Genomic DNA, 52,538 nt, shown 5'->3' with positions numbered 1-52,538 from the left:
AAAATCGGTACTTACTAAGGTAATTACGTTTTAGAGTAAGATCGTTGTTTATATTCCGCATAACTTTTAGCTTTATTCTTTAAAGCTAATTCTGTTACCGAATTATCTGACCTTTACAGCAATGACGGCGTGGTGAGGGTTCCCCGCTACCGCAGGGACTTTTAAGAGGCTACGCGGCAGCCAGGATAATTTCTCTTTATCAACTATTTTTAATAGTATTGAATAACCAATGCCCAAATTGATTTACGGCCTTTTGATAAGCACAATAAAAAACAAGTGCATCATCACCTAATTCTGCGTAAGTTTTAAAATAAGAAATAGCTAATCAGTTAAAATAAAATTAATTATCGAATGAAAAAGAATATACAGCAATCGGGTAGAATTATGATGCTTACCTTTTTTATTTTTAAAGCGATTTCCGGGCAAGCTCAGGTTACAACTGCGCCCATTAACACGTTGTCAGTTGCTGAAAAGGAAGCAGGTTGGAAACTGCTTTTTGATGGCAATACGTTGAACGGGTGGCGCAGCTATTATCCAACGGATAAACCACTTAGCGGCTGGACCATTGAAGATGGATGTCTGAAAAACGCCAAAGGTAACGGTCGCCCCCGCACCGGCGGCGGCGACCTGATGACTGATGCGATGTTTACGGATTTTGATTTGCGTTTCGAGTGGAACATTCAGCAAGGTGGCAATAGTGGAATTTATTATCTGCTTCAGGAACGTCAAAATAAACCGGGAACGCTGATGTATGGTGGTGACGATGGGACCAGTGCAGTTGCATTTGAATATCAATTGGTTGATGATGAACGACATCCGGATGTACTGAAAAACGGCCCGATCCATGCTACAGGCTCACTCTATGCGCTTATTCCGCCAAACGATTCTAAAAAATTAAAACCGGCCGGGGAATTTAATGAATCGCGTATTATAGTACATGGCAACCATGTGGAACATTGGCTAAATGGCACAAAGATAGTCAGCTTTGAACTGGGAAGTCCGGCACTACTGGAGGCAATTGCCAAAAGCAAATATAAAACCGTACCAGGTTTCGGTCTCAAAGCCGCTACGCGCATTCTCCTGCAGGACCATGGTGACGAGATCCGGTTCCGCAATATAAAAATTCGCAGCCTGCCAGAATTAAAGATAGGGGATAAAGATTAGGTCTGTCTCTTCATAACTAATCTCCAATCTTTATTCTCTAATCTTTTATGCCTACTTACTAACCATCGTATACTAAACGAAATAAGACATCTAATGGAAATAAAAAATAGTACTTCGGAAGATATTGACGAAATTTTTAAATTTTATAAAGCGGCAACGGATTATCAAAAAACAAAGTCGGTTGTTCATTGGCCTGAATTTGACAGAAAGTTTATAGAAACAGAAATTTTTGAGAATAGGCAATGGAAGATAATGATTGATAACCAAATTGCCTGCATATGGGCTACCACATTCAGCGATCCGGAAATATGGGAGGAAAAAAACAAAGATCCGTCTGTTTACATTCATCGCATTGCAACAAATCAGGATTTTAAAGGACGGAACTTGGTAGGTGAAATTGTACAATGGGCAAAAAATTATGCATGGGTGAATGACAAAAAATATATCCGTATGGATACGGTTGGCTATAACACAGGGCTTATTGATTATTACCAAAAATGTGGATTTGATTTTTTAGGACTTTCAAAATTGAAAAATACGAAAGGGCTTCCTGCGCATTACGACAATGCCACAGTAAGTCTGTTCCAAATTGTATTGGATCTCCAACCCCCAAACTGAAAAAAATAGGCGATAATTAAACATATAGCCGGTAACGTTGTAACTTGCATAACATTAATACAAAATTGACTTTATGATATCGAAATTTTATAAGCCTATAGTGTTAGGCACGCTAATTCTTCGCCCTTGTTGGTGTTATCACCAACAAGGGCCACTGTTTTGTAATTTAGCACTATGGCCGATATGATTCGGATTAGGACAGCATTGCGAGGTAGCCTGAACAGCACATACCGGTCGGGAGTTACGCTACGCTAAACCTCGACCAGTGCGGGGGTAAGTTGAAGTTCTTTTACATACTTTTCTACCGTTTCAGTAGAGGTTTTGCCGGATTTAACCGCTTTTATTAACTCATCCTTGCTAATGCCAAACTCGTTCGACCAATAATCTAACTCAAATTCTTCTTCAGTAGCGGGCAGTTTGTTGCCTGGTAATCTGTTATTTATGTCGCGTTCCATAATCAATGCATTGATGTTATCAATTATACGCAATGCAGATTACCATGTAGTTAATATAAGGTTAATAAATTGTTAAGGAATGGTGTTGTGCGCCGTGGGATAATTGGCTGGTGCAAATGCCCGCGTTAGGGATTGCAACGGATACCGGCCCTGCGCCTAAGGCCTGAAGGCGTATGAGTGTAAAGCCCGGGCCGCAGGTAACGCACCTATTAGTGATTTGGAGATTAGGTTTGTCGCTTTATTATTTTACATCCAAACTATTCTCGAATTGCTATTCCCCATGCCCGACCCAATCTTCAACCTTTAATAACCAATCTTCAATAACTAATCTTTTACCCCAACTGTAAAAAACCTGTTGTAATTAAACATATAGTTGATAACATTGTAACTTACGTGACTTTAATCTAAAATCGACTTATGATATCAAAATTCTATAAGCCGTTAGCGTTAGGAGCCATCCTGCTATCGGTAACTACGGCCTGCATGGCCCAGGCCGGCGAACCGGTAGAAACAAAACCAGCTAATAGCAACTATAAACCAGCTTTTGCCGGGCAAACCCGTATTGGCAGCGTTACAACCAAAACGCCGTACACGGTTACCGTAATTAACACCGAGCTGAAAGGCCCGTGGGGTATTCATGTTTTGCCCGATGGCCGTTTACTGATAAGCAGTAAGCCGGGAACTATGCAAATACTAACAACAGATGGTAAAATTGATAAAACCATTACCGGTTTCCCCGAGGTGCAGTATGCCGGTCAGGGTGGTTTGCTTGATGTAAACATAGATCCTGATTTTGCCAAAAACCGCATGGTTTACTGGACCTACGCCCAACCGGGCGACGCGGGAGCTACCCTGGCTGTGGCTAAAGGCAAACTATCTGCCGATGAAACTAAATTGGAAGACGTAAAGGTGATTTGGGAAGCCTCGCCGCGCTATAAAGGTGCAGGTCAGTTTGGGTCGCGTTTGTTGTTTGACAAGCAGGGCAATATTTTTGTAAGCTCTGGCGACCGCCAGGCCGATGATATCCGCGTAAAAGCGCAGGACCTGAGCACCACCACCGGTAAGATTATACACATTACTAAAGAGGGTAAACCGGTTGCAGGTAACCCATTTATTGGCAAGGCAGGTGCTAAGCCCGAGATATATGCCCTTGGTTTCCGCAACCAGGATGGCTTATCTATTAACCCCGTTACCGGCGGCCTTTGGGAGGTTGAGTTTGGCCCACGTGGCGGCGACGAGATTAATTTGATAAAACCGGGTGGTAACTACGGCTGGCCTTTTGTAACTTACGGTATTGAATACAGCGGCCAGAAGGTTTATGATGGTATACAACAAAAAGAAGGTACCATACAGCCGGTTTATTATTGGGACCCTGTAATATCGCCGGGCTGTATGATGTTTTATACCGGTAACATTGCCGAGTGGAAAAACAACATGTTTGTAGGCGGACTAAGCGGCATGTACATCGCTCGCGTGGTTATTGAAAATAATAAAGTAGTAGGCGAAGAGCGTTTATTAGCTGATAAACACGAACGCTGGCGCTGCATTGCCACAGGTAAAGACGGTGCTATTTATGCCGGCACCGATGGCGGTAAGTTATATAAAATTGCGAAGCAATAAAGATTAGTTATTAAAGATTAGGCTTATCAAATTAATAATAAAAAGATAGGCCTAATCTTTAATCTTCAATAACTAATCTTTAGGAATCAAGAAGCCCCACCATAAGGCGGGGCTTTTTTAATCAGCAGCAAATCTGTAAGCCGGGTTCTGTTTCGCCGAATGACGACTTCTATCATTAATCTGGCCCTGCCATTGCTGACAGGTTCAATCAACCTACCCATCCTAACGATCCGCATAATACGGGTCGGGAGCGAGCCGCTCCACTTTCAGGACCTATTTGGTTTTTCAACTCCTGAGGTTTACCGCGATTCCGGTCGCCCGGAAAAGCCGTGAGCTCTTACCTCACGTTTTCACCCTTACCCCGAAAGGCGGTTTATTTTCTGTGGCACTTGCTGTCGCCCGCTGCGGGCGCCTTCCCGTTAGGAAGCAGGATGCTCTGTGTTGCCCGGACTTTCCTCCGCCTTGACCGTGGGTCATAGCAGCGATAGAACGTTTTGCGGTGTAAAGGTAGGGAATTTAGATTAAATGTCATCTCGACGAGGAACGAAGGAGATCTATACACGCGTTTGGCTATGCGGGTGTATAGTTTTCTCGCTACGCTCGAAATGACAGGTATATTTATTACTTACACTTCTGCAAATCGTCGCCAACATGCTGCGATGTAATAGTCCCCATTTTATTACCGAATGAGTTGGTTACATAGGTCAACACCTCGGCAATTTCTATAGGGGCGAAGTCGTTCGCGGGCATTTCGCCTTCAAAGGTTTTATTAGCGAGGGTGATCTTTCCCTTTAAGCCATATTTTATAAAACAGGACAGGGAGTCTTTATGCACTTTAAGGTAAACAGAATCGGTAAGCGGTGGTATCAATGCCGACAGGCCCTCGCCGTTTTTGCCATGGCAATTCATACACTTACTTTGGTATATAACATTCCCGGCCGAATAATAACGGCTAAACTCCAGTTCGTCTTCGCTCTGGCATGAATAAAGGAATATGGCCAACAGCAAGCATATTCCGCTAATAACTTTTAATTTCATTTAGCGGTGGTTTGGTCGGGTTCGGCTTTTAGCGTTTTAATATCTTCTATCAGTTTAGTTACCTGTTCGGGCACGGTGCCGTCATATTGGCCGCGTATACGTTTTTGTTTATCTATCAATATAAAATAACCATCGTGTACATATTTTTCTTTGGCATCTACTTGCGGGCTGCTTACCAGGTAGCTGGCAGCCAGTTTGTAGGTGTCTTCTTTTTTACCTTGCAACAGCCACCATTTACTGCCCGCAATACCCAGCTTATCGGCATATTTTTTTAATACAGCCACACTGTCGTGCTGTGGATCGATGGTATGCGATATGATCTTAACATCGGCCACATCTTTAAAAGCATTATAAACCGTAAGCATATTGCGGTGCATAATCGGGCATATAGAAGGGCAGGTGGTAAAAAAGAAATCGGCCACATAAATATTGCCATCCAGGGTTTTGTTGGTTATGCTATCGCCATACTGATTAACAAATTTAAACGCGGGTATAGTTTGATAAACGGTATCTGTTACAGTTTTACCATCTACTGTTTCTGTAACCGCATCGCGGTTACCGGCTATGGGCAATGTTTTTTGTTCATTAAATTTACAGGCGTTCCATAACAAAATGATAACAGCCGCACCAATAAGTTTCTTCATCGTTATTTTTTAAGATGATTTAAATAATCTGTTGATTCTTTAACCGCAATGCTAAGCATTGAATCAACCTGCATCACCTGTTTTTTCTGATCGGTCAGGTAAGCCATTATCTCATCGTGCGATTTCCCTTTTTGTTCGGGGTCGAATTTTTGCATCCAGTTTTCCATAGCTTTATCAGCCTCAATTAGTTTTGAGTTGAGTGCCTTCATGGTCGCTTTTTCTTGTAGATTATATTCTTTAGTTAAGGTATCAACCCGCGATAAGGTGTCCAGCTTCATTTTATTGTGCATTAAGCGGTCATCATTACCCATAACTTTATCATGAATTTTGATAACATCATTTAAAATCGCTTTTTCTTTATCTTTTGGATCGCTGCAAGCGCTTAATGTTAATGCGGTAAATGCAAACAAAAGTATCCTTCTCATATTATTGTGATGTATTTTGTCTTCAAAATTACGTTAATGAAAGTTGTGATTTACATCCAAAAAGTAATTTAATTGCGGACATAAAATATGTAGTCGAGAACTGGCAAGCTTTCAACGCCTGTAAGCTTTAGCTGCTGGCCAATCTGTGCCCGATGGTGTGTGCCATGGTTAATTAAATGAGTTAAAATATCAACCAGCTTATCGGTGTACTCGGTTCCGGCAGAGTTTTTATAAGTTACGGTCTGTTCCATATCAGCAGGAGCAATGGCGCTTAAAAAGTTTATCCACTGCTGATAATTACTGGCTATTAACTCCTCAAACGGGGTTGTTTCTTTTTCGGGCCATAGCTCATTTTCAGCAACTGTCTCATACTTGCAACGACTAAGCCACCTTTGCTGGGCTGCTAAAAGATGAGCTAACAATTGTACCGGTTTTTCGGGATTATTGGCTTCTCTAATAGTTTTTAATATTTTTTGATTGGCGTATAGATCGTATTCAAGTAAACGGGTAAAATAATCTTTCATGACATAGTTGCTTAACAGAAACAAAAGTAAGTATTAGGGTGGTTAACAATAACATAATATTAACGTCATCATAAACATATACCGGCAGCGTACCTTAGTATTGGATATAAAAATCACTGTTATGAAATTCATCGTCAATTTATTCAATAGCTTACGCGAATGGATGATCTTAAAAAGCATGAGATCTTCTTTTATACACTAAGTTTATTTTCACGAAATTTTTTTATTGCAATTTATAATATACAATTTTGGGCATTGCGTAGCTCAATTTAATGGACTCTACTATTCAGGATACACCAATCAATAAAAAACATTTCGGCGAGGATTTTACGTGGGGGGTATCAACCGCGGCTGTACAAATTGAGGGCGCGCATGATGCCGATGGTAAAGGTGAATCTATCTGGGACGTTTTTACAGCTAAAAAAGGTAAAATATTAAACGGGCACCATCACCGTACAGCCACCGATTTTTATAATCGTTATCAAGACGATATTGATCTTATTAAACAGCTTAACATTCCAAACTTCAGGTTCTCTATTTCGTGGGCACGTATTTTGCCTGACGGAACAGGCGCTGTTAACCAGGCTGGGATTGACTACTATAACCGTATAATAGATTATTGTCTGCAACAGGGTATACAACCCTGGCTAACCTTATATCATTGGGACCTGCCACATGCGCTTGAACTACAAGGCGGCTGGACAAACCGGGCCGTGGTTGACTGGTTTACCGAATATGTAAAGATATGCGCCAATGCATTTGGCGATAGGGTAAAACACTGGATGGTAATGAACGAACCGGCGGTGTTTACAGGCGCGGGTTATTTCTTCGGCATACATGCTCCCGGTAAAACGGGTATTAAAAATTTCATGCCCGCTATTCATCACGCTGTTTTAAGTATTACAGCGGGAGCCAGGGTATTACGCGGCGCTTTGCCTGATGCGGAAATTGGCACTACCTTTTCTTGCTCATATATCGAGCCATATTCTGACAATCCTAAAGATGTTGCCGCAGCTGTGCGTGTTGACGCTTTGCTTAACCGCTTATTTATTGAACCCATATTGGGTTTGGGTTACCCTGCCGAGCTTGCCGTGTTAAAAGGCATGGAGAAATATATTTTGCCGGGCGATGAGGATAATTTAAAGTTTGAGTTTGATTTTATCGGCATACAAAATTATACGCGCGAAATTGTAAAGTACTCTTTTTTTACGCCTTACATTCATGCCAGCCTGGTTAAAGCCCAAAAAAGAAAAGTTCCTGTAACGACAATGGGGTGGGAGGTTTACCCGGCTTCTATCTACCATATGTTAAAGAAATATGATAAATACCCGCAGATAAAAAAAATATATCTGACCGAAAGCGGTGCCGCTTTCCCGGATGAGATTATAAATGGCGAAGTTAATGACCCCAAACGTGTAGAATACTTGCAGAATTATTTACAGCAGGTTTTAAAAGCTAAAAACGAAGGCTGTAAAGTAAGTGGTTACTTTATATGGACCCTTACCGATAATTTTGAATGGGCAGAAGGTTATAAACCGCGTTTCGGGATCATTTATGTTGATTTTGAAACGCAGCAGCGCACCATTAAAGCATCAGGATTGTGGTATGCTAACTTGCTGAGGTGATTTACCTGGTGCATCAGGATTGTGAAGCGGAAAGCTTATAAAAAATGTTGTTCCGGTTTTGCTATCGCTGTCAAACCATATTTTACCATACGATTTTTCCATTATCTGCCAGCAAATAGATAGGCCGAGGCCAAAAGATTTTTCGCCTGATGTACCCGGCCGTTGTGCTGTAGTAAACATATTGAAAACCTGGTCCTTTAATTTATCAGGTATGCCAATGCCATTATCTTTTACAGCTATAATCGTCTCGTCATTTTGGGTAGTGACTTTCACGAAAATTGATGCACCGGTAGGGCTGAATTTTATAGCGTTACTGATAAGATTACTTATTACACGCCATATTTTTTCACGGCAAATGTAAAGATCCTGTGGTTTGCATAGGGGTTCAAAGAATATTTTCTGGCCTTTTTCTATAGCTTTAAATCGCAATAATTCCACACTATTGCTTACCAGCGAGTTGATCTCCACCTGTTCCAGAGTTAACTCTATAGAAGAGATATTTGTTGCTTCTAATATTTCTTCTATAAGCTCCAAAGAATTGTAGGACGTTTCTTTAACCAGGTTTATTAATTCTTTCTGATCCTCGGTATACTCATCATCAGCCATTAAACTGGTTAATGATGCAATGCCACCAATAGGGTTGCGCAAGTCATGGGCAACGGTACGCAATATTCTGTCTTTCTCCTGGCTGCTTATTTTAAGTTCATTTAAGGCGTTTTCTAAAATACTGTTTTGCTCATTTATTTGCTTGTTTAACAGATTAACAGTCTGTACATCTTTTTTAGACCTTATCCAGTTACGATAAATCAGCAATATAATAACCAGAGCCATTACAGCAAAAATTATTATTACGTATAATGATATGAGTTGCACCTTATTATTGCTGCTTAGTTTCTCAATTTGTTGCTGCTTTTCATAACTATCCAGCTGTTTATTTATATCGCTTTCTCTTAATAGATCAAGCTTTTTAATGTTCGAGTCTTTTAATGTATTATACGTTTGTAGATAATGTAATGCTTTTGGCAGGTTTTTTTTTCTGAGATAATACTTGCTCATTAAACGGTTCCAGTCTGTTTGAGCCTCCGCGTTTTTAATAGTATCCAACTGGGGCCCTATGGTGTTTAATAAATTAATAAGAGCCTTATCCTCGTTATAATCAAAATAAAGCTGGGCCAATTTTATTTCTGTTAATTGGGCGTCGTTGCTATCATATCCTTTTTGTAGGTTAGTTTCAATACTTTTTTTTAATAGTTTAATGGCTTCTGTATAATTACCCTGTAAAACCAATACTTCTGCTTTATTTCCATATACAACCCCCTTGGCTATATCAATCATTTTAAGCCTGTCTTTAAATTGAGAGCCATATTCATCCAGGAAATTTAAAGCCTTATTAAAATATACAATCGCACTATCCGGCTGATTGTTGTGTTTATAGCTTAAGGCAATGTTATCAAGCAGTTCCTGTATATTGTAAAAGGTTACAAACTCATTAGTAGTTGCGGAATGATAGCCATAACTTTTCTTAAAATAGTCTGTAGCAAATTTGTAGTTACCCATCTTATAGGTTATCATACCCATGCGATACATATACTCTGCAAGTGCTTTCCTGTTTAAATTATTTTTTCCAACCATATAACCCTGGAAAAAATGCTGATAGGCAGCATTGTACTGCTGCATAGAGAAGTAGGCATCACCAATAGCAAAATTTGCTTCAGCATAAAGCGCTACGTATTGTTTATTGGTTATGCTTTGGTTAGCCACATTAAGCATGCTATCAGCATAAAGCAAAGCTTTTTTATTATCACCCTTTGTTTTGTGATAATAAACATAATGAAATCCATACGTCCTGAATTTGTCTTCGATAGTGGGTTTACTGATGCGGCTCAGGGCCGAATCAAGAACGTAAAGCCCTTTATCAACCCTGTTAGTTCCAAATAAGGTATCTACTTTATTTAGTATAGGTTTAAAATCGTCTGAATAACCTATAGGATCAGTATTTTTGGGTTTGCAAGAATTTATTGCCAGCAATAAGACACAAAACAACAGCTTGTGGCCAGTGATTTTATAAGCAGAATACCTTTCCTGACAGATCAAAGTATATTAGTTATAGGGGTAATACAAATATAAGATTATCAGCCATATTTGGCTATAATGAACAATTTTGTTACCATTCCATTATTTAAATGCTTCTTCTCCGGTTATATCCGATCCTGTAATTAATAAGTGAATATCATGCGTGCCTTCATAGGTAACTACCGATTCAAGGTTCATCATGTGCCGCATTATTGGATATTCGCCTGTTATTCCCATACCGCCAAGTATTTGGCGCGCTTCGCGGGCTATGTGCATAGCTGTTTCTACACTGTTACGTTTTGCCATTGATATTTGCGCGGGTGTAGCTTTGTTTTCATTTTTTAATGTGGCAAGCCGCCAAACCAACAATTGTCCTTTTGTTATTTCAGTTATCATTTCGGCCAGCTTTTTTTGTTGCAACTGGAAAGCAGCAATTGGTTTACCAAACTGTTTGCGTTCTTTAGCATACCGCAGCGCCGTATCATAACAATCCATAGCTGCGCCTAATGCGCCCCACGCTATACCATATCGGGCCTGATTAAGGCACCCAAGCGGACCTTTTAACCCGGATACATTCGGCAATAAATTCTCTTTCGGGATCTTAACATTATCAAATACCAGCTCGCCGGTAGCTGATGCCCGCAGCGACCATTTATTATGCGTTTCGGGCGTTGAAAAGCCTTCCATTCCACGCTCAACAATCAATCCATGTATTTTTCCATGCTCATTTTTTGCCCAAACAATAGCTATATCAGCAAATGGGGCGTTTGATATCCACATTTTTGCCCCATTTAAAATATAATGGTCGCCGGCATCTTTAAAATTGGTAGTCATGCCGCCGGGGTCCGACCCATGGTCTGGCTCGGTCAGCCCAAAGCAGCCCATTAATTCGCCGGACGCTAATTTGGGCAGGTATTTCATGCGTTGCTCCTCCGATCCGTAAGCATAAATAGGATACATAACTAATGACCCTTGTACAGATGCAGTTGATCTGATGCCTGAATCACCGCGCTCAATTTCCTGCATTATTATGCCATAAGCCATATAATCTAAACCAAGCCCGCCATATTGTACCGGAATAGTAGGTCCAAATGCGCCAATTGCTGCCAGGCCTTTTAATAATTGTTTTGGAAACGCTGACCGTTGGGCATAATCTTCAATTATGGGGCTTACTTCTTTTTTTACCCAATCGCGCACACTTTTACGTATCAGTTTATGTTCGTCTGTAAGCAGTTCATCTAATTGATAATAGTCTGGCGATTCAAAAAGATCAGTTTTTGGCATGAGGAATTGAATTAGTATAAACAAATATAACTGAATAGAAAATATTGAGTGATGAATGGTGAATAAAAAAGTAATCTAACTGCTTAATATTCATCGCTCACTATTCAACTAAACCATTACTTTTGATGATGATTGTAGCATTGCATGGCGCTGAGTTTTTTGCCTATCATGGTTTTTACCCCGAAGAACAAAAAATAGGGAGTTATTTTATTGTTGATGTGGAGGTTGCCTTTACGCCAACAGGTAATATTAACGAAGATAATTTAAGTAACACCGTAAATTACGAAAAGCTTTATGATATTGCTTGCGAAGAAATGAAGCTTCCCAAAAAGCTAATTGAAACAGTAGCACAAGTAATTATCAACGAAATAAAAAAACAATATGCCTTTGTAGATACTATACAGGTTGTTATTAAAAAGCTCAATCCGTTGGTTGGTGCCAAAACCAAATATTCAAGCGTTACAATTAATTACAGTAAATAATTATTTAAGATAGTACTCATCATACCGGAAATTTTCTTTCGCCGGGTTTGTTTTTTGGCGAATTTTACGGCCCGCTGCTCATCCCGGGTAATTCTTTCCGGTTGTTAGAGTGGTTAATTTATCTTTATCCGGACATCAATTTATAGTACATAAATCCATAATTTTAGGTTTTTAAAATTTTATGACTTACAATAAAATAACTGAAGATATATTAGCTGCAATTAAGTTGATAGTAGGTGACGATGCAGTTATAACAACGCCTAATGATCTGGAAAAATACAGCCATGACGAAACGGAAGATCTGCACTTTTATCCCGAAGTTGTTGCTAAGCCCAAATCGCCCCGGGAAGTTGCCGCGCTGCTTAAACTTTGCAATGAGCATTTAATACCTGTAACACCAAGGGGTGCGGGTACAGGGCTAAGCGGTGGTGCTTTGCCCATAATGGGCGGCTTGCTTATAGCCATGGAGCGATTTAACAAAATACTGCATATAGACGAACAAAACCTGCAGGCTACTGTTGAACCGGGCGTAATAACCGAAGAATTTATGAACCAGGTTGCCGCTAAGGGATTATTATATCCTATTGACCCGGCAAGCAAGGGCAGTTGTTTTATAGGTGGGAATGTATCACATGGCTCTGGCGGGCCAAGGGTAGTAAAGTATGGTACCATACGCGAGTATATACTAAACCTGGAAATAGTTTTGCCATCGGGCGAGATCATCTGGACGGGCGCTAATACTTTAAAATATTCATCAGGATATAATTTAACCCAGCTGATCATCGGGTCGGAAGGTACATTAGGTATTGTTACTAAAATTGTGGTTAAACTTATTCCCGCGCCAACTACTGATGCCTTGATGCTGGCATCATTCAAATCGAATGAAGTGGCATGCGCCGCGGTATCGGCTATTTTCAGGGCCGGTATAATACCATCGGCATTAGAGTTTATGGAGCGCAGAGGGGTAGAGTGGGTAATAGAACACGACGGGATAGTTTTTGATCTGAAAGATGATGTAGCCGCGTTTTTGCTGATAGAAGTAGATGGCACTAATCCGGATGTAATATTTTCAGATTGTGAAAAAATCAATACAGTTTTAGAAGAATTTGGTTGTACAGACGTACTTTTTGGCGAATCGGCAGCTCAAAAGGAAGAGTTATGGCGCATAAGGCGCACTATGGCCGTATCAGTAAAATCAAACTCTGTATATAAAGAAGAAGATACAGTAGTACCCCGCGCGGCGTTACCGCAACTGATAAAAGGCATAAAAGATGCGGGAGCTAAATATGGTTTTGAATCTGTATGCTATGGCCACGCAGGCGATGGCAACCTGCATGTAAATATTATTAAAGCCAACATGAGTGATGAAGACTGGAACACCAAATTAAAAGATGGCATACGCGAAATATTTGAGTTAACGGTATCTTTAGATGGCACTTTATCCGGCGAACATGGTATTGGGCTGGTACAGAAAGATTTTATGCCAATAAAGTATTCGCCCATACATTTTGAACTATGGCGCGGTATTAAAAAGGTTTTTGATAAAAATTACATATTAAACCCGGGGAAAATATTTGACCAAATAAAGTAAAACATACACTCAATCACTCATTCAATAATTAATCATGCATTTGCCATTAGAGTTTCAACTAACAACGGACGAATTTCTTAAAATAGGATTTGCCGTTTTTTGTGGCGGCTTACTTGGCATTGAACGACAGTATAAAAACAAAACCGCTGGTTTCCGTACTATCATACTTATTACACTTGGTTCAACATTATTTACTATGGTGGCCCAGCAGGCAGGGTTAGGTGTTAATATTAATGTAATAACAGGGATTGGTTTTATTGGAGCCGGTGTTGTTTTTAAAGATAATATTGGCGTAAGCGGCCTGACTACAGCGGCAGTAATATGGATTGCAGCAGCTATAGGCATGGCAGCCGGTGCAGGCGATTATCCATTGGCTTTAATTACAACCATATTGTCTTTGCTGGTTTTAAAACTTTTCTCGTTACTGGAACGGTATATTGATAAAGTACATCACGATAAACTATTTGTTATTGAATTTACTTCTGCCGATTATAACGACTTGCTTTTGGTTGAAAGCATTATTAAAAAGCTTAAGTTAAAATCGATACGAAGGCAAGTAAGTAAAAATAATGATTGTTTGAAGGCTGTGATTTTAGTTACCGGACACAATAACTATATAGTACAATTGGACGAAAAACTGTTATTAATGACACAAGTAAGATCGTTTTAACGCTATAAATAAGTTTGCTTTAACCAATTCGCACCTGCCTCAATTATGAAAAAAATCAGCCTGTTTATTTTAATTACAATTTGTTTGTTTAGACTTCCTGTCAATGCCCAGTTAAAAGGATACAACTGGGGAATTATAGCTACAAACGGCAATTTTATATTAAGGGAGGAAGGGGATTTTGTAAATATTAAAGGGCTGTTTTACCTGTTGGGCGGCAGGGGGGTAAAAAATATTTCTGTATTTGATCCCAAGACATCCACCTGGACAAATGGTGCAAAACCGCCTATCGAACTAAATCATTTCCAGGCCATTGTATATAAAGATGAAATTTATATCTGCGGTGCCATGACGGGTGGTTTCCCGCATGAAAAGCCGGTTGCCAATATTTATATATATAATCCTGCATCAGACAGTTGGCGCGTAGGTGCAGAAATACCTAACGACAGGCAAAGAGGATCGGGCGGTGTAGTTGTTTATAAAAATAAATTTTACCTGGTTAACGGGATATTAGACGGGCACTGGACGGGAAACGTGGCATGGTTTGATGAGTATGACCCGCAAACTAACCAATGGGCCAAACTTGATGATGCACCCAGGGCCAGGGATCATTTTAAAGCTGCTGTTGTTGGTCATAAATTATATTGCATTGCCGGTGTACAATCAAATGCAATGGAAAAGAAATTGTTAAATAATACTATTGCAGAGGTGGATGTTTATGATTTTAACACCGGTAAGTGGAGCACAGCAAATGCTAAGCTGCCCACATTACGTGCAGGCAACGCCTTAGTAGTTGTAAAAAATGAGATATTGGTAATAGCGGGAGAAAGCACTGTGCAGAAAATATCGCATAACGAAGTGGAGGCCTACAATGTTAAAACCGACAAGTTTAGAACATTACCACCGCTTATTGCAGGCAGGCACGCTACAGGTGCCATTTATTACGACAAGAAAATATATACCGCGGCAGGAGTAGGCAATAGCGGAGGGTCACCATTGTTAAATTCGATAGAGTGTTTTAGTCCCCGGCGTTAAAATGCCTTATCGGCCATAAGTTGGTAATTGAATTGATAGCCAATAATTTTCAATTAAATTCTATGGTGTATTTAATCTATTTATGATACTTTTAACATTGAAACCAAATTATGCTTGCCGGGGATACCGATGTTTAAATACTTTACAGGAATAGCTATTCGTAAAAATATTTACGCTGTTATCTTTATCAGCTTGGGTTTGTTTTTTAGCAATAAAGGATATACACAAAGTTTAGGCGATCCTATTGTTAATATTACTTTTGGCTCGGGTACCAATAAATATGCGGGCCCTTTACCAGCAGACTCAGGCTCAACTTCCTATACTTACAGCAGCGGTACACCTAACGATAATTTTTATACCATTGTAAATACTTCAAGTAATACCAATGGGGGCTGGTGGATCACAACCGATCATACCGGTAACCCGGGTGGTTATTTTATGTTGGTGAACGGCAGTTTCACACCCGGTATTTTTTACACCCGTACAGTTACAGGTTTATGTGGTAACACCAAATATCAGTTTGCAGCCTGGATAAAAAACTTGTTAAAAAACAACGGGATTTTACCTAATGTAACGTTTTCTATTGAAACCGCGGGTGGAACTGTATTGGGCACAGGCAATACCAATGATATCCCAACCGGCGACGCGTGGATACAATATCCTTTTACATTTACCACGCCGGCAGGTACCGATGCCATAGTTTTAAAAATGGTTAATAACGCTCCGGGAGGTATAGGCAATGATATTGCTATTGATGATATAACCTTCAGGGCGTATGGCGCCCAGGTAGCGGTAGTATTTGATAACCCTGCTATTTCACAATCGCTATGCTCAGGCACGTCGCAAATGGTAATTATTAATACTACTACAACATTGGCCGCTAACTATAATCAAAAACGTCAGCTGCTGGTTGATGGTGTTTGGACAGACCAAGGACCGGCGGGCACTAATTCTTCCTTTAGCTTTTCATCACCAACAATTGCCGGTACTTATTCTTACCGGATAGTTTCGGGGCAAGCAGATAATATTAATGTTTCCAATTGTGTGGTGTCATCAAACCAGCTCACACTAACGGTATTCCCTACGCCCACGGCGGCGCTATTAGCTCCCGATAATACCTGCTTTGGGGATTCAACGGCTTTTAAGGATAAATCTACAGCAAACGTAACATGGTTATGGGATTTTGGCGACGGGCAAACATCTGTCAAACAAAATCCATCGCACCTTTATGCAGCACTGGGTAATTATACCGTACAATTAACAGTCACAAATAGTAATGGCTGTACAGCGGTATCAACCCCTAAAAGTATACATGTAGGGCAAGCGCCCGTTGCATCATTTAATTATTCGACACCCGATTGTGTTACCAAGGCTGTTACATTTAATGATATATCAACCAGCGCAGACGGTATAATAACCGCCCGCGCATGGAGCTATGGTGATGGCATAACCGAACCAAAAGTGGATAACCAAGCTTTTCAGCATATCTATGCCGCTACCGGTACTTATACGGTAAAACTGCTTATTACTAATGATAAAGGCTGTACCTCAACCCTGATAAAAACTATTAAAATAAGCCCTCTACCAGTGGTGAATTTTGGTACGCCTGCGGTATGCCTTGCTGATACATACGCCAGGTTTACTGACAGCACAACGATAGCCGATAATACAGTTGCCGGGTTTACTTATTTATGGGATTTTGGCGATAATGCAAATGCTACGGCTGCAAATCCTAATATATCAAACCTTACGAACCCAACACATAAATATGCACAAGCAAAACTATACCATGTTACACTTACTGTAACTTCGGTTAATGGGTGCCAGGTTACAACAATTAAAGATTTTACGGTAAATGGCTCTACGCCAACCGCCATTTTTAATGTATTAAATGCCGCGGCGCTATGCAGTAACCGGCCGGTGTATTTTACCAACCAGTCTTTTGTCGACATTGGTAATATCACCAAAGTAGTATGGTACTATGATAGCGGTGATATAACCATTCAAGAAACAGATAACAACCCATATTCAGGGAAGCCTTATCAGCACACTTATCCCGAATTTCATACGTCGCCGGCTACCCGGAATTACCAGGTAAGTATGCTGGCCTATTCGGGTGTTACCTGTGTGTCAGAAATGAATAAAACCATAACGCTGCTGGCTACACCTACTGTTTCTTTTAACGCGCCCGCGGCCGTTTGTTTAAATGCAGGTAAAATTCAATTAAATGCGCAAGAAAATAGTGGCATTCCAGGATCGGGCGCATACTCAGGTACAGGTGTAAGTAGTACAGGTTTATTTGATCCTGCAAGTGTTGGCGTGGGCACATTTAATATAAAGTACATTTTTACAGCTAATAGCACCTGTGCTGACACCATAAGCAGTACCATAATGGTTAAGCCGATACCAACTGTAAACGCTGGCACTGCAATTGCCATATTAGCAGGAGGCAGCACCACCTTACATGCCACAGCAACCGGCGATGGTATTACCTACGCTTGGTTACCAATTATTGGTTTAAGTAATGCTGCTGTTCCTGATCCGGTGGTTAACCCGGGGCAGGATATTACTTATACCATTACTGTAACTAATAGTGAAGGGTGTTCTGCAAGCGATAAGGTTACTGTTTCGGTATTAAAAAGCCCGGTTATACCTAATACTTTTACACCCAATGGCGATGGTATTAATGATGTTTGGGATATTAAACACCTTGATGCTTATTTGGATTGTACCGTTGAGGTATTTAACCGTTACGGGCAAAAAGTTTATACATCAGTAGGTTACCTAATGGCATGGGATGGAAGGTTTAATAACAAGGACATGCCAACTGGGGTTTATTATTACTTTATTAATCCAAAACATGGCCGTAAAACCATGTCGGGTTACGTCACTATCATCAGGTAAACTTTAAATTCATTACTTTTAAAATAGCAGGCAGTAATGGTATTAATTTTGATGTGCAGTAATAAGTTATTCAATATTGCTCATGGAGAATCTTAACAATCAACCTAACCGGTTAGATCAGCAAGGCAAAGGCCGCCGGGATTTTTTAACTAAAACCAGCTTGCTTGCAGCAGGAGGCATAGCTTTAACCGGTATCAGTTCATGCGGATTGCAGAAGGGAGAAGATGATGATGTGACCACTAACGAGGATCTGATGCGCGAGCATGGTGTACTGAAAAGAATACTACTTATTTATGATGAGGCATCATCGCGGCTTATAACAGGCAAGGACCTCAACCTGGCACTGGTTGGGCAATCGGCCAATCTTATTAAAAGTTTTGTAGAGGATTACCATGAGAAGCTGGAAGAAGATCACTTATTTCCGCGTTTTGAAAAAGCCGGGCAGCTGACTGACCTTACCAAAGTATTAAGGATACAACATAAAAAAGGCCGGCTATTAACCTTGCGTATTATTGAAAATACAAAAAAGCCCAACCCTACAGCTGATGAACGAAAGTTGATGGCGCAGGACATGCAGGCGTTTGTACGAATGTATAGCCCCCATGAAGCACGGGAAGATACCGTATTGTTCCCTGCCTTGCATAAGCTTATCTCTAAACATGAATACGATTCGCTGGGCGAAGATTTTGAGAAAAAGGAAAAGGAACAATTTGGCGGCGACGGCTTTGATATGGCCGTTGATAAAGTAACTCAAATTGAAAAAGGAATGAATATTTATGACCTTAACCTTTTTACTCCCAATATATAATGTCAGGCAAATGAAGCATTACCCGGCGACGAAAGCATGCTATCAATATATTTGCCTATAACTGATAAAGTATGGGCATCTAAATAATCTTCATGACGCTGCATCCACTCGTTGCCTAATTTGTATAGCATGGCAACTTTTCCGTTCACCTGTACCCGCCACACGCGCCAGGTCTTAAAATAGTCGGCAGTTATTTGTATTATTTGGGTAGTACCGTCGGCTAACTTCATTTTAAATTTCATGTTGTGATGATTTTAAATAATTGAATAGTCACGTTTTTTTCAAAGATTGCTGAGTTTTAGTGATTAAATATAATGCAAATAAGACGTTATTTACCGGGTGGATATTGTGATTGTAAATGTTAAAATTAGTTAAGAAAAATGACCGATAGGTCATTTTTGATAGAGATTTGGGTGTGGACAAAGCTTACAGCCCCGGGCATTAAACAACTCGCCCAACAATATACTGATCTGTAAATTATACCTCGCCTAAAAATTTGAATAGTTAAATATTATCCCACAATATTTGATAGGATTTTTAGTTTCTTTGCAAAACAGTATTGAACTATGAAATTCTTTCCGAAACTACTTTGCATAACAGCCATATCAGGCGTTGGGATAATATGCTTCTCTTTTAGTAAAAAGCCACAAAATCAGCCACACCGTTATGATCATGTAATTGTAGTTATTGAAGAAAATCATGGCTATAATGCACTTATAGGCTCGCCTAATGCGCCTTATATTAATCAACTTGCTAATGACGGCGCATTATTTACAGATTCGCATGGGGTAACACACCCAAGTCAGCCTAATTACCTGGCCTTATTTTCTGGCAGTGTACAAAATACCATAGGCGATGAGTGCCTGGTAACTATAACTCCTTATACATCACCAAATTTAGGCGGCGCCTTAATAGGCAGCGGTTTAACATTTAATGGGTATGCAGAAACTATGCCCTCGGCAGGGTATTTGCCCTGTAATTATAAAATAAGCGATCTGACGCACCAATATCTATACGCGCGTAAACATGTGCCATGGGCAAACTGGTTGGGTAATAAAGTAAATGGCATATCGCCCGCATTAAGTTTACCAATGGATGAGTTCCCTAAAGACTTTGATAAATTGCCTACTGTTGCCTTCGTTATCCCAAACATGGATAATGATATGCATAATATAGGTGAACCGGGTGACGCCGCGGCTATACAAAGAGGAGATAAGTGGCTAAAGGATAATTTGGGTGATTACGCTAATTGGGCCAAAAAGCATAATAGCCTGTTAATAGTAACCTTTGATGAAGACGATTTTAAACCCGTTAATTATATCCCGACAATTTTTGCCGGTGCGAATATAAATAAGGGTAAATACAGCGAAAAGATCAACCATTATAATTTACTGCACACCATAGAGGCTATGTATAATTTACCGGTTAGCGACACTACAAAAGCAACGGTGATTACAGATGTGTGGAAGAAATAAACAGACTTATACCTTCACCTCTTTCCATTTACCCTTTTTGAAATAGTACCATGCCGCTAAAGCAAGCATAGTTTCGGCAATGGGGATGGAAATAAAAGCTCCTGTAGCTTTCATATCCAGTGTTTTTGATAGAAAATAGGCCAGCGGTATCTGGATGAGCCAAAAACATACAAAATTTATCCAGGTAGGTGTTTTAGTATCGCCGGCGCCATTTAGCGCTTGTGTCATTACCATGCCAATACCGTAAAAAATATAGGCAGATCCGAATATCTGCAAAGCCTGGGTGCCAAATCTTACCACCATTTCTTCCTGTGTAAATATGCGGATAATAGGATTTGAAAAAAACAGGAATATCACCATTACAATTCCCATAAAAACAGCGTTATACTTCGCGGTGATCATAACACTTTTTTCGGCTCGTCGCGTTTCTTTGGCCCCCAGATTTTGACCCACCAAGGTAGCGGCTGCGTTGCTTAATCCCCACGCGGGCAGGATAAAGAAAACCACATTGCGTATAGCTACTTGATAACCCGCCGATGCTGCCGTTCCGCCGGTTTCTGCTACCAACCGGGCCACAACCATCCAACTGCCGCTTGCAATTACAAACTGCAGGGTAGCGGGCCAGCCAATGGAGATGATAGATTTAATTACCGGCGCGTCAAAGTTGAAATGTTTGGCAGTGAATTTTATAATACCATGCCCTTTTATTAAGTGATAACATTGATAAAGCACACCCGAGCTCCTGCCTGTAACCGTGGCAATTGCCGCGCCTTTTAACCCGAAAAAATAAATTAAAATGGGACATAGTATTATATTGGTTAAGCTGGCAATCCACAAGCTCTTCATGGCCATAGCCGCGTTGCCCGCCCCCCTAAAAATGCCGTTGATTAGAAATATCAATATAATTACCAGGCTGCCGCCAAACATTATGCGGGTAAATATAGCGCCCTCTGCTACAACGGCTTTGCTTGCACCCATTAACGATAAAATATCGCCGGCATAAACCATCCCGGCAACGGTTAAAAAGCCGCTGATTATGAAAGCTATAATTAATGATTGCGCACCCGCATGTGCGGCACCTTCGGCATTTTTTTCGCCAATTCGACGCGCCACAATGGCCGTTGCCGCTGTACTTAAACCAATGGCAATAGAATAAACAATGGTGACAACAGATTCTGTAAGCCCAACGCTTGCAATGGCATTCTGACCCAGCTTGCTTACAAAAAATATATCAACCAAAGCAAAAACACTTTCCAGGCTTAGCTCTAATATCATAGGAATAGCCAACAGGAAAACCGCCTTACGGATGCTGCCTTGTGTATAATCCTGTTCCTCGCCATTAAGCGATTGCCGTATTATAGAAAATATATTTTTGACGGTCATTAGTTGGGGGGAAATGGGTACCGGGTTAATAATCAGATCAAAACCTCGCAAGAATAACCATTTGCGTTTAATACTTCAATTATTTTTTCGGGAATAATAGCCTCGGCCTCAATACGTAATATTTTGTCGCAGTCTTCCATATCAAAGTTTACCCGGCTATCCGGGAAATGATTTAGCAGTTGCTGAATTAGTAACTCAGACAGCCTAACCTCAGCAACATTTGTTTTAAAAACTTCAACTACCATATTCTTAATCGCCTAATGCTTTAGCTATATTTTTTAACTGATAGATATGTCGTTGGGTATGGAAAATATAGAACCATATAAATTCTGATCTTGTAAATTCACCAAATCCAGGCACTTCAAATGCCAGGCAGGTTAAGGATAGATCTAAAGTTTTAGCCGCTTCTATTAGCCTTGAAAAGGTATCATCAACCTTATTCAATGTCTCCTGCTTATTTTGAGGCGCGTTTGATGGTAAAATAAAATCAGGGGACTTCATTTTGATATCCATATTCAGAAACAGCTTGGCAGTTTCGGCTACTTTCTCGTCGTGGTTTCGTGTTGTTGGTTTGGTATTTCCGTAAAGCACACCAACCCCTACAGCTTTCAGAATATGATCTGATACTTGTCCGGGTGTCCAGCTATCCTTAAAAGGAACAGTATTAAACTGGTCATCACTAAATGAAGAGATGACCAGTTTAAGGTTAGCCTTAGTGTCTTGTAATTCTGTTAAAACATCATTCATGTTAATCGCGGCTTATTTTTGGCTATCGTCATAATTCAACATCCATTGTACACCATATTTATCAAACAGCATACCGAACCATGCACCCCAAAACATTTTCTCTAACGGCATCATTATCTGGCCGCCAACTGCAAGCCCATTAAAAAGACTGTTAGCCTCATCCATATCTTTAGGATCAATCGCTATAGAAAAATTAGTACCAAAGCTTAAGCTTTGCCCCATTGATTCCAGCACATCAGTGCCCATTAATAGATTATCACCAATGGGCAGTGCAACATGCATTACTTTCTCTTTATCCTCTGCCGACATGTTATCGCCATGCGGAGTATCTTTAAAGCGCTGCAATGTTAAAAACTCACCGCCAAATACTGATTTGTAAAAGTTAAAAGCTTCCTCGGTCTTGCCCAGAAAGTTTACGTAAGGATTGATCTTAGCCATTGTTTGTTGTTTTAAGTAATGTATTTATTTTTACTAAGTTACCTGCTTATAATGGTATTAAAAATGGTGTTAGCGGTCAATTATCGGGGGCATTTAAGACAAAAATTCTATATATTAGCCTTGCCATTTAAAATTTACCAATATGATACAATTAGGTCTTTTGCTTACCAATAGATATCGGTTAATAAGTGTAGCCGCTATACTGGATGTTTTTGAAAGCGTTAACCGGTTTTATGTTGCTGATGATAAAGAACCCGCTTTTAATATCAATCTTTTTTGTGCAGCTGATATAATAAAAGACAAAGCGATTGAATTTAACGGATATAAAATACAACCGGTTGATACGGCTCCAAAGCAGGATCTGATATTTATTCCTGCGTTTAGGTCTGAAGATATTGTACACGCTATCCGTGAAAATTATAATTATATACCCTGGCTACAGCAACAGTTTCAGGCAGGGGCAGAGTTGGCTTGTGTATGTACCGGCGCTTTTTTACTGGGTGCTACAGGTTTACTTAACGGCAAAACAGCTACCACGCACGTTGATGCCTGTAAAGAATTTGCCAGCGCGTTCCCAACGGTAAAATTACAATCTGATAAAGTAGTTACCGGCGATGGTGGATTGTATACCAGCGGAGGTTCAACTTCAAGCTTTCATTTAATGCTGCACCTGCTGCAAAAGTATTGCGGTAAAGATATAGCCGTACGTATAGCGAAATTATTTTCTATTGATATGGATAGGGATCAGCAAACTTATTTCAGCACATTCTCGCCATTACAAAGCCATAATGATGAACTGGTAACTATGGCACAGCAAAATATAGCAGCAGCTTACCAAAATACCGGCACTATTGAAGAACTGATAAAAGAAATACCCGGCAGCCGGAGAAATATTGCCCGCAGGTTTAAACAGGTAACGGGTATTACGCCTATAGAATATCTCCAAAAAACACGCATAGAAGCTGCCAAAAAACTACTGATACAAACTAACCAGCAAATGACCGAGGTTATGATTAACTCTGGTTATAGCGACCCAAAAGCATTCCGTAAGATATTCAAAAAAACAGTAGGGATGACGCCAACAGGGTATCGGGAAAAGTTTTATATGGGATAAGTAGTTGTCTGAACCTAAACGATGGACTTGATTTAGTGCTATACAGATAATCAAGGCAATCCTAATATCTCATGGGTCAGACAATAAATACTGCGATAATTACTCTCCCCAGGCTGTAATCATCAAGCTCCTTTGTCCGCCGTAGTTGCGGTGCTCGCATAAATAAATGCCTTGCCACATGCCTAAAGCTAATTTTCCGTTACGTATGGGGATAGTTACTGAGCTTCCTAATAAAGAGGACTTTAAATGTGCAGGCATATCATCAGGGCCCTCATCGTCATGGATATAATCAGAATCATTTTCAGGCACGGTTTTACTAAAGTACATTTCAAAATCTTTTCTCACTGTCGGGTCGGCATTTTCATTAATGGTTAACGATGCAGAGGTGTGCTGAATAAACACCTGGCAAATACCTGTTTTTAAATCAATAATCTGCGGTAGTGCCTGTATAACCTCTGCGGTAATTAAATGGAAGCCGCGCCTGTAGTGGCTAAGCTGTAATTGTTGCTGGTATATTTTCATGATGCTTTATAGATTTATCTGCAATAACAATGCAGATACTAAAATGTAATATAAATAGTAATTTAGTAAAAACCTTTATTATGAATACTTTACTGTTTTTTGAATTTAACGGGTTCGAATTGATCGTTATAGCTTTTGCACTGGCCTATCCTGTGCTAAGTATAATTTGCTTAATTGATATTGTACGTTCAGATTTCAAAGATGCTGTTACTAAACTAATATGGGCACTTATTGTATTATTTGCCCCTTTTATTGGCTCAATAGTTTATCTTATAGTTGGGCGCAATAGTAAAACATCTATTCCTTAGTTGGCTGCCTCATTAACAAATTAAATGTACTGTAACTATACGTACTAAGCAAAGTCTAACATAAGTTAACTTAGTATTTTATATCATGCGCTATTTCCTTTGCTTTTTATTACCACCGCTTGCTGTATTCACTACGGGTAGGATAGGAGCCTTTATCCTGAGTATTTTCCTGACGCTGTTTTTCTGGATCCCCGGCGTTATACATGCCATATTGGTAACAAATGATTATTATGCCGTTAAAAGGCACAGGCAGTTGGTGCGCGTAATGAAACGAAGCAGGTAATATAGTAAACGGTAAGATCAAATAGCTGCTATTGCCTGCTGTAGTAAGTATCTACTATGTATTTGTAAGAAGTATTTACATCAAGCCCCCAGCCAGATTGTGGATTGCTTTGAAATATGGTTTCCAGCCCCAGGTCAGTATCGGTTAACCGGATGATAGGGTCAGTTTCGCTTCCGCCGCCATTTTGTTTAACGGTTAATACCGAACCTAAAATTGTGTAATGCAAATAGGAAGTGCTATCAGTAGCATAAACCGATGAACCTGCTACTTTATGCGGGATAGTAGTTATGTAGGCAGAACCATCGTCATTAAATATTTCATACCACGCCTTCGGGTTTGTAGAGCTAAACAACATGGTAGTGTCTTTTACAAGATCAGCAGTGTTCAAGTCATATATCATGGTGTGCTGCTGGTAAGCCAGCCACTTGCCGGTTATTAATGCAGCGTGTGATTTTCCACCAATTATTTCGTTTTTTTTACACGAAAACAAAGCGCATATGCAAAACAATATTAGCGATAGGTAATTTAGGTTTCTCATAGGTTAAGAAAGATGTAGACAAAATTATCAAAACAAATAATTCTTCGGCAATTGTAACGAGATATTTAGTTTAATACAGTTTGAAATTAAAAAAGGGGGGGTATTTAGGAATTTATATATAACAATAAATGCAGTTGTTATATTTTATTATAAAAGTATATGTTTACATGCGGATATAAGCACGTTTTTAAAAATGAACAAAATGAACGACATTTTAGGCCGGGCCCTATTTGATCATTACCACACTTTATCTAAAAGTAAACTTTGGATCAACAATAAATACGGGCCGCCCGAAGAAATGCCTATAGCTGCCTATTTTAGGGAAGAGAACGATATGCCCGATATTGAATATATGGCCATGGAACAATGCCGGGGGAAGGTATTGGATATTGGCGCGGGAGCGGGGAGCCATGTTTTGCATTTGCAAGAACAGGGCCTGGATATAACAGCATTAGATATTTCACCGTTATGTGTGCAGCTAATGAAGGACCGGGGCGTAAAAAAAACAGTTGAGGCTGATATATTTAATTATAACGCCGAGAAATCTGATACCCTGTTATTTATGATGAATGGTATTGGTTTGGCAGGTACACTTCAACAATTAAAACAATTGCTTACCCATTTAAAAACCCTGTTAGCTAAAGGCGGACAAATATTATTCGATTCATCAGATATTGCTTACCTGTATGAAGGCAAATTGCCAGCACAGGGCTATTATGGCGAGATACAATACCAATACAATTATAAAAAGTTAAAAACCGAATGGTTTAACTGGCTATATATTGATGAGCATACCCTACAGCAAATTGCTGTCGAAACCGGTTTTACTATGGAAGTATTACTGGAGGATGAGTTTGGGCAGTATTTGGTTAGATTGACTGCTGCGAATTAAATTGCGCTGGCTGTTATCCATATCCCGACTATGTAGCGCTTAATACTATCCTTTATTAGCCTTAAATACCCGCATAAAATTACCGCCGAATATTTTGGCAACGTCTTTCTTACTGTAGCCCAGCTTTAATAGTTCGGTTTTTATTTTGGGGTAATCAGCAACGCTATCCATTTCTTGCGGAAACGATTCTGAACCGTCAAAGTCTGATCCTATGCCTACGTGCTCAACTCCAATAAGTTTAGCTATATAATCAATATGTTTAATGAGCATGCTTAATGGCGGGCGCACCATGTCCGATTCTGCTTTATGTATCGCGCTTAATCTTTCGATAGCCAAATCCCTGTCGTTATAAATTTTTATAAGCGAGTCTAGTTCCGGGCGGTGTACCTTTATAAAAGCACCTTCTTTTTGGGCGTAGGTACTATCAACAAAACCGCTGTAAAAGTTAACAAATACCACACCGCCATTTTTTGCAAGCGCCTGTAATTGCGCGTCTTTCATATTGCGGCGGTTTTTGTTAAGAGCCCACGCGCAGCTATGTGATGCAATAATCGGTTTGGTAGTAGTAGCTATCACATCATAAAAGGTTTGCTCGCCCACGTGCGATACATCCACCATAACCCCCAAATCATTCAAGTGATGCACTATCTGCTTACCAAAATCAGTAAGCCCTTTGTGCTTTAACGAATCTCCCTTTGTAGTTTCATCAGCTGCTGATGTTGCCCAACTGGTGCTGTTGTTCCAGGTTAGCGTTAGGTAAGCCATGCCGCGTTTGGCCAGTTGGTCAACATAACCTATACTATCCTCTATCATATGTCCGCCCTCAACACCAATTAAAGCTGCCAGCTTATTTTTTTTAACCGCTTTGGTTAATTGCTTAGGCGTGGTAACCATAGCTATCATATCCGGGTGCCGATTAATTAATGCGTATAACGAATCTATCTCGCGGTTAGCCATTGCGTAACCTGTGCCTTTGCCATATTGCCCGCTGCACCATATAGAAAATATCTGCGCGTTTAACCCGCCTTGTTTGGCACGTACCAGATCAAAATTGCCAATTGGTTGCAATTTTCCAAGGTCGGCACCGGTAATTAGCTGGTTTGATATGGCATCGTTATGGGTATCAACAAGTAGTTGCGCTTTTGTATTTAATGCTAAAGGTAACAGCAGAATCAAGATCAGTTTTTTCATGATGTAATTTAAAATAAAAATATACAATTTATAGTCCTGGTATATTATAATAATTACAATTGATTAAACTTTAATAGGTTTCTTTGTTCTATATCTACAAAAATATATACATGAAAAAGCTACTTATACTTACCGCACTTATTATTGTTGGTTACAACACCTTCGCTCAAAGCGTAGATCTGCGCCGCAAAATTGAAGTTACCGGCATTGCCGAACAGGAAGTTACCCCTGATATTATTAATGTTTCTATTTCTCTGCAGGAATACATTAACGGGAAAACAAAAATTACTATAGATGAGTTAGAAAATCAGTTGGAAGCAGCTGTGCGCGATGCCGGTATTGCTAAAGAAGATTTTACGGTAAATAATATGTCGGCCTATAATAATACTTACCAAAAGAAAAAGAACCCCGATTTTTTGGCTTCAAAACAATATGGCATTAAATTTCATGACCTGAATAAGTTTAACCAGATACTAAGCAAGGTTGACCCTAAAGGCATACAAAGTACCAATATTGACAGCTACAACTACTCAAAAATAGATCAGCTAAAAAACGAGCTTAAACTAAAAGCGTTGTTAGCGGCCAAAGCCAAAGCAACCTATTTGCTCAATGGCCTGGGCGAAAAGCTGGGCAACGTACTAAATATTACTGAAAATGATAACAGTAATTACCCGCAACCACGACAGGTTATGTATAAAGCTATGTCGCTTAATGAGGTTAGTATTCCCTCCGAATCGGACATTAATTTCAAGAAAATAAAATTAAGCTTCCAGGTAAATACAGTGTTTGAGATAGGGGTGAAGTAAGATAGTTTTGACATCGAAGTAAAGACTTTCGAATTTTTAAATTTCGAAAGTCTGAAAAGGGTCTAAAATTTCAATCTCCGATGCACTTTACGTGGATTATAAATCCTTTATCTTTTTAAGTGATTGATTTTTAAGGAGTAAAAAGCGCTTCTATCCGTTTTATATCTTTCTGATATAATTCTGAACGATCGGGATAATCCTTGTCGGTTTTGTCTAATTTACTAAATCCGGTTTTTAAATTGGCCAATGCATCTTTATAATTTTTTAATTTTTCCATAGCAAGTCCAAGATCTGAATACAGGTCATGTTGGTTTGGGCTAACTTGTATGGCTTTTTCAAAATGCAGCTGTGCTTTATCATACTTTTTTAAAGTCATATATTCATTGCCTATAGCATCTTGTATTTGTACCTCAACAGGATCTATATCAAAGCCGTAACTATCTTTAATTAACTTTTGCCTGCTAGCCATCGCTAGATCAGGATCTATTTTTCCGGCAAAAATATCTTTGAACCATACATTCATATTCCAATCTTTAAAGATAAATGCAAGTGCTTCCGGAATTGTAAATAACGGTGTAGTATTGTGGTTTTTACCCGGAAGATCTACATAGTTATAAGTAAAACGCGGGTTAGGGTTTTGAGCAAATAACTTACCTAAGGCTACTGATCCAGGCTTAAAAGCTACTTCGTTAATGCCCTCTGTACCTGATCCCCAGCAAAAAAACGTTTTATTATGTATGTTAGATCGTAATGTGCTTTTTAGGTCGGCAAACAATATACTATCACGCTGTAACTCCAAAGCGGGACTAATAGCAATTATGCCGTTAAAAAATTCAGGATCTTTAGTAAAACTGTGTGTAAGGAAAAGCCCTCCTAATGAATGCCCTATACCTATTTTAAAATTTTGCGTTCTGAAATTTTTAGTTAGCTCAGGCAGGAGTTCTTGTTTTAAAAAGTCGAAAAACTTATCCCCATTCACCTTGCCGCTACTTGGGTTGTTTTTTACAGCATAGAGAGGTCCAAAATCCAATACCCTGTTTCTTTGTATCACACCTACAATTATACAAGGCGGCATTTCTAAAAAATTTGTTAAATAATCGGTAGTGGCTAATATCGAATTTCTTAAAAAAGTCTCATCGCCATCAAATAAAAAAATTATGGGGTAACTGACTGTTGTTTGATCATAATCTTTAGGCAGGCTTACCCAATATTTTCTGGGAGTGGGAATAAGTTTTGGGGGTAATGTGTATTCTTTGGGCTCCTGGTATTTCATTAACTCCTGGGCCTGCGTATTTAATGTAGCTAAAACCGAAATTATTAAAACCAAGCAGTTTATTATTTTTTTCATTTGTTTTTCTTAGGTTGATATAACATGATGCTACGGCGTTAGTTATTTGTAAAGGAACAAATGTTTAATTACAGAGAATTGTATTTTTCAGACATGGTATCTAAAAATTGAAACACCAAACGGTCATCTGCTAATTTACTAATGGTTTTGAAAAACGTGCTTGGGTTTGAGCCGGCAATTTGTTTGTATACATTTATAAAATAAGCCTGGTCATAAAAATTACTTTCATAACTTATATCTGTAAGTGTTTTATTGTGTTGATCAAGTAATTTATTATCGAGCGAGTGCCTGAAACGAGCTATCTTTTTAAAGCCGACCGGCGATATTCCAATATGCTTATTAAAGAAACGATCTAGTGTTCTGGTGGATGTTTTTAGCTCTTTTGCAATTTGTTCAATACTTGTTTCTTTCGTAAAATCAGTAAGCATAGATACCGCTTTTTCATAAATAGGATCAATATCCAAAGGTGTATAAACCGATAGTAAAAACTCTTCTAATATATTTACCCTGTTTTCCAGTTCATTGGTGGCATAAAACGCACTAATAAAATTTTTATAACCCGGCTCGTTGTTCCATTCTGTAAATAGTTGGGAATCATGCTGCGCTATTTCTATGAATGGCTTCTTAATAAAATGATTCAATCCCAATGGTTTAAAGTGAATAGTTATCTTATCAAGCTTTCCATTTAAGTTAACCAATAGGGGATATTTTCTCATTCCCTGTACCAGCAAAACACTATTTTCTGTTTTACTTTCAAATATGCTGGTAGTATAACTGCTGATTTTAGTATCAATATTTTTATGAATATTTAATGGCGTAGTTAAATTTGGGAAAGAATAATAGTTGACACTAAACTGAGGATCATCAGTTTTAAAAAAATAATAATAAGATATATGCTGTTTTAATAAAGGATGTCTAGAGAAATACGCATGAATATCCATAATACAATGCTAATATTTTAATATTAGTATTCCAATGATTTCTCAAATTTACATCGATAGCATTGTCCCGGCGGGGTCGCAAAATTTTGAATAAAAGTATTTCACATCAGGTGTTTCACCCCATTTTTGCAAAAAAACGTAAAAATAGCATAAAGTACTTATTATAAGTTATTTATTCTACTTTACCTAAAGTATTTGTACTGTTTCAAAGTGTTTCACTCATTTTGTCAAATTTCTGTATATCAATATGTTAACCTAAAAGAGTGTTTCATGTGTTTCATTAATTTGTGAAACACTAATATCACCTTTTTTAGGTAATAATCGTTACTATCCCGGCAGCATACACCACGGGAAACTACTGCGAAAATGTTTGTTGATATAAGACTTTAATTAGTATTTAATATCAGCCTTGGCTCGTCATACTCAATCATCCGCTTGCGTTCGTTGGTGGGTATTTTTACAGATTTATTGGCCGAATAATCATAACAGATACAAACTGTTTTGCCGGTAGTGCAAATCTCCTCACCATGTGGGGTTATCTTAACCAGTACATGCATTACATCAAAACTGCTGTTACCAATGCGCACCACACGTACGTAGCACGCAATTTGGTCATGCAGGGTTATGGGCTTCAGATAATTTACCTCCGACCGGCCCACGATGATACCGTTCTCACTGAAATTCCAGTCGATGGCTTCTTTCCAATAATTAAAGCGGGCAATTTCAAAATAGGTTAAATAAATAGCGTTGTTAACGTGCCCCACGGCGTCTATATCCGAGAAGCGGATAGGGATATGGGTTTTGTATTTGTAATCTGATAGTTTTTCAGCCATTGTGCGCCATTATGTCTGGTAAAAATATAGTTAAACGACAAATTGTCTACTAAATAGCATCAAAAAAGCTATTGGTACAACAGTTGAACAACTCTTGGCGAAGATAATAAAAACAAAAACTTAGGAGGATATAAAAATGACTTTAGTAAAATTTGGCAAGGATCAAAAAAACAGTTTAGTGAATCCATTTTTTAATGATGTGTATTCGCTATTAAACGATTCGTTTTTAAACGAAAAATTAGCAACCCGTACACCTGCGGTAAACATTGCAGAAAGCGATAATCAATTTGAAGTTGAATTAGCCGTACCGGGCTTGAGCAAAGAAGATTTTAAAATCAATTTGGATAAAAATGTATTAAGCGTTTCGGCCGAAAAGAAAACTGAAACCGTTGATGAGAACAAGAAATTTACCAAACGCGAATACAGCTTTAATTCATTTTCAAGGTCATTTACCTTACCTGAAAGCGCAGATCATTCAAAAATAGAAGCTGATTATACAGCCGGAATTTTGAAATTGACCATCGCTAAAAAAGAAGAGGCTAAATTTCAATCAAGAGAAATAGCTGTAAAATAAGTTATATCGGGAAATCCAAAGGTCCGGTTTGTGGGAGGCTTTATAAGTGAAAGGGGACCGGACCCGCGGAATACCGAAAAGAGAGTTTTCATAATAGTAATGTTGGTTTAGTTTGAAAAAGGCCGTTCCATTTTGGGGCGGTCTTTTTCGTTTTGGCCTCACCCATCCCTTTCCAACGGAAAGAGCTTTAAACAACTTAATCCCTCATATTAATATACTGCAACGGCTGGTCGAAGTTTTCTTTGCGGCAAAGCGCAATAACTTCTTGCAGGTCGTCTATTTTTTTAGCCTGTACGCGTACCTGGTCATCCATAATACTGGCTTGTACCTTTAGGCCGCTATCTTTAATTTTCTTAACAATTTTTTTGGCGGTATCCTGGTCAAGCCCTTGCTTTATTTTTATTTCTTTACGTATCATGTTGCCCGATGCGGCTATTTCTTTACCAAAATCCATTGCTTTTGGGTCAAGCTGCTGCTTTACCATGCGGCTTATAATTGCATCTTGTATGGCTTTAATACGCATATCGTTTTCGGTAACTACCGTTATTACGTTGGTTTTTTTATCAAGCTCTATAGTGCTTTTTGAATCGTTAAAATCATAGCGGTTCAAAATTTCTTTTTTAGCTATGTTGATAGCGTTATCCAGCGTTTGGCCGTCTATTTTGCTTACTATATCAAATGTTGGCATGGGTAATTGGTTTAAAATTGATGTTTACAAAATTAATGTAATGATAGTATATATAAAGCCATAAAATCAAATAGTAACTATTATTGTTAAAAACAAAAGCATAATATACCAATCACTTAATATTAACTTAACAAATAAATAAGCAGATTTGCATACAGTGCTGCAAAGCACTCAATTTATATGGATATTAAACGCATACCTTTAATTAACAGAGAAATTAGCTGGTTATATTTTAACGAACGCGTTTTACAAGAAGCAGCCGATCCAACTGTACCCTTAATTGAAAGGATAAGGTTTCTTGCTATTTTTTCATCAAACCTCGATGAGTTTTACCGCGTTAGGGTGGCAACATTAAGCCGCCTTACCAATTTGAATGAAAAGGCTAAGGAAATTTTGGGTTATAATCCTAAAAAGCTATTAAACCAGATAAAAAACGTTGTTGTAAAACAAGAACGGAAGTTTAACAACCTATACGAAAATATCATTGTTAAACAGCTTGCCGAAGAAAAGATATTCCTGCTTAATGATAAACAGTTAAATGTAGCCAGGGGTACATTCGTGAAAAGCTATTTCCGCGAAAAACTATTGGCAACGCTGGTGCCCATCATGCTGGATAATACAAATGTATTGCCCGAGCTGCGCGACCGTTCCATATACTTTTTTGTAAAGCTCACTAAGGATAAAAAAACAACTTACGCTTTAATTGAAATACCGGATAATCTTTCCAGGTTTATTGTATTGCCCGAAACTAATAACCTGAAATTTATCATTTTATTAGATGATATTATACGATACAGTTTGGAAGATATATTTTTCATATTTGAACATGATAGTATTGACGCCTATTCCATACAGCTTACCCGCGATGCAGAACTGGACCTGGATAAGGAAGTAAGCGAGAAGTTTATTGATTCACTATCTAAAAGCTTACAAAAACGGCGTAGGGGCAAACCCATGCGTTTGCTATACGACTCTGAAATGCCGCTGGATATGTTAAAGTATTTGGTAAGCAAATTGGGCCTGCATGGCGAAAGCCTTATCCCGGGCAACCGTTACCATAACTTTAAAAATTTTATTGCTTTCCCTAACGTAGGCAGACCCGAGTTGGAGTATGTAAGATATGCAGTATTACCGGTTGATAGCCTGACTTTTGATAAAAGCTTAATGGCTATGATAGCTAAGCAGGATTATCTCATCAATACCCCTTATCAAACGTATGATTATGTGATCCATTTTTTACGTGAGGCCGCTATTGACCCAAAGGTTAAAGAGATAAGTATTGCGGTGTATCGCCTTGCAGAAAATTCGCGTATAATGCATGCTTTGATAAATGCGGCAAAGAATGGCAAGAAAGTAAATTGTTTAATTGAACTGCGGGCGCGTTTTGATGAACAAAACAATATTACCTGGAGCCGCAGACTGGAAGAAGAGGGCGTAAATGTATTGTATGGTATTGAGGGATATAAGGTACACGCTAAAATATGTTTGGTAAGCCGCACAGAAAAGGATAAACTGGCTTACTACGCTTGCTTATCTACCGGAAATTATAATGAGAAAACAGCGAGGATATATGCCGACCATACCCTGCTCACCTCTAATAAAAAAATAACCAATGATTTGGTAAATGTTTTTAAAGCTTTAAATAAAAGCATATTACCTAAAGGGTTAAAGAGCCTTATTGTGTCGCCAATTGATTCGCGGCCGGCAATTTATAAATTGATAGATACCGAGATCAGGCATGCCAGGGCCAAAAAGCCTGCCTATATGATCCTGAAAATGAATAGCCTGGCTGATGAGCAGTTAATTACTAAACTATATCAGGCCAGTAACGCTGGTGTGAAAATTAAAATGATAATAAGAGGCATGTGCTGTCTGGTGCCCGGTATAAAAGGTTACAGCGAAAACATTGAGATAGTAAGCATTGTAGACAAATACCTGGAGCATGCCCGTGTACACATTTATTGTAATGGCGGAGATGAACTGATGTACTTAACATCTGCCGATTTTATGACCAGGAACATTGATACCCGCGTTGAGGTGGGTTTCCCTATTTATGATAAAAAAATCAAGAAAGAGATAAGAGACATAATTGATATTCAGCTTAATGATAATACCAAAGCGCGCGAAATTAATAGTCACAATACCAACAAACACCATAAAACAAACACTGAGGTACCAGTGAGGGCACAAATAGACATTTATAATTATCTGAAAAATAAAAACAAAATAAATTGAGATACGCAGCAATAGATATAGGTTCGAACGCGGTAAGATTGCTTATTGCTGATATAATTGAAAACGACGGGTCTGTTTCATTTAAAAAAAATACGTTGATCCGGGTACCATTACGTTTGGGTGATGACGCATTTATAAATCAGCATATTTCTGATAAAAAAGCAACTGATTTGGTAAAAACCATGTATGCTTTCCGTAACCTGATGGATGTATACAAGGTGGGAGATTATATGGCTTGCGCCACATCTGCCATGCGCGAAGCTAAAAATGGTGATCATATTGTAAAGCAAATAAAGGAACAGGCGAATATCGATTTGGAAATTGTTCTGGGACAAGCGGAAGCGCGGATCATTTACGCCAGTCATGCAGAGCAAAATATAGACAGAACAAAGAACTATTTATATATTGATGTAGGTGGTGGCAGTACAGAGCTTTCGTTGTTTTCATCAGGCGATTTAGTGGCGTCTAAATCTTTTAACATTGGTACCATCCGCATACTTGATAACCAGGATACAGAGGAATCATGGAACTCCATGAGAGAGTTTATACGGGAACATACCAGGCATTTTAAAAATATATCAGGCATTGGTACCGGTGGAAATATTAATAAGCTTTATAAATTATCCGAAGAAAAAGATAACTCACCGTTAACCTTTAATAAGCTAAAATCGCTTTACGGTTATCTTGATTCATTTTCGCTAAAAGACCGTATTAATGTTTTGGGCCTAAACCAGGATAGGGCAGATGTTATTATACCGGCCTGCGAAATATATTTATCTGTAATGAAATGGGCCGGCATTAAGAGCATGCATGTGCCCAGCGTAGGCATGGTTGATGGTATTATACAAACATTGATAGATAAGAATTACGTCAAATTTCATTAAATTAATTTAATAAATTGTTTAATAATTAAAAAAGTGTTATTATATTTGTAATGCCCTCTAAAAGGGCATGTTTTTCATAGGTAGATGTAGGGTCGGGTACTAGTTATTCGACCCTTTTTTTGTAGCCTGCCCTCCCTCTAAACGGCGGAGCTTTCATGAACACTTTGAAAAAATAAAGAATTGTGAATAATCTGCCCCGGAGGGAAGACTTGGAAATTTTCATTATACAAACCAACGACACTTCATTTGTTATTTAGACTTATCTTTGAAAGAAACTTAAACTGTTTTTAATTGATTTAATAATTATAAAAGTCTCCCTACCGGAGGAGATTTAGAGCGGACCCATGAAGAAAAAAATTGTAGTTGCTATTACCGGCGCCAGCGGAGCAATATATGCCAGGTTATTATTGAATAAATTACAGCAGCTAAACAGCCAAATAGCCGAGGTTGCGCTAATTATGTCTGATAATGCAAAGCAGGTATGGCGATTTGAATTGGATAATGAAGATTATGCCAATTATCCTTATAAATTTTATGCTAAAAACGATTTCATGGCGCCCTTTGCATCTGGCTCGGCAAAGTTTGATACCATGGTAATTATACCATGCTCTATGGGTACTTTGGGTAGAATTGCCGGCGGCATATCTGACGACCTGGTAAGCCGCGCAGCCGACGTGATATTAAAAGAGCGTCGTAAACTGATATTGGTGGCCCGCGATACTCCTTTAAATCTCATCCATATACGTAATATGGCAACAGTAACCGAGGCTGGTGGGATTATTTGCCCGGCAGTACCATCGTTCTACAACAAACCGCAAACAGTTGAAGAAGTTGCCTTAACAGTTGTAAATAGGGTAATAGATTTGATAGGATTGGACAATGATAGTTATCGTTGGGGCGAATAATTGTTTATAGGCATTTGAAATTGAAAAACTTTATTTAACTTGCTGACAATAAACCCATAAACTAAACCTTAACATAGATGGAAAATAATAAACAACCCATACCAGAGTGGGCAAAACCTCAGCCTAAAAAGAAATGGAAATGGTGGCAAATTCTGCTAATAGTTTTATTCATTCTATTTATAATTGGTAAGTTAAGTAAAAATGATGCAACTAATAATAGTAGTGGAAATAGTAGCACAACTAATGCATCTACGTCAAACGAGGTGCCATCATCCTCGTCAAATGTTATTCAAGTAGGTCAAACTTTGAAATCTGACATGTTTGAGATTAGAGTAAATAAGGTAGAGGTTTCGGATTGGGTAAATACTGGTAACGAATTTGCCGATCTCAAAAGAGAAGATGGTTCTCAATATATTGTCTTTAATGCAACATTTAAAAATATTGACACGGAAAGCAGGATGCTTATTGATGGTAAATTAACTGTTAATTACAATGGTAAGGATTATGACTTTGATAAATCTGAAACTATTTTGTTAGATGGATGGGGTTTAGTGTTAGATCAAATTAACCCGCTTGTTTCAAAAACCACTAATATTGTTTATAAAGTTCCTAAAGAGCTAAAAGGTGATGTTTATTGGGTGCCAGGACGTACCAGTGGTGACGAAAAAATATTATTAGGGGCAATAAAAATGTGAGCCGACCGATATTCACTCATTATACCATAATTCGTATATTTGCGGCAAATAATGAACAAGAAAGTCGCTTTTTATACACTGGGTTGCAAACTCAACTATTCTGAAACATCAACACTAGGCCGTCTTTTCAGTAACGCGGGTTTTGATACCGTTGATTTTACTAATACGCCCGATGTATATGTTATCAATACCTGCTCGGTAACCGACCATGCAGATAAAAAGTGCAGGAAGGTTGTAAACGAAGCGCTTAAAGTATCACCCAATGCTTACATAACCATTGTAGGCTGTTATGCACAGCTAAAACCAAAAGAGATTGCCGAAATCCCGGGTGTTGATATGGTTTTAGGCGCTGCAGAGAAGTTTCAGATCATAGATCATATTACCGATCTTACTAAAAATCCTAAAACATTAATATATAATCAGCCGGTAACAGCGGCTAATGAGTTTATTCCTGCACATTCATTTGGCGATCGTACCCGTACCTTTTTAAAGGTTCAGGATGGTTGCGATTATTCCTGCTCATTCTGTACCATACCATTAGCGCGAGGCGCCAGCAGGAGCGATACTATTGGAAATGTAATTGAGCAAGCTAAACAAATAGCGGCATCAGGCGTAAAAGAGATAGTGCTAACCGGGGTTAACCTGGGCGATTTCGGTATCATCAATGGCAAGCGAGAAACTAAATTCTTTGACCTGGTAAAAGCATTGGATGAAGTAGAAGGTATTGACCGTATACGTATATCATCCATCGAACCCAATTTATTAACAGATGAGATCATTGAATTTGTAGCTGCATCAAAACGTTTTGTACCGCATTTCCATATTCCGTTGCAATCGGGCTCAAACAAAATACTAAGCCTGATGCGCCGCCGGTATAAACGCGAGTTGTATGTAGACAGGGTAGCTAAGATAAAGCAGTTAATGCCCAATTGCTGTATTGGTGTTGATGTAATTGTGGGCTTCCCCGACGAAACAAGAGAAGATTTTATAGATACTTATAATTTTTTAAACGAGCTGAATATAGCATATCTGCATGTATTCACTTATTCTGAACGTGAAAATACTTTAGCTGCCGAAATGAGCGGTGTTGTGCCTGGTTCAACACGGGCCGACAGGAGTAAGATGCTGCACATATTATCTGACAAAAAACGCCGCGCATTTTATGATACCCAATTAGGCCGGACAGAAGAAGTATTGTTTGAGGGCGATATTAAAGAAGGTTTTATGCATGGTTTTACCCGCAACTATGTAAAAGTAAAAACCAAATACGACCCGGTATTGGTAAACGAATTAAAAACAGTTTATCTAACACAAATATCACCCGATGGTGATGTTGAAATAACCGAGGGCCAGGAAATATTAGTACATTAATTCTATATTCGCTGCAAATTATCTAACTATGTTTCCAAGTATTAGTTCGCTTATAAAATATCTTACCGGTTTAGATATTCTTCTGCCCATACAAACTTTTGGTTTTTTTGTAGCGTTAGCATTTATAGCGGCTTATTGGGCCTTTAGTGAAGAATTTAAGCGCAAGGAAAAGTTAGGCTATATACATTCTTTCGAGAAAACAGTAACTGTGGGTTCGGCTATTACAATACCCGAATTAATAGGTAATGGTGTTTTTGGATTTGTATTGGGTTATAAATTGTTAGACATGGTATTTAACTACCATGCTTTTATTGATGATCCACAGACATTTGTTTTATCTGCCCGCGGCAATTTTGTAGGGGGAATTATTTTGGCGGCAGTATTTGCCTATTGGGCGTATACCGAAAATAAAAAACAAAAATTAGATAAGCCGGTAACCCAAAAAATAAAAGTTCATCCGTACGAATTAATGGGTAATCTCTTGTTATGGGCCGCGGTTTGTGGTTTTGCCGGCGCCAAACTGTTTAATGCTTTAGAAAACTGGGACGAGTTTATGCGCGATCCGGTAGGCATGCTTATTGGTTTTAGCGGACTGACCTTTTATGGCGGTTTAATTTGTGGAGGAGCCGCGGTACTTTATATTGCAAATAAACACGGTATAAAGCCATTAAATATGCTGGATATTGGCGGGCCGGGTATGATGTTAGCTTACGCTGTTGGTCGCATTGGCTGCCAGATGTCGGGAGACGGAGATTGGGGAATACCTAATCATTTACCAAAACCACATTGGTTAAGTTGGGCCCCTGACTGGATGTGGGCATTTAAATTTCCGCATAACGTGAGCATGGAAGACGAGGGTAATAAAATTGCCAATTGTGTAGGCAAGTATTGTAATGAATTAAGAGAAGCGGTATTCCCAACTTCGTTTTATGAGTGTGTAATATGCTTGCTGTTATTCCTGTTTTTATGGAGCATACGTAGCCGTATTAAAATACCGGGTGTAATGTTTGGTATTTACCTGGTATTAAACGGTGTCGAACGCTTTTTAATTGAACTAATACGCGTAAATACGCGTTATCATGTCGCTGGCATACCATTTACACAAGCCGAAATGATATCTCTTTGTCTGTTTATAGGAGGATTGTACTTAATTATATCAGGATTGAATCGCGAAAAAAAATTAAAAGCACAGCATGGCTAATAATTCATTTAGGCAAAAGCTGTTTAAAAATCAGGTAGCCAGGTTTGTGTTTTCGGCAGGTGCGGGTTTTTTGGTTGACATATTTGCCTTCTATATGTTCTATCATAATTTCCTGGAGCGGCCAACTTATAATGTTTTTTCCTATACGTTTGATAACTATACGCTTTCTTTAGCTATATCCTTCTTTTTGGGTGTAGTGGTTAATTTTTTAATAACCCGGTACATGGTATTTAACGAGTCGGTTTCATCACCGGCAAAGCAGTTTATACGATTTGTAACAGTAGCTATAATTGGTTTTTTTGCAAATTTAAGTCTGTTAGATTTTTTTATAAGGTCATTACATATGTATCCGCCAATGGCAAGGGTAGCAGCTGCGTTGAGTTTGTTTTTCGCGAGCTTTTTTGTACATAAGTTTTTTTCATTTAGCCTATCATTAAGACATCATGCAGCTGGAGCAAGTAGTAAATCAGGTAATTGAGCTTTCTAAACAAGCCGGCGATTTTATCCGCCAGGAAAGAAAAACCTTTAATGCTGATAAAATAGAATACAAAGGGCTAAACGACCTGGTATCGTACGTTGATAAAACTGCCGAAGGAATTATAGTAGCCGGATTGGAGAAAATAATACCCGATGCGGGCTTTATAACCGAAGAGCAAACCAAAAACAACACAGCCGAAAGATATAACTGGATAATTGACCCGCTTGATGGTACTACCAATTTTATTCATGGCTTGCCGGTATTTTCTGTTAGTATAGCACTTAAAGAATATGATGAGCTGGTTTTAGGCGTGGTATACGAAATTAACCAGGATGAATGTTTTTATGCATGGAAAGGCGCGCCCGCGTACCTAAACGGCAAAGAAATTAAAGTAAGCAAAGCCTCAACCATTGGCGATAGCTTAATTGCTACAGGTTTCCCGTATTATAATTTTGAAAAACAGTCGCAATATATTGATCTGTTTACCTACCTAATGAAAAACTGCCACGGTTTGCGCCGATTAGGATCAGCAGCTGTTGATTTGGCTTATACCGCTGCCGGGCGCTTTGATGCTTATTATGAATACAATCTTAATGCCTGGGACGCTGCTGCAGGCATTGTAATAGTAAAACAAGCCGGAGGCCACGTAGTAAACTTTAAAGGCGGAGACGAGGTGTTAGATACCCGTGAGCTGTTGGCTACTAACGGGAAGTTTACAGAGGAGCTGCTGCAGGCAATCCAAACGTATTTTAAAGATTAGTTATTGAAGTTAGTTATTGAAGATTAAAGATTGGTAGAACATATTGCAAATACTAATCTCTAATCTTCAATAACTAATCTTTATTACAATGCTTCTGACACTACTTCTGTAACTTCAGGAACCATGCGTTTAAGCAAATTCTCAATACCTGCTTTTAAGGTGATGGTTGATGACGGGCACCCGCTGCATGAACCGCGCAGCTCAACAGTAACCACACCTTCGGTAAACGAACGGTAGGAGATAGCGCCGCCATCCTGTTCAACAGCCGGACGAACGTAATCATTTAATATCTGTTGAATTTTGATCTCGGTGTCAGTTCCTTCAAAATCAACCTCGCCGGTTTGCTCCTCTATCTGTACTTTTAGTTCAGACTCAACAGCGCCTTTTACAAACTCTTTTAATATTGGTTCAATATCTTCCCAGTCTGTGCCTTCTGTTTTGGTAACCGTAACAAAATTGCTGGCGAAGAAAACGCCGTTTACAAATGAAAATTTATATAGCTCTTTAGCAAAAGGAGATTTTTCTGCACTTTCTTTAGTAGCGAAATCTGTACTGCCGTTAATCAGCAACTTGTTCACAATGAATTTCATTGTTGCCGGGTTAGGCGTAGACTCTGTATATACGTTGATATTCATCTTGATATTTTATTTACTTAACAAAGTTAAATAGCTTTTTGATTAAAGTATCATGCTAATTTAGTTATGACCTGTGTGTGACGTTGGTTTACAAAGATTAGTTAATTAGAGATTAAAGATTAGGAGATATTGCAATTACCAATCTTTAATCTTCAATACCCAATCTTTATATCCCCGTATAATTACCCGGCGTTATTTTCTTAATCTCTTCTTTAACGCTGTCCCCAACCTGCAAAGTATCAACAAACTCTGCAATAGTCTGTGCGTTAACCTGTGTATTGGTACGGGTAAGCTCTTTCAAAGCTTCGTATGGGTTTGGATAGCCCTCGCGCCTTAAAATGGTTTGTATGGCCTCTGCAACCACGGCCCAGTTAGCTTCTAAGTGAGAGCTGATCACTGCTTCATTTAGCAATAATTTTCCTAATCCTTTTACTGTTGATTTTATGGCTATAAGTGTATGTGCCACCGGCACACCAATGTTGCGCAATACGGTCGAGTCTGTTAAGTCGCGTTGTAACCTTGAGATAGGCAATTTAGCAGCCAAATGCTCAAATAAAGCGTTAGCTATACCCAAATTACCTTCAGAATTTTCAAAATCTATTGGGTTAACCTTATGCGGCATGGCGGACGAACCTACTTCGCCTGCCTTAATTTGCTGCTTAAAGTAGTTCATCGATATATAGGCCCACATATCGCGGTCCAAATCTATCAGGATATTGTTTATTCTTTTTAAAGCATCGCATTGCGCGGCAAAGTTATCGTAATGCTCAATTTGTGTTGTAAACTGCGAGCGGTTAAGTCCAAGCGTATCATTTACAAAGCTATTACCAAACACTTTCCAGTCTATTTGCGGGTAAGCTATATTATGCGCGTTAAAATTGCCCGTAGCCCCGCCAAATTTGGCCGATGAAGGTACTTGTTTTAGTAAGTTCAGTTGATTTTCTAACCGTTCAATAAATACCTGTATCTCTTTCCCCAAACGGGTAGGTGATGCCGCCTGACCGTGTGTGTGGGCAAGCATTGGTATTTTATCCCAATCGGCAGCGTATTTTTTTAATAAGTTAACCAACTCGTCAATTGCCGGGTAGTAAACCTCGTTCAATGCCAGTTTAAAGGTGTAAGGTACCGCCGTATTGTTTATATCCTGCGATGTTAACCCAAAGTGTATAAACTCTTTATAGGCTTGCAGGTTGAGCAAATCAAACTTTTGTTTGATAAAATACTCTACTGCTTTAACGTCATGATTGGTTACTTTCTCAATGTCTTTTATGCTTTGCGCATCGGCCTCAGTAAAATTTCTGTAAATATCCCGTAACTTTTCTAACAGATTTTTATCAAAACCCTGTAGTTGTGGCAGCGGATGTTGGTATAAAGCGATGAAATATTCAATTTCTACAAACACCCGATATTTTATTAATGCATACTCTGAAAAATATTCGCCCAATTCGGCGGAGGTTTTTCGGTAGCGGCCATCAATAGGAGATATTGCAGAAAGTGGTGTAAGTGTCATGGTTGGTGATTTTTGTGCAAAGGTAATAAATTCAGCATTATTTAAATGTGCGAATACCCATTGATCTGTGGTTAACAGATGTGGAAAACATTTTTGTTTTGGAAACTTTGAAATCTAAAAATGTTTCCATAGTTTTGACTAATTAAGTCAATGGTTCAAACAGATAGAATAATACAAGGCGGCGAAGAACTGTTTTTAACAGCAGGGATAAAAAGCGTTACGATGGATGATATTGCCAGGCACTTAGGCATGTCAAAAAAAACCATCTACCAGTTCTTTAAGGATAAGAATGAGTTAGTGATAGCTTTAGTAAAGAAAAAGCTGCGGGATGATGAAAACCAGATGTGCGATATCATTGGCAAATCAAACAATGTGATTGAGGAAATGATCAATATGATGAAATGCTCTGAAGAGATATTTTCAAGGATCAACCCTATAGTTATACATGATCTGCAAAAATATCACCCTGAGGCATGGAAGCAGTTCCAGCATTTTAAGGCTGATGTTTTGATACGCACTTTAGAAGAACTTTTAACAAAAGGTATTAAACAGGGATACATAAGGCCCGACATTGATGTTAAAATCATAGCACGTATGCGTGTAAGCCAGGTAGAAATGGGCTTTAATACATCTGTATTTCCACATAACGAGTTTAGTATATGGAAAGTGCAGTACCAGTTATTAGAGCATTTTAATTTTGGTATTTGTACCCTGAAGGGATATAAGCTATTAAATCAATTTAAAAATATTAATGATGAATAGCTTTTCTGTTGACATAGGGCTGTCATACCTGACTTGTTATTTTGAAAAGAAAATAAATTAATAAACAACCAAACACACAATAATAATATACCAATGAAATGTATTTTTTTAACAGCGACCTTAATTTGTACCATAGCGTTAAGCAGCTATGCACAACAGGTACCGCTACCAAAAACGCCGCGTGATTTTAGCCTGGCCGATTGTATAAAATATGCTTATGAGCATCAAGATTCGGTAAAAAATGCCGCTCTTGATGTTAAAAGCGCAGAATATAAGGTTAAGGAAACGATAGGCTCTGGCCTGCCACAGGTAAATGGAAGTATTTCTTTCCAGGATTTTTTGAAACCACCGGCAACAGTAGGGCCTAACATTTTTGCTACGCCAATTGACTTGAATGCACCATTGGTGAAATTCCCGTTTGGTGCTGTAAAGTATAATAATACCTATTCTTTGCAAGCCAGTCAGTTATTGTTTAGTGGTACCTTTATAGTTGGTTTACAGGCAGTAAAAACATTCAGGGAGCTTTCTCAACGCAGCCTGGTACGGTCGAAAATTGAAACAAATGTTAACGTAACTAAAGCTTACTACCAGGTATTGGTTAGCGATGAGGAAATAAAATTACTGGACGCGAATATAGCCCAGTTAAAACAACAATTAGATCAAACTACCCAACAAAACAAACAGGGCTTTGTTGAGAAGATAGATGTTGACCGTTTATCTGTTCAGTACAATAATTTGGTTACTAACAGAGAAAATGTTGCACGCGCTTTAATATTAAATTACCAGATGTTAAAGTTCCAGATGGGTATGGCGATAGAAGAGGAGATAACATTAACCGATAAGCTGGCAGATATTAAATTTGACCAGGTGGTATCAGCTACGCTTGATACTGCTTTTTATCATAACCGTATCGAATACAAATTGCTGGAAACCAATGTTACATTAAATCAATTAGATGTTAAAAGTAAAAAGGCTACATTTTTACCTACTGTAAGTTTAAATGCCGGCTATGGCGAAGTTTTCCAGGAAAACCAATTCAGGTATTTATATAATAATATGTATCCTAACAGCTTTGTTGGTTTAAATGTAAATATTCCAATATTTAGTGGGGGGCAGCGCAGTAATCAATTAAAACAATCGCAAGTAAATGTACAAAAAGCTCAGAACGATCTGTACAATGCAAGTAATGGCTTTAAATTACAAGCCAGTGCTGCGCGGATTACTTTCTTTAACAGCCTGCAATCGTTAAATAACCAAAAACGTAGTCGTGAGTTAGCGCAGGAAGTATTGCGGGTATCAAAAATTAAATACGCGCAGGGGGTAGGCTCAAGTATAGAAGTTACACAGGCACAAACCGAATTAGAAAATTCAGATAATCAATACATACAGGCATTATACAATGCATTAATAAGCAAAGTGGACCTGGACAAAGCATATGCACGTATTAACTAAAACTAAATCACCTTATACTATAAAAATGAAAAAATTAATATACATACCAGTCTTGCTTTTAATGGCAGCATGTTCGCAAAAGCCAGTGGATAAAGCAACAGAATTAGCCGATCTTAAAAAGCAGCAGGCAGAGATCAATTCAAAAATAGCATCTTTACAGGTTGGTAGTGCTCCTCAGGATTCATCAAAAAGTGCTGATATAGGCATACTGAAAATTACAGAAACCAAATTTACCCACTATGTTGATATACAAGGTAAAATTGATGCTAAAGACAACGTAATGGCCTACCCGCAATCGCCGGGTGTAATTACCAGTATTTTTGTTGCACCCGGCCAGCATGTAGGTCGCGGGCAAGTTTTAGTGCAATTGGATAACAGTGTGCTTAAAGAAAATATTATACAGGCAGAAACGCAGGCAACTTTGGCTAAGACATTATTTCAGCGCCAGAAAAACCTTTGGGATCAAAAAATTGGTACCGAAGTACAGTTTTTACAGGCACAAACACAAATGCAAAGCGCCCAAAAGCAAGTTGATGCTTTACGTCAACAAGCAGATCTTTATCGTATCACTTCGCCTATAAGCGGCACTATTGACCAAATGGACCTTAAACTTGGCCAGGTTGCGCAGCCGGGTGTTACAGGCATACGTATTGTTAATGCTGATATTTTGAAAGTTAAAGCTGATGTTCCTGAGTCATACGCAAGCCGTGTAAACCAGGGCGACAATGTAAAAATTGTTGTGCCTGATGGTAATGATTCATTAACAGCTAAGTTAACTTTTGCTGCTAAAGCTATCGACCCAACATCACGTAGTTTTGCTATAGAAATAGCTTTACCTGCCCGCAAAACCCTGCGCCCTAACATGACAGCGATTATTAAAATTGCTGATTATAATAATAGTAAAGCTATTGTTATTCCGCTAAACTCGGTTCAAAAATCAGAGCAGGGTGATTATGTATATGTTAATAATAACGGTGTAGCTAAGCGCAAAAATGTTAAAGTTGGTATAAGCTATGGAAGCCAGGCCGAAATAATATCCGGCTTAGCTAATGGAGACCAGCTAATAACTGCCGGTGCCAGCGATTTGAATGACGGCGACAAAGTAACTGTATTACAGTCTGCTAATTAATCACACATAAATAATTTGATCTATAATGAAAGATCTTAACAAAGAATTTGGGCCATCAAGCTGGGCCATTGATAATAAGACTGCCATATACGTACTTATATTTTTAATTACCGTACTGGGTCTTATCAGCTACAATAATTTGCCCAAGGAAAATTTTCCAGATATAGCACAATCAAAAGTTTTTGTGAGTACGCCATATATTGGCCAATCGCCGCAAAATATTGAGTTGTTAGTAACCAGGCAATTAGAAAAGCAATTAAAATCACTTAAAGGTTTAAAAAAGGTAACCTCAAATTCCAAACAAAACATATCAGTTATAACTGCCGAGTTTAATGCCGACGTTAAAATTAGAGATGCCAAGATTGATGTAAAGGAAGCTGTGGATAAAGCTAAGCAGGATCTTCCGCAAAATGATGCTAACTTAAAAGAATCTATTATATCTGATATCAACGTAGCCGATATTCCTATTCTATACGTAAATATTTCTGGCGATTACGACTTGAAGAAGTTAAAAGAATATGCTGATAACTTAAAAGACGATATTGAAAGTTATAAAGAAATATCGCGGGTTGAAGAGGTTGGAGCGCTAACACCCGAAATACAAATAAATGTCGACATGAATAAAATGGCGGCAGTACAGTTAAGCTTTAATGACATTACGCAAGCAATTGGTAATGAAAATATTATAGCATCTGCCGGCAACGTAACTACTGATGGTATACGCCGTAGTATTGATATTAAAAAAGACTATAAAAGCGCTGCCGAAGTAGCCGAAATGGTAGTAAGAAACCCTAAGGGGCAACCCATATACCTGCGTGATATTGCCGATATAAAAGATTCATTTTTAGAGCAGGAAAGCTATGCGCGTTTAAAAGCAAATGATAGCAAAGATTTTAAAAATGTAATTACGCTTAACGTGAGTAAGCGTACCGGCGAAAACCTTATCCAGGCTTCTGATAAAATAAATAGTCTTATTTCGCAGAAACTGAAAACAGTTTTCCCTAAGGGCCTTAAGATAACCGTAACGGGTGATCAGTCTGATAAAACACGTACTACGTTAAATGACCTTATTAATACTATTATTATTGGGTTTATATTGGTTACCATCATCCTGATGTTTTTTATGGGCAGCACCAACGCCATATTTGTGGCGCTATCTGTACCGCTGTCGTGTTTTATTGCATTTTTAGTAATGCCGGCCATTGGTTTTACGTTAAATATGATCGTGTTGTTCTCATTCCTGCTTGCTTTGGGTATTGTGGTTGACGATGCGATTGTGGTGATAGAAAACACGCACCGGATATTTAACAACGGAGCCATTCCTATAAAACAAGCGGCTAAAATGGCCGCCGGTGAAGTGTTTTTACCTGTATTTTCAGGTACTATGACCACGCTTGCACCATTTATTCCGTTGGCTTTCTGGAACAGTCTGATAGGACACTTTATGTTTTTCTTGCCTATTACGCTTATTATAACATTATTAGCATCATTGGTTGTTGCATACTTGTTTAATCCGGTATTCGCTGTTGATTTTATGAAACCGCACGTTGAGGGCGAACACGACAATCCAAAATTTGATAAAAAAGTACGGCGTTCATTGGTATACCTGGTTATAGCTACTGTAGTTGGTTATTTGATAAACTTTGGCTTTGGTAACTTTATGGTGCTGGTTATAGCGTTGTATCTTTTAAACCATTTTGTTTTATTAAGGACGATAGACAGTTTTCAAAACAATTTATGGCCGCGATTTAAGGATTGGTATGCCAGATGGCTTGAACGTGCTGTTAAAAGGCCGGTATGGGTATTAGGCGGCACCGTTATGCTGTTTATATTCACTATATTTTTTCTGGTAGCCCGGTCACCCAAGGTGGAGTTTTTCCCGGCAGGAGATCCTAACTTTGCATTTGTTTACATAACTATGCCTATCGGTACAGATCAGGCTTATACTAATGAAGTTACCAAAAAGTTAGAGAAACGTGTTGCAGAAGCGGTTGAGCCCGATAAAGATATTGTTTCGTCTATCATATCAAACGTTACAGCCAGCGTGGCCGACCCAAGCGATGAAGATCAGGGCGATTACGAAAACAAGAGTAAGATAACGGTTGCGTTTGTAGAATTTGGCAAACGTCATGGCAAAGATACCAAGGCAGTATTGGCAAATGTGCGTAAAGCTGTTGAGGGAATAATACCGGGTGCAAAAATAGCCGTGGCTCAGGAAAACGGCGGTCCACCGGTACAAAAAGACATCAGTATTGAAATTGCCGGCGATAACATAGATACATTAGTAAAAACTGCAAATAATTTAAAAAGCTACCTTGCTAAACAAAATATTGCCGGTATTGAAGGCTTAATAGCTGATGTGCAGACAGATAAACCTGAAATTGTATTTGACGTTGACCGCGAACGTGCCAACCGCGAAGGTATAAGTACCGGCCAGATAACCCAGGCTTTAGGTACCGCGGTGTTCGGAGCTAAAGCAGGCGATTTTAGGAATACACGCGAGGACGACTACCAGATAAAAGTTCGCGCCCTTGAAAGCCAGCGCGGCAATCTGGACGCTTTAAAGAACTTAAAGATTACTTATCGTGATCTTGCTACAGGCGGCGCTATACGTCAGGTTCCGATATCTGCATTTACAGATGTTAGATACACTACAACTTATAGCAACATTAAGCACAAGCAACAAAGGCGTGTATTAACATTAGGTTCGAACGTTATAAAGCCAAATAATATAAACGAGGTTAACGCTAACATTTTAAAAGCGATAAATAACTTTAAGAAACCCACCAGTATTTCCATAAAAATGGGTGGTGGACAAGAAGATCAGGCGGAGGCTATGAACTTTTTGTTAGGCGCGTTGGCTACATCATTTGGATTGATCCTGATTATTCTGATGATACAGTTTAACTCCACCGGTAAAACGCTTATCATTTTAAGTGAAATATTGTTCAGTATTATAGGTGTGCTTTTAGGTGTGAGCATATTTAAAATGACAATATCAATTGTAATGACCGGAGTGGGTATAATTGCCCTCGCGGGTGTAGTGGTACGTAACGGTATCTTACTGGTTGAATTTACAGATATGCTTATGGATCAGGGAGCCAGCGTTCATGATGCAGTTGTTGAGGCCGGACATACCCGTATGACACCGGTATTGTTAACAGCTACATCAGCCATATTGGGGCTTATACCATTGGCAGTAGGCTTTAATATTGACTTTGTGGGATTATTCACTCACTTTGCGCCGCACATACATTTTGGCGGTGATAACGTGGCTTTCTGGGGCCCTTTAGCCTGGACAATGATATTTGGCTTAGGCTTTGCAACAATCATTACTTTAATATTGGTGCCTTGTATGTATTTGATCCGGTACAGGCTTAAAGAACGTTTCAGAAAAAAAGTTAAGCCTGCAGTTAGACAGGTAGAAGCAGTTTATTAACATTACAAGCTATTTTGCCATTTCTGTAAAAGTCAGATAATTCGTTAACGAATTATCTGACTTTTACAATTTATAAGAGTATGCGTAGGAACGGAGGTTGTATTATACTCCAGGTCTATCTACATACTGGCCTTCAATATTTTTTCGCTACCGTTCAAGTAATAGTTCTCACAATTGTTTGACATGGATACTCTGTAACCTCATTGTAATTTCTATATCAATTTTGGGAGTTTAAACACTTATAGCCCACATATTGAGTTAATAATGTAGAATTTTTGATAATTTTGTTTAAATAGTCAGTTTTGCAGTAATTAATTTACAAATGAGCTCAGGAAGCGACCAGCAAGATATAAAAAGAGAGAAGATTTTAGAAGCAGCCTATCAACGGTTTTTACATTATGGGTATTCAAAAACTACCATGAATGAAATAGCCGGCGACCTATCACTTTCAAAAGCACTATTGTATTATTATTTCCCAGATAAGAGTCAATTATATATTGCAGTAATGCGTAAACTGGCGGCCGAATATATACAGAAACTGCAAAATAAACTTAATAAGTTTGAAAACCTGAAAGAGGCCTTCATAGTTCAAATAGATACCCAACATGACTTTGTTGTAAAGAATTACAATTTTTTTGATTTTTTCAGGGTGAACGAGCAAAATCTGCCGGATACCATTTGGGATATTATAACCGAGATACATCAAACAGAAATGGTGCTTTTAAGCGCCGCTATTCAAATTGAAGCTGATAAGGGTAATATCAAACCGGTTGATAACCCGGGTGAGATTGTAGACCTGTTATTAGACGCATTGCATGGTGTAAGGGTAAGCGCGGTATCACATAAAAAGGTAATATTTCCGCAAAAAGAGCACCTGGAAGAGATACATACCAAACGCCTGCTATTGCTTGATATTTTTATAAAAGGCTTGATGTATTAGCTAATAACTTACTGTCACCCAGCAGTAAAAAAATTATACTATTTAATTTTGCAAATAACTTATTAATACCTTTGACTAAAGTATTTACCAGGTCAATAATTAATATTTATATATACATATATCAATTATCAAAAATACTTCTAAAGTTAAGAGGTGATTGTTTTAGAGTGATTAAGCAGGCCGGAAGTGATTCCAGCCTGCTTTTTTTATATAAAAAGAACTAGCCAAAGAAAAGATAAGAGATTAAAATAGCGGTAATTATTCCAAAAAAATCGGCTATCAACATGGCGGGTATGGCATAGCGTGTTTTTTTAATACCAACGGCACCAAAGTATAGTGCCACAATATAAAACGTAGTATCGGCCGTGCCATATAAAACACTGGATAAGTGCCCGGTAAAACTATCTGCACCAAATGTTTTTAAGTTATCAAGCATCATAGCACGCGCGCCAGATCCGCTTAACGGACGCAAAAAAGCAATAGGCAAAACATCAGTGAAGCGGGTATCTATGTTAAAGTGGCCGAATATCCATTTAAAGCCATCGCCCAAATAGGTTACCGCCCCGCTAATTCTAAATATACTTACAGCTGCCAATAAAGCTACCAGGTAGGGTATTATTTTTATAGCTATGTCAAAGCTCTCTTTTGCACCTTCAATAAAAGTTTCAAATACATTTATTTTCTTTCTTACGCCGCCTAAAATAAACAGTACAGGCAAACCAAATAAAGTTAAATTGCTAAATACTTTTGAAACTTCGCTTATTTGGGCTTTTGTTAACCAGACCGTGAAATACCAAATTACCAACCCTATAAAAGCGGTTATACCACCCAGCCAGGTTAATATAACCTTATCAAACAGGTTTATTTTTTGTTTAATACTTACCACTATTAAACCGGCAAGCGTTGCAACATAAGTTGCTATAATACAAGGGATAAAAATATCGGTAGGGTCTTTAGAATGATAGATGGCCCGCTGCGCTATAATAGCTATGGGTAAAAGCGTTAAGCCCGACGCGTGTAACACCAAAAACATAATCTGCGCGTTTGACGCGGTATCTTTATCCTTATTTAGTTCTTGCAGGCCGTTCATGGCTTTCAAGCCAA

The 52,538-nt window shown here is 38.7% G+C and carries 52 protein-coding genes and 1 other RNA gene; 30 read left to right on the top strand and 23 right to left on the bottom strand.

The genetic code is table 11. The annotated features are described in order from the left end of the window. The first annotated feature begins 351 nt into the window (after nt 1-351). Nucleotides 352-1,164: a DUF1080 domain-containing protein gene (locus JWP71_RS08025; protein ID WP_299498419.1), complete on the top strand. Its 813-nt coding sequence runs from the start codon at nt 352-354 to the stop codon at nt 1,162-1,164. Nucleotides 1,165-1,257: 93 nt separating this feature from the next. Continuing rightward, nucleotides 1,258-1,782 carry a GNAT family N-acetyltransferase gene (locus JWP71_RS08020; protein WP_299498418.1) on the top strand — a complete coding sequence of 175 codons (525 nt, stop codon included), beginning with the start codon at nt 1,258-1,260 and terminating at the stop codon, nt 1,780-1,782. 251 nt (nt 1,783-2,033) lie between these two features. On the opposite strand, the gene JWP71_RS08015 is transcribed toward JWP71_RS08020, so the two are convergent. After that, on the bottom strand, nt 2,034-2,237 hold the full coding sequence (locus JWP71_RS08015) for a DUF3606 domain-containing protein (protein ID WP_299498417.1): 204 nt from the start codon (nt 2,235-2,237) through the stop codon (nt 2,034-2,036). A 417-nt stretch (nt 2,238-2,654) separates the two neighbouring features. Here JWP71_RS08015 and JWP71_RS08010 point away from each other — a divergent pair, with 417 nt between their 5' ends. After that, nucleotides 2,655-3,857, top strand: coding sequence for a PQQ-dependent sugar dehydrogenase (locus JWP71_RS08010; protein WP_299498415.1), 1,203 nt, complete (start codon nt 2,655-2,657; stop codon nt 3,855-3,857). 120 nt (nt 3,858-3,977) lie between these two features. Here the strand turns inward: JWP71_RS08010 and rnpB are convergent. The 5 genes from rnpB to JWP71_RS07985 form a co-directional block, all read right to left on the bottom strand. Then, nucleotides 3,978-4,358: RNase P RNA component class A (gene rnpB, locus JWP71_RS08005), an RNA gene on the bottom strand. Nucleotides 4,359-4,478: 120 nt separating this feature from the next. Beyond that, entirely contained in the window at nt 4,479-4,895 is a 417-nt protein-coding gene (locus JWP71_RS08000) for a c-type cytochrome (RefSeq protein ID WP_299498413.1), read from the bottom strand. Beyond that, nucleotides 4,892-5,539: an SCO family protein gene (locus JWP71_RS07995; protein WP_299498411.1), complete on the bottom strand. Its 648-nt coding sequence runs from the start codon at nt 5,537-5,539 to the stop codon at nt 4,892-4,894. Before JWP71_RS07995 ends, JWP71_RS08000 begins: the two co-directional genes overlap by 4 nt. Nucleotides 5,540-5,541: 2 nt before the next feature. After that, a complete protein-coding gene (locus JWP71_RS07990) occupies nt 5,542-5,964 on the bottom strand; it encodes a lipoprotein (protein ID WP_299498409.1) in 423 nt (140 codons plus the stop codon). 68 nt (nt 5,965-6,032) lie between these two features. Beyond that, nucleotides 6,033-6,488: a DinB family protein gene (locus JWP71_RS07985; protein ID WP_299498407.1), complete on the bottom strand. Its 456-nt coding sequence runs from the start codon at nt 6,486-6,488 to the stop codon at nt 6,033-6,035. A gap of 272 nt (nt 6,489-6,760) precedes the next feature. Between JWP71_RS07985 and JWP71_RS07980 the strand changes: the two genes are divergently transcribed. Then, entirely contained in the window at nt 6,761-8,113 is a 1,353-nt protein-coding gene (locus tag JWP71_RS07980; RefSeq protein ID WP_299498405.1) for a GH1 family beta-glucosidase, read from the top strand. Here JWP71_RS07980 and JWP71_RS07975 read toward each other — a convergent pair. Both JWP71_RS07975 and JWP71_RS07970 read right to left on the bottom strand, forming a co-directional pair. After that, nucleotides 8,081-10,207, bottom strand: a complete 2,127-nt coding sequence (locus tag JWP71_RS07975; RefSeq protein ID WP_299498403.1) for a tetratricopeptide repeat-containing sensor histidine kinase — start codon at nt 10,205-10,207, stop codon at nt 8,081-8,083. The two genes, JWP71_RS07980 and JWP71_RS07975, sit on opposite strands and share 33 nt — an antisense overlap. An 81-nt stretch (nt 10,208-10,288) precedes the next feature. Continuing rightward, nucleotides 10,289-11,470, bottom strand: coding sequence for an acyl-CoA dehydrogenase family protein (locus JWP71_RS07970; RefSeq protein WP_299498401.1), 1,182 nt, complete (start codon nt 11,468-11,470; stop codon nt 10,289-10,291). 125 nt (nt 11,471-11,595) lie between these two features. On the opposite strand from JWP71_RS07970, the gene folB reads away from it, so the two are divergent. The 6 genes from folB to JWP71_RS07940 all read left to right on the top strand — a co-directional run bounded on the left by folB (nt 11,596) and on the right by JWP71_RS07940 (nt 18,957). Beyond that, the gene (gene folB / locus JWP71_RS07965) at nt 11,596-11,952 is read left to right on the top strand and encodes a dihydroneopterin aldolase (RefSeq protein WP_299498399.1); all 357 of its coding nucleotides are present in this window, start codon (nt 11,596-11,598) and stop codon (nt 11,950-11,952) included. A 181-nt stretch (nt 11,953-12,133) separates the two neighbouring features. Next, the gene (locus tag JWP71_RS07960; protein ID WP_299498398.1) at nt 12,134-13,543 is read left to right on the top strand and encodes an FAD-linked oxidase C-terminal domain-containing protein; all 1,410 of its coding nucleotides are present in this window, start codon (nt 12,134-12,136) and stop codon (nt 13,541-13,543) included. A 34-nt stretch (nt 13,544-13,577) separates the two neighbouring features. Then, nucleotides 13,578-14,213, top strand: coding sequence for an MgtC/SapB family protein (locus tag JWP71_RS07955; RefSeq protein ID WP_299498396.1), 636 nt, complete (start codon nt 13,578-13,580; stop codon nt 14,211-14,213). 45 nt (nt 14,214-14,258) lie between these two features. Next, complete coding sequence (locus JWP71_RS07950; RefSeq protein WP_299498393.1) at nt 14,259-15,245, top strand: hypothetical protein; 987 nt, start codon at nt 14,259-14,261, stop codon at nt 15,243-15,245. 129 nt (nt 15,246-15,374) lie between these two features. Continuing rightward, the gene (locus tag JWP71_RS07945; RefSeq protein ID WP_299498389.1) at nt 15,375-18,149 is read left to right on the top strand and encodes a PKD domain-containing protein; all 2,775 of its coding nucleotides are present in this window, start codon (nt 15,375-15,377) and stop codon (nt 18,147-18,149) included. Between the two features lie 82 nt (nt 18,150-18,231). Further along, nucleotides 18,232-18,957 carry a hemerythrin domain-containing protein gene (locus JWP71_RS07940; RefSeq protein ID WP_299498386.1) on the top strand — a complete coding sequence of 242 codons (726 nt, stop codon included), beginning with the start codon at nt 18,232-18,234 and terminating at the stop codon, nt 18,955-18,957. Nucleotides 18,958-18,959: 2 nt separating this feature from the next. Here JWP71_RS07940 and JWP71_RS07935 read toward each other — a convergent pair whose 3' ends face one another. Next, on the bottom strand, nt 18,960-19,187 hold the full coding sequence (locus JWP71_RS07935; protein WP_299498384.1) for a hypothetical protein: 228 nt from the start codon (nt 19,185-19,187) through the stop codon (nt 18,960-18,962). 336 nt (nt 19,188-19,523) lie between these two features. On the opposite strand from JWP71_RS07935, the gene JWP71_RS07930 reads away from it, so the two are divergent. Then, nucleotides 19,524-20,432, top strand: coding sequence for an alkaline phosphatase family protein (locus JWP71_RS07930; protein WP_299498382.1), 909 nt, complete (start codon nt 19,524-19,526; stop codon nt 20,430-20,432). Between the two features lie 6 nt (nt 20,433-20,438). Here the strand turns inward: JWP71_RS07930 and JWP71_RS07925 are convergent, their stop codons facing one another. The 4 genes from JWP71_RS07925 to JWP71_RS07910 are packed head-to-tail and all read right to left on the bottom strand — an operon-like array spanning nt 20,439 to nt 23,000. Continuing rightward, the gene (locus JWP71_RS07925) at nt 20,439-21,815 is read right to left on the bottom strand and encodes an MATE family efflux transporter (protein WP_299498380.1); all 1,377 of its coding nucleotides are present in this window, start codon (nt 21,813-21,815) and stop codon (nt 20,439-20,441) included. Between the two features lie 32 nt (nt 21,816-21,847). Further along, nucleotides 21,848-22,060, bottom strand: coding sequence for a hypothetical protein (locus JWP71_RS07920; protein WP_299498379.1), 213 nt, complete (start codon nt 22,058-22,060; stop codon nt 21,848-21,850). Between the two features lie 4 nt (nt 22,061-22,064). Beyond that, entirely contained in the window at nt 22,065-22,562 is a 498-nt protein-coding gene (locus JWP71_RS07915; RefSeq protein ID WP_299498378.1) for a DinB family protein, read from the bottom strand. A 12-nt stretch (nt 22,563-22,574) separates the two neighbouring features. Further along, the gene (locus JWP71_RS07910) at nt 22,575-23,000 is read right to left on the bottom strand and encodes a VOC family protein (protein WP_299498377.1); all 426 of its coding nucleotides are present in this window, start codon (nt 22,998-23,000) and stop codon (nt 22,575-22,577) included. A 142-nt stretch (nt 23,001-23,142) separates the two neighbouring features. On the opposite strand from JWP71_RS07910, the gene JWP71_RS07905 reads away from it, so the two are divergent. Beyond that, nucleotides 23,143-24,114: a helix-turn-helix domain-containing protein gene (locus JWP71_RS07905; RefSeq protein WP_299498376.1), complete on the top strand. Its 972-nt coding sequence runs from the start codon at nt 23,143-23,145 to the stop codon at nt 24,112-24,114. Nucleotides 24,115-24,213: 99 nt separating this feature from the next. Here JWP71_RS07905 and JWP71_RS07900 read toward each other — a convergent pair whose 3' ends face one another. After that, nucleotides 24,214-24,636 (bottom strand): secondary thiamine-phosphate synthase enzyme YjbQ, encoded by a 423-nt coding sequence (locus JWP71_RS07900; RefSeq protein WP_299498375.1) that lies wholly within the window; start codon nt 24,634-24,636, stop codon nt 24,214-24,216. A gap of 80 nt (nt 24,637-24,716) precedes the next feature. Here JWP71_RS07900 and JWP71_RS07895 point away from each other — a divergent pair, with 80 nt between their 5' ends. Then, complete coding sequence (locus JWP71_RS07895) at nt 24,717-24,944, top strand: PLD nuclease N-terminal domain-containing protein (protein ID WP_299498374.1); 228 nt, start codon at nt 24,717-24,719, stop codon at nt 24,942-24,944. A gap of 85 nt (nt 24,945-25,029) precedes the next feature. Next, nucleotides 25,030-25,227 (top strand): YqaE/Pmp3 family membrane protein, encoded by a 198-nt coding sequence (locus tag JWP71_RS07890; protein WP_299498373.1) that lies wholly within the window; start codon nt 25,030-25,032, stop codon nt 25,225-25,227. 28 nt (nt 25,228-25,255) lie between these two features. Here JWP71_RS07890 and JWP71_RS07885 read toward each other — a convergent pair whose 3' ends face one another. Beyond that, a complete protein-coding gene (locus JWP71_RS07885; RefSeq protein ID WP_299498372.1) occupies nt 25,256-25,765 on the bottom strand; it encodes a hypothetical protein in 510 nt (169 codons plus the stop codon). 202 nt (nt 25,766-25,967) lie between these two features. Between JWP71_RS07885 and JWP71_RS07880 the strand changes: the two genes are divergently transcribed. Beyond that, nucleotides 25,968-26,657 (top strand): methyltransferase domain-containing protein, encoded by a 690-nt coding sequence (locus tag JWP71_RS07880; RefSeq protein WP_299498371.1) that lies wholly within the window; start codon nt 25,968-25,970, stop codon nt 26,655-26,657. Between the two features lie 45 nt (nt 26,658-26,702). Here JWP71_RS07880 and JWP71_RS07875 read toward each other — a convergent pair whose 3' ends face one another. After that, entirely contained in the window at nt 26,703-27,848 is a 1,146-nt protein-coding gene (locus tag JWP71_RS07875) for a dipeptidase (RefSeq protein WP_299498370.1), read from the bottom strand. A 110-nt stretch (nt 27,849-27,958) separates the two neighbouring features. On the opposite strand from JWP71_RS07875, the gene JWP71_RS07870 reads away from it, so the two are divergent. Continuing rightward, nucleotides 27,959-28,654: an SIMPL domain-containing protein gene (locus JWP71_RS07870; RefSeq protein WP_299498369.1), complete on the top strand. Its 696-nt coding sequence runs from the start codon at nt 27,959-27,961 to the stop codon at nt 28,652-28,654. Between the two features lie 130 nt (nt 28,655-28,784). On the opposite strand, the gene JWP71_RS07865 is transcribed toward JWP71_RS07870, so the two are convergent. The 3 genes from JWP71_RS07865 to JWP71_RS07855 form a co-directional block, all read right to left on the bottom strand. After that, entirely contained in the window at nt 28,785-30,002 is a 1,218-nt protein-coding gene (locus JWP71_RS07865) for an alpha/beta hydrolase-fold protein (RefSeq protein WP_299498368.1), read from the bottom strand. A gap of 68 nt (nt 30,003-30,070) precedes the next feature. Beyond that, nucleotides 30,071-30,943, bottom strand: a complete 873-nt coding sequence (locus JWP71_RS07860; RefSeq protein WP_299498366.1) for a helix-turn-helix domain-containing protein — start codon at nt 30,941-30,943, stop codon at nt 30,071-30,073. Between the two features lie 386 nt (nt 30,944-31,329). Then, nucleotides 31,330-31,776: an acyl-CoA thioesterase gene (locus tag JWP71_RS07855; protein ID WP_299498364.1), complete on the bottom strand. Its 447-nt coding sequence runs from the start codon at nt 31,774-31,776 to the stop codon at nt 31,330-31,332. 136 nt (nt 31,777-31,912) lie between these two features. Here JWP71_RS07855 and JWP71_RS07850 point away from each other — a divergent pair, with 136 nt between their 5' ends. Beyond that, nucleotides 31,913-32,350 (top strand): Hsp20/alpha crystallin family protein, encoded by a 438-nt coding sequence (locus JWP71_RS07850; RefSeq protein WP_299498363.1) that lies wholly within the window; start codon nt 31,913-31,915, stop codon nt 32,348-32,350. A gap of 196 nt (nt 32,351-32,546) precedes the next feature. On the opposite strand, the gene JWP71_RS07845 is transcribed toward JWP71_RS07850, so the two are convergent. After that, the gene (locus JWP71_RS07845; protein WP_299498362.1) at nt 32,547-33,038 is read right to left on the bottom strand and encodes a YajQ family cyclic di-GMP-binding protein; all 492 of its coding nucleotides are present in this window, start codon (nt 33,036-33,038) and stop codon (nt 32,547-32,549) included. A 180-nt stretch (nt 33,039-33,218) separates the two neighbouring features. Here JWP71_RS07845 and ppk1 point away from each other — a divergent pair, with 180 nt between their 5' ends. From ppk1 to JWP71_RS07805, 8 genes are all read left to right on the top strand, one after another. After that, nucleotides 33,219-35,273, top strand: a complete 2,055-nt coding sequence (gene ppk1, locus JWP71_RS07840; protein ID WP_299498361.1) for a polyphosphate kinase 1 — start codon at nt 33,219-33,221, stop codon at nt 35,271-35,273. Next, on the top strand, nt 35,270-36,157 hold the full coding sequence (locus tag JWP71_RS07835; RefSeq protein WP_299498360.1) for an exopolyphosphatase: 888 nt from the start codon (nt 35,270-35,272) through the stop codon (nt 36,155-36,157). The genes ppk1 and JWP71_RS07835 overlap by 4 nt, the downstream gene beginning before the upstream one ends. A 344-nt stretch (nt 36,158-36,501) precedes the next feature. After that, complete coding sequence (locus JWP71_RS07830; protein WP_299498359.1) at nt 36,502-37,062, top strand: UbiX family flavin prenyltransferase; 561 nt, start codon at nt 36,502-36,504, stop codon at nt 37,060-37,062. A 77-nt stretch (nt 37,063-37,139) separates the two neighbouring features. After that, entirely contained in the window at nt 37,140-37,757 is a 618-nt protein-coding gene (locus tag JWP71_RS07825; RefSeq protein ID WP_299498358.1) for a DUF4352 domain-containing protein, read from the top strand. 51 nt (nt 37,758-37,808) lie between these two features. Beyond that, nucleotides 37,809-39,128, top strand: a complete 1,320-nt coding sequence (gene mtaB / locus JWP71_RS07820) for a tRNA (N(6)-L-threonylcarbamoyladenosine(37)-C(2))-methylthiotransferase MtaB (protein ID WP_299498357.1) — start codon at nt 37,809-37,811, stop codon at nt 39,126-39,128. Between the two features lie 28 nt (nt 39,129-39,156). Then, complete coding sequence (locus tag JWP71_RS07815; protein ID WP_299498356.1) at nt 39,157-40,329, top strand: prolipoprotein diacylglyceryl transferase family protein; 1,173 nt, start codon at nt 39,157-39,159, stop codon at nt 40,327-40,329. Next, on the top strand, nt 40,322-40,807 hold the full coding sequence (locus JWP71_RS07810) for a GtrA family protein (RefSeq protein WP_299498355.1): 486 nt from the start codon (nt 40,322-40,324) through the stop codon (nt 40,805-40,807). The genes JWP71_RS07815 and JWP71_RS07810 overlap by 8 nt, the downstream gene beginning before the upstream one ends. Further along, on the top strand, nt 40,773-41,567 hold the full coding sequence (locus JWP71_RS07805) for an inositol monophosphatase family protein (protein WP_299498354.1): 795 nt from the start codon (nt 40,773-40,775) through the stop codon (nt 41,565-41,567). Before JWP71_RS07810 ends, JWP71_RS07805 begins: the two co-directional genes overlap by 35 nt. Nucleotides 41,568-41,650: 83 nt before the next feature. Here the strand turns inward: JWP71_RS07805 and JWP71_RS07800 are convergent, their stop codons facing one another. Further along, nucleotides 41,651-42,202 (bottom strand): NifU family protein, encoded by a 552-nt coding sequence (locus JWP71_RS07800; protein WP_299498353.1) that lies wholly within the window; start codon nt 42,200-42,202, stop codon nt 41,651-41,653. 166 nt (nt 42,203-42,368) lie between these two features. Next, complete coding sequence (gene purB, locus JWP71_RS07795; RefSeq protein WP_299498352.1) at nt 42,369-43,712, bottom strand: adenylosuccinate lyase; 1,344 nt, start codon at nt 43,710-43,712, stop codon at nt 42,369-42,371. 150 nt (nt 43,713-43,862) lie between these two features. Between purB and JWP71_RS07790 the strand changes: the two genes are divergently transcribed. From JWP71_RS07790 to JWP71_RS07770, 5 genes are all read left to right on the top strand, one after another. Further along, nucleotides 43,863-44,474 carry a TetR/AcrR family transcriptional regulator gene (locus tag JWP71_RS07790; RefSeq protein WP_299498351.1) on the top strand — a complete coding sequence of 204 codons (612 nt, stop codon included), beginning with the start codon at nt 43,863-43,865 and terminating at the stop codon, nt 44,472-44,474. A gap of 93 nt (nt 44,475-44,567) precedes the next feature. After that, a complete protein-coding gene (locus tag JWP71_RS07785) occupies nt 44,568-45,926 on the top strand; it encodes a TolC family protein (protein ID WP_299498350.1) in 1,359 nt (452 codons plus the stop codon). Between the two features lie 25 nt (nt 45,927-45,951). Next, nucleotides 45,952-47,055: an efflux RND transporter periplasmic adaptor subunit gene (locus JWP71_RS07780; protein WP_299498349.1), complete on the top strand. Its 1,104-nt coding sequence runs from the start codon at nt 45,952-45,954 to the stop codon at nt 47,053-47,055. A gap of 25 nt (nt 47,056-47,080) precedes the next feature. Continuing rightward, a complete protein-coding gene (locus JWP71_RS07775; RefSeq protein WP_299498348.1) occupies nt 47,081-50,494 on the top strand; it encodes an efflux RND transporter permease subunit in 3,414 nt (1,137 codons plus the stop codon). Between the two features lie 322 nt (nt 50,495-50,816). Further along, nucleotides 50,817-51,434 carry a TetR/AcrR family transcriptional regulator gene (locus tag JWP71_RS07770; protein ID WP_299498347.1) on the top strand — a complete coding sequence of 206 codons (618 nt, stop codon included), beginning with the start codon at nt 50,817-50,819 and terminating at the stop codon, nt 51,432-51,434. Between the two features lie 220 nt (nt 51,435-51,654). Here the strand turns inward: JWP71_RS07770 and JWP71_RS07765 are convergent. Further along, on the bottom strand, nt 51,655-52,538 hold an 884-nt coding region (locus JWP71_RS07765; protein WP_299498346.1), incomplete at its 5' end, for a nucleoside recognition domain-containing protein.

Origin of the sequence: Mucilaginibacter sp. (assembly GCF_028287845.1) — a bacterium.
Classification (GTDB): Bacteria; Bacteroidota; Bacteroidia; order Sphingobacteriales; family Sphingobacteriaceae; genus Mucilaginibacter.
Note: the sequence above shows the minus strand (reverse complement) of the source record. Positions and strands in the feature narration are given on the sequence as shown.

Bases quoted from the DNA above. Each gene is read 5' to 3' on its own strand.
- JWP71_RS07910 (WP_299498377.1), bottom strand. From the start codon at position 23,000: ATGGCTAAGATCAATCCTTACGTAAACTTTCTGGGCAAGACCGAGGAA.
- JWP71_RS07815 (WP_299498356.1), top strand. From the start codon at position 39,157: ATGTTTCCAAGTATTAGTTCGCTTATAAAATATCTTACCGGTTTAGAT.
- JWP71_RS08000 (WP_299498413.1), bottom strand. From the start codon at position 4,895: ATGAAATTAAAAGTTATTAGCGGAATATGCTTGCTGTTGGCCATATTC.
- JWP71_RS07970 (WP_299498401.1), bottom strand. From the start codon at position 11,470: ATGCCAAAAACTGATCTTTTTGAATCGCCAGACTATTATCAATTAGAT.
- JWP71_RS07940 (WP_299498386.1), top strand. From the start codon at position 18,232: ATGGAGAATCTTAACAATCAACCTAACCGGTTAGATCAGCAAGGCAAA.
- JWP71_RS07790 (WP_299498351.1), top strand. From the start codon at position 43,863: ATGGTTCAAACAGATAGAATAATACAAGGCGGCGAAGAACTGTTTTTA.
- JWP71_RS08015 (WP_299498417.1), bottom strand. From the start codon at position 2,237: ATGGAACGCGACATAAATAACAGATTACCAGGCAACAAACTGCCCGCT.
- JWP71_RS07895 (WP_299498374.1), top strand. From the start codon at position 24,717: ATGAATACTTTACTGTTTTTTGAATTTAACGGGTTCGAATTGATCGTT.
- JWP71_RS07800 (WP_299498353.1), bottom strand. From the start codon at position 42,202: ATGAATATCAACGTATATACAGAGTCTACGCCTAACCCGGCAACAATG.
- JWP71_RS07825 (WP_299498358.1), top strand. From the start codon at position 37,140: ATGGAAAATAATAAACAACCCATACCAGAGTGGGCAAAACCTCAGCCT.
- JWP71_RS07900 (WP_299498375.1), bottom strand. From the start codon at position 24,636: ATGAAAATATACCAGCAACAATTACAGCTTAGCCACTACAGGCGCGGC.
- JWP71_RS07880 (WP_299498371.1), top strand. From the start codon at position 25,968: ATGAACGACATTTTAGGCCGGGCCCTATTTGATCATTACCACACTTTA.
- JWP71_RS08020 (WP_299498418.1), top strand. From the start codon at position 1,258: ATGGAAATAAAAAATAGTACTTCGGAAGATATTGACGAAATTTTTAAA.
- JWP71_RS07960 (WP_299498398.1), top strand. From the start codon at position 12,134: ATGACTTACAATAAAATAACTGAAGATATATTAGCTGCAATTAAGTTG.
- JWP71_RS07985 (WP_299498407.1), bottom strand. From the start codon at position 6,488: ATGAAAGATTATTTTACCCGTTTACTTGAATACGATCTATACGCCAAT.
- ppk1 (WP_299498361.1), top strand. From the start codon at position 33,219: ATGGATATTAAACGCATACCTTTAATTAACAGAGAAATTAGCTGGTTA.
- JWP71_RS07875 (WP_299498370.1), bottom strand. From the start codon at position 27,848: ATGAAAAAACTGATCTTGATTCTGCTGTTACCTTTAGCATTAAATACA.
- JWP71_RS07855 (WP_299498364.1), bottom strand. From the start codon at position 31,776: ATGGCTGAAAAACTATCAGATTACAAATACAAAACCCATATCCCTATC.
- JWP71_RS07850 (WP_299498363.1), top strand. From the start codon at position 31,913: ATGACTTTAGTAAAATTTGGCAAGGATCAAAAAAACAGTTTAGTGAAT.
- JWP71_RS07890 (WP_299498373.1), top strand. From the start codon at position 25,030: ATGCGCTATTTCCTTTGCTTTTTATTACCACCGCTTGCTGTATTCACT.
- JWP71_RS07780 (WP_299498349.1), top strand. From the start codon at position 45,952: ATGAAAAAATTAATATACATACCAGTCTTGCTTTTAATGGCAGCATGT.
- JWP71_RS07905 (WP_299498376.1), top strand. From the start codon at position 23,143: ATGATACAATTAGGTCTTTTGCTTACCAATAGATATCGGTTAATAAGT.
- JWP71_RS07770 (WP_299498347.1), top strand. From the start codon at position 50,817: ATGAGCTCAGGAAGCGACCAGCAAGATATAAAAAGAGAGAAGATTTTA.
- JWP71_RS07860 (WP_299498366.1), bottom strand. From the start codon at position 30,943: ATGGATATTCATGCGTATTTCTCTAGACATCCTTTATTAAAACAGCAT.
- JWP71_RS07995 (WP_299498411.1), bottom strand. From the start codon at position 5,539: ATGAAGAAACTTATTGGTGCGGCTGTTATCATTTTGTTATGGAACGCC.
- JWP71_RS07915 (WP_299498378.1), bottom strand. From the start codon at position 22,562: ATGAATGATGTTTTAACAGAATTACAAGACACTAAGGCTAACCTTAAA.
- JWP71_RS07920 (WP_299498379.1), bottom strand. From the start codon at position 22,060: ATGGTAGTTGAAGTTTTTAAAACAAATGTTGCTGAGGTTAGGCTGTCT.
- JWP71_RS07865 (WP_299498368.1), bottom strand. From the start codon at position 30,002: ATGAAAAAAATAATAAACTGCTTGGTTTTAATAATTTCGGTTTTAGCT.
- JWP71_RS07785 (WP_299498350.1), top strand. From the start codon at position 44,568: ATGAAATGTATTTTTTTAACAGCGACCTTAATTTGTACCATAGCGTTA.
- JWP71_RS07930 (WP_299498382.1), top strand. From the start codon at position 19,524: ATGAAATTCTTTCCGAAACTACTTTGCATAACAGCCATATCAGGCGTT.
- JWP71_RS07805 (WP_299498354.1), top strand. From the start codon at position 40,773: ATGCAGCTGGAGCAAGTAGTAAATCAGGTAATTGAGCTTTCTAAACAA.
- JWP71_RS07980 (WP_299498405.1), top strand. From the start codon at position 6,761: ATGGACTCTACTATTCAGGATACACCAATCAATAAAAAACATTTCGGC.
- JWP71_RS07810 (WP_299498355.1), top strand. From the start codon at position 40,322: ATGGCTAATAATTCATTTAGGCAAAAGCTGTTTAAAAATCAGGTAGCC.
- JWP71_RS08010 (WP_299498415.1), top strand. From the start codon at position 2,655: ATGATATCAAAATTCTATAAGCCGTTAGCGTTAGGAGCCATCCTGCTA.
- JWP71_RS07990 (WP_299498409.1), bottom strand. From the start codon at position 5,964: ATGAGAAGGATACTTTTGTTTGCATTTACCGCATTAACATTAAGCGCT.
- JWP71_RS07845 (WP_299498362.1), bottom strand. From the start codon at position 33,038: ATGCCAACATTTGATATAGTAAGCAAAATAGACGGCCAAACGCTGGAT.
- JWP71_RS07925 (WP_299498380.1), bottom strand. From the start codon at position 21,815: ATGACCGTCAAAAATATATTTTCTATAATACGGCAATCGCTTAATGGC.
- purB (WP_299498352.1), bottom strand. From the start codon at position 43,712: ATGACACTTACACCACTTTCTGCAATATCTCCTATTGATGGCCGCTAC.
- JWP71_RS07955 (WP_299498396.1), top strand. From the start codon at position 13,578: ATGCATTTGCCATTAGAGTTTCAACTAACAACGGACGAATTTCTTAAA.
- JWP71_RS08025 (WP_299498419.1), top strand. From the start codon at position 352: ATGAAAAAGAATATACAGCAATCGGGTAGAATTATGATGCTTACCTTT.
- folB (WP_299498399.1), top strand. From the start codon at position 11,596: ATGATGATTGTAGCATTGCATGGCGCTGAGTTTTTTGCCTATCATGGT.
- mtaB (WP_299498357.1), top strand. From the start codon at position 37,809: ATGAACAAGAAAGTCGCTTTTTATACACTGGGTTGCAAACTCAACTAT.
- JWP71_RS07935 (WP_299498384.1), bottom strand. From the start codon at position 19,187: ATGAAGTTAGCCGACGGTACTACCCAAATAATACAAATAACTGCCGAC.
- JWP71_RS07885 (WP_299498372.1), bottom strand. From the start codon at position 25,765: ATGAGAAACCTAAATTACCTATCGCTAATATTGTTTTGCATATGCGCT.
- JWP71_RS07775 (WP_299498348.1), top strand. From the start codon at position 47,081: ATGAAAGATCTTAACAAAGAATTTGGGCCATCAAGCTGGGCCATTGAT.
- JWP71_RS07950 (WP_299498393.1), top strand. From the start codon at position 14,259: ATGAAAAAAATCAGCCTGTTTATTTTAATTACAATTTGTTTGTTTAGA.
- JWP71_RS07945 (WP_299498389.1), top strand. From the start codon at position 15,375: ATGTTTAAATACTTTACAGGAATAGCTATTCGTAAAAATATTTACGCT.
- JWP71_RS07870 (WP_299498369.1), top strand. From the start codon at position 27,959: ATGAAAAAGCTACTTATACTTACCGCACTTATTATTGTTGGTTACAAC.
- JWP71_RS07830 (WP_299498359.1), top strand. From the start codon at position 36,502: ATGAAGAAAAAAATTGTAGTTGCTATTACCGGCGCCAGCGGAGCAATA.